This window comes from Oceanobacillus alkalisoli (assembly GCF_021556485.1).
Taxonomy (GTDB): Bacteria; Bacillota; Bacilli; order Bacillales; family Amphibacillaceae; genus Oceanobacillus; species Oceanobacillus alkalisoli.
In genome coordinates, this window is record NZ_JAKGBW010000015.1 from 1 (window position 1) to 57,671 (window position 57,671).

The window sequence follows — 57,671 nt, forward strand, 5'->3', positions numbered from 1 at the left end:
AACCAAGACAGCATCAGAATGAAGTACAGACGTGCTTTGTTTCAAGAAACAGGTGTTGAATCTTAATTGGGGAAACCTGTTGAGTGTTAATTGTGAAAAACTGCTTAATTCTACTTGACGGTTACATTCTTCCAATGTTGGTTCTTCTATTTATGGTTGATGACTTAAATATAGCAAAGTATTATCTAGAAAAAATGCTCAAGAAACGGGAGACAATTTCTATGGATTAATAACTTCATCAAACATTAGTCATGCTAAAAAAGGATATATTTAAATAATGCAATAATGATCAATCAAACCGATCCAAAAGAGAATATTGATTCTTGGTTTTTTAGAAGTTCTTCTAATTTAGATCTCGCTGCAAGCGAATTTGTGTGTCAAGTGTATAGTGCAAAATAAAGGTGCAGAGTATTGCAAAGGATTTTAGCGTTACAACTTTACTTTGAGAGGCGGGCATGATAGCCTTCATTGGCAAAGTCAGCCCTTGCTACGGCTGGCTTCATGGCTTTGTACTCATGCCCGCAGAGGCTCAAAGTCAAGTTGCAACATTATGTAATTGCAATTGCAATCTTGTGTATTTTTGTTTTGCAAAATACATCAAGGTCTTGAACTAAACCTATCGTATACTTTGCGAGGGATTTTATTTTACAAGATGGTATGTGGAGTATTAATGCTTTAAAAGAATATAAAAGAGGAGAACAGACAATAAGAAATATATATCGTGTTTTACTATCGAGGGGCAGGATTGGATTATTTATTTATCTTCCAAAAGAGGAGATTTACTTTGAACACGTAAATTTTTTGAAGCAGTAGGGATTCAAGAGGTATAGGGTACTGTTTCAATTAACATTTACTAGTGGTGGTTTGGCGCTTCAAGTTATGTTTTAATGAAGACTAACAACATATAGGAGTGAGATGGATGGATGGAAATAAGAGAGAAGATATTCAAATTGGCAAAAGAGTTAGGGTCGTGCAAAAAAAAGATCAGCGTTCCGGAGAGTTAACGGAAGGGGTTGTCGCTAAGATCCTCACTAATTCGGCTACACACCCACACGGCATTAAAGTGATGTTAGAGGATAAAACTGTCGGAAGGGTAAAAGAAATACTAAATAAATCTCTGTATCAGTAAAACAAAGGAAAACGAGTTTAACAGAGATGGAAGATAAGAATTCCTTTGATTACTGATTGAAGTTAAGATAGGCATTAAAAAGACCGCATTTAGATACGTCAGGGAGAATTGTATCACAAATGGCGGAAAATAGAAGAGCGAAATTTTTATTATGTAGTTGGGAACGAACCAACTCAACTACATATGGTGATGATGAAACATTAAATACGTATTATGAAATTCATTCGGGTTAGAAAAAATAAATTAATTTGCTTTAAAGGTTGAAGAAGGCATTTTCAATCTAGGGAATTTATTCAAAGAACCGTTATAGGCAATAAAAAATAGAATTACCAATCGGATTTGAATGGTAATTCTATTTTTTACGCTATCATCATTATTAAACTTAATTAATAATTGTACCTAAATATCATAGGTATTATGTAAAGTATTCATGGAAAATTAAATTATAACGGTATATCAACTGTGTCAGGATTTTCACATGTACAGGATTGTTCTACGCGAAGTGTTAAATTATTACTATCTTTAGGAACCTCCATAGCAGGATGGTCTTCTGATTTACCTTTATAAATTAATTGATCAGAAAAGAAACCAAGGGAGCCGAAATTCTTTTTGAAAGAGTCATCTCCTACTCTATCCATAATAGCGGACTATTTGATTGTCTGTAACGACATTAATTATATAGGGGATCCTTGATTCTTCTCCAGAGTTATTGGTAACCTCAAGATACATAACTATAAATTCCTTATCGGTATTTGGTTATTGTTTTTAAGTAGCGATCACTCGTACGTGAGTATCTGTTACGTAATAGTTATGTACATTAATGGAAAGGTCAAATATTTCACCTGCTTTGTTTACGTCGATTACTTCCCCATCATATTCATTTAAAGCATCCACATCTTCATGTATGACAGTTTCCTTCTTTATTTGGTGCAAACGTTTGCGCGAACTTGTGTATTGATATATAATAGTTACTATTGAACTACTAAATTTTTGGAGGTAATATTAAGCTGTTCACACATAATTGGTATACTAAAGATTCAATTTCTTTTCGCTATGCAAACGATTGCATCACGATGATAGAAAATCAATAGAGGTTATGTTGAATTTTAGACCATTTATTCGCAGGTTTGAAACATTCTGCCTGTACAAGTTCTAACTCGGGCTGTCGCTCAGAAAGACAGAGATGGCCAAAAAATTCTCGCTTTTTAGGTTACAGGAGGTAAACATTATGCTTGAAGCAAAGCCGGTAGACAATCACGGAGAAGAGTCAAAACAATCACTACCTAATTTACCAATTACTACAATATGGATGATTAGCTTTGGATTTTTAGGTGTGCAAATGGCATTCTCATTGCAAAGTGCAAATATGGGTCGTATTTTTCAGACGCTTGGTGCCGATCCGACTCAATTAGGATTTTTCTTTATTCTGCCACCACTCGCAGGCTTAATTGTCCAGCCGATTGTGGGGTATTTATCTGATCGTACGTGGATTCCAAAAATAGGTCGTCGTCTTCCATATTTAATTGTGGGTACGATTGTGGCGGTCATTGTTATGTGCCTGCTCCCAAATGCCGGTAGTTTTGGGTTTGGTTTCGGATCATTGATGGCTCTGACCTTTGGTGCAGTTGCTATTCTTTTTATGGATTTATCATCTAATGTTGCCATGCAGCCATTTAAAATGATGGTTGGTGATATGGTTAACGAAAAACAAAAAGGGTTTGCCTATTCCATTCAAAGTTTTCTCTCAAACAGTGGTGCGGTATTAGCTAGTATTTTTCCTTTTATCCTGACGATCATGGGGGTTGCTAATAGCGCGCCAAAGGGAGTTATACCACCATCTGTAGTCATTTCTTTTTATGCAGGAGCAATTATCCTGATTATTTGTAGTGTGTTTACAGTAATTAAGGTTAAAGAATATCCACCAGCTGAATATGCTGCATATCACGGTATTACAGAGGGGTCGAATAAAGAGAAAGTAGGCATATTCCAATTGCTTCGTAATGCTCCGAAAGTATTTTGGACGATTACGGTTGTGCAATTCTTCTGTTGGATGGGCTTTCAATATTTATGGACATATGGGACAGGTGCAATTTCTGCAAATGTTTGGAATACGTCGGATCCCACAACAGCTGCTTACCAAAGTGCTGGTAACTGGTTTGGTGTGCTATCAGCTGTGCAGGCAATTGGAGCGGTATTATGGTCACTCGTCTTGTCCCGCGTACAGAGGGACAAGCGTAAACCTGCATATGCTTTAAGTTTAGCTCTTGGGGGCATTGGATTTGGTTCTGTATTCTTTATTCATAATCAATGGGCTCTTATTGTTTCATTTATCTTAATTGGTATCGCTTGGGCGGCAATGATGACTTTTCCTTTTACTATTCTTACAAACGCCTTAACTGGTGAAAAAATGGGAACGTATCTCGGACTATTCAATGGCAGTATCTGTTTACCGCAAATAATTGCTTCTTGTTTAAGTTTTATTTTGTTCCCAGCTATAGGCTCATCTATGCCAGCCATGATTTTAATTTCAGGTATTCTGCTTGTTATTGGTGCACTTTCCGTTTCTATCATTAAAGAAACAAGTGCCAATTAATGAAGTTCTATTAAATATAAATTTAGGCATGCATAGGCTAACTAACTTTTGTATGATTATTAAAAAAAGATGCGGACTCATGTACGCCTCGTTAATTTCAATCATACACAGTTGATAAATTTTACGTATCAAGCTTTGACATCTGCTGATTCACAGATCTTCCAATCAAGCTATGAATCAGCAAGATGTTTCATGAAAGAAATAAAAAATCCATCCCGGTTTAAGAATCGTATTATTATCCCAACTTAATGAATTTCATAATACGTATTTAATGCTTCACCATCACCATATGTAGTTGAGTTAGTTCGTTCCCATCTACATATGGTGATGGAAAAGCCGACTTTGGTAATTATGAAATTCATTCAACTATTATTGTGGAAATAAAATCAACGCTACCTTAAATAACAGGGAAAATATTGGATTAATTAGGCCAGACTTTCTTTAAAATAAAAAAATACCGAATGATGGTCTTGTTCGTCAAGGAGGAATAGAAATGGAAAGAAAATGGTGGAAAGAAGCGGTAGCATATCAAGTCTATCCGCGAAGCTTTATGGATTCGAATGGAGATGGAATTGGAGATATACAAGGAATCATTTCCAAACTGGACTATATAAAGGATCTTGGTATTGATGTGATATGGATTAGTCCCATTTATAAATCTCCAAACGATGATAATGGATACGATATAAGCGACTATCAAGATATTATGAGTGAATTTGGGACCATGGAAGACTTTGACCAGTTATTAGAGGAAACACATTCCCGTGGTATGAAACTTATTATGGACCTTGTGATTAACCATACATCTGATGAACATCCATGGTTCATTGAGTCGAGATCATCTAAAGATAACCCATATCGGGACTATTATATTTGGCGTTCTGGAAAAGATGGAAAGGAACCGAATAATTGGGAATCGATCTTCGGTGGGTCTGCCTGGGAATATGATGAAAAGACAGATGAATACTTCCTGCATGTCTTCTCAAGAAAGCAGCCAGACTTAAATTGGGAAAATCCAAAAGTGCGTGAGGATTTATATGAAATGGTTAATTGGTGGCTAGATAAAGGGATTGATGGCTTCCGAGTTGATGCAATCTCCCATATTAAAAAGGCTCCTAATTTCCCTGATATGCCGAATCCAGACAACTTAAAATATGTTTCATCTTTTGATAAACATATGAATCAAGATGGTATCCAAACGTTCTTGGAAGAACTAAAAAAGGAAACATTTGATAAATACGATATTATGACTGTTGGAGAAGCAAATGGTGTTAGTGCAGATCAAGCAGACGAATGGGTAGGCGAAGAAAAAGGTAAATTTAATATGGTTTTCCAATTCGAACATCTTGATCTCTGGGGGAAAAGCATCACAGGCGGGCTTGATATTCATTCATTAAAAGAAACACTGACAAGATGGCAAAATGGCCTGGATGGGGTTGGCTGGAATGCCCTATTTCTTGAGAATCATGATCAGCCCCGTTCTGTGTCCTCTTGGGCAGATGATGAAAAGTATAGAGTTGAATCCGCAAAATGCTTAGCTACAATGTATTTTCTCATGCAAGGGACTCCTTTTATTTATCAAGGGCAGGAAATTGGCATGACGAACGTGCAATTCGATTCAATTGATGATTACCGCGATGTGTCGACCAAAAATCTTTATCAAAGTGAAAAAGAAGCTGGGAAAACACATCAGGAAATCATGGAAATTATCTGGAATACTGGACGGGACAATTCCAGAACTCCAATGCAATGGAATAATGAGGAAAATGCAGGGTTTACAACAGGAACGCCTTGGATAAAAATAAATCCTAATTATAAAGATATTAATGTTGAAGATTCATTGCAGGACCCACATTCCGTTTATCATTATTACAAAGGGCTAATCAATTTAAGAAAACAAAACGACGTACTGGTTTATGGACATTACAACTTGATTCTACCTGATCATGATAAGATCTATGCTTATACAAGATCACAGGGTGATGACTTGATGTTAATCATAACGAACCTCTTTGCTGAAGACGTAAAGTTCACGATGCCGTCAGAGCTAAACACATCTTCTTATGAACTATGTCTGTCTAATTATGAAGTGGATGAAAGGGAAGGCGTTAGTGAGTTTACGTTAAAGCCATATGAAGCAAGAGTATATAAGTTAAATCGTTAAGTTTGAAATATTGGGTTGCCCACTGTATAGGGCAGCCCATTTTTTGCAAGAGAAGAAACACCTTCACACTAACAAAGTTGTTCAATTTATCGATGTCCTTACAACGGGTGTATATATAGCAAGCCCTCTTTCTAATTTACTAAGTCAAGTAGACAAATGAAATAGTCTCATTTCTTAATAACCTCTTTCTTAAAGGAATAAATTCTCCTTTCAAATAATAAGAACTATCATATAACGTAAATGAAGGAGGTATGTCATGTCCGGGAGAATTTGGTTAGGTGTGCTGTTTCTCTTATTTGGTTTAGGTTTTCTCCTGCATCAAGCAAACATCATTGATTTGTCGCAGTTGTTCTCTAATTGGTGGCCGCTCCTATTAATGATGATCGGCATGGTCCTGCTGATTAGTCGGAAGCATTCTTCAGCAAGTTCAGGTCTTTTGTTCTTATTAATCGGTCTTTTATTTCTAATGAACCGCTGGTTTGATTTGAACCTCAAAGCCTATATTTTGCCACTTCTATTTATTATTATTGGTATTGTCATTATTTTTACGAGGATAAAACGAGAAAAAAATATCCATATAGCAGATGATTTAGACACATTCGTGCTATTTTCCGGTGCGGATATTAACAGTCAATCACAAACCTTCCAAGGTGGAACGGTGACGACGATTTTAGGAGGAGCAGAAATAGATCTTCGTGATGCACAAATTATCGATGGAGCTTCCATTGATTTAACGACTGTCCTTGGCGGGGTGGAATTGAAAGTTCCGGATGATGTCCAAGTTGAAATATATGGGATCCCCATTCTTGGCGGTTGGGAGGATAAAACGAGGGTCAGAAGACAAACGGAAGAAGTTCCCGTCTTAAAAGTTAACTGCCTGACGATCCTAGGCGGAGTGGAGATTAGAAATTAACAATAAGAACCATGGAAGTGATGAAAGAAAGTTGTAAGAAGTTGATAAACCATAGGAATCTGAAGTAGCATCCCCTCCAATTCATGCATAGGCTAAAGCATGTTCCAGGAGAGGAAGTGAACGATTGGACTTAAGTCTTTCTCATTTACTATACGGCTTGTTTACAGTCTTAATTATTATGACAATGGTTTTCCGTAAAGGGGTTGTTTTGCCAACCTTAGTTGGAACATTTGTCATTGCATGGGTGTATAAAGGGAATATTGTGGATGGATTTACGTCTATCTTTAATGCCAATTTAGTTGCTGCACAGGAACTATTTAGTATCTTTTTAATTATTACGTTTATGCTGGCGCTCCTTCATTCTTTACGTGATTTAGGTGCGGATAAGCGAATGATCCAGCCAATCCAGAAACTAATGGTGAATGGGCATGTTTCCTTTTTTGTCTTGGTAGCGGTAACCTATATTATTTCTTTATTTTTCTGGCCGACACCTGCTGTTCCATTAATATGTGCGTTACTTGTTCCTGCTGCGGTACGATCTGGATTACCAGCTATGATAGCTGCCGTTGCGATTGCGCTTGCTGGGCAGGGAATGGCGTTATCCTCTGACTATATTGTGCAAGTTGCACCTAGTTTATCTGCCGCTTCAGCTGGTATTGATGCTGAATCGGTAGCTGATAAAGCACTGGTAATGTCACTAATTGCTGGTGGAATAGCTATTTTGTTAGCTTACTTATTTAACAGGAAATCGATCCGTTCGAAAGATGATCCATTAAATGAAATGGAGATGCAGACACTACAAACTTCTGAAAACTCTACAAATAAGGTAAGAACCGCCCATTTGACGACGTGGAGTAAAGTTTTTGCTGTATTGGTCCCTTTAACGCTTCTGATTGTCGTCATTTACATGATGTATAATAAGCTATTCTCGGGAAGCGGTGATTTGGTTGGCGGAGACGGCGCTGCATTCGTAGGCGGCGTTGCGGTAATCCTCTTATTATTATCGACCGTTGCTTTTGGGAAGCATCATGCTCTCGATTATATTAGTAATCACATTACAGATGGTTTTGTCTTTGCTTTTAAAGCAATGGGACCAGTTATTCCAATTGCAGGTTTTTTCTTTTTAGGAAGTCCTGATTTTTCAGGGAATATTTTAGGTGTAGAGGAAGGTCCAGCACTTTTATTTGACCTTGTTACTGCTACACAGGAATACTTGCCACAGAGTGCAATACTCGCGGCATTCAGTTTGTTGGTTATTGGTATTATCACTGGACTTGATGGATCCGGGTTCTCCGGATTACCGCTCACAGGGGCACTTGCAGCTTCATTAGAAGCATCTTCCATTGATGCGGCGACGTTAGCAGCGATTGGTCAAATGGGGGCAATTTGGACAGGTGGCGGGACGATTATTGCGTGGTCCTCGTTAATTGCAATTGCAGGATTCTGTGGAGTGTCTGTCATGGATTTGGTGCGTAAAAATTTCTTTCCTGTCATGATTGGCTTGATGGTGATGACAATTGTGGCAGTGTTTTTACTCTAATACCCTTCCTTTCGTTTCAATAGTGAGAAACATAAAGACAGGTCTATCGCCTGATTGTGTATCAGTATAGGGGCGAGGACCTGTCTTATGTATGTTGAACTTACTCTTTTGCAGTTCCGGCTGCTCTCATCGTCTCTTGGATATATTGAGCGGATTGATGTAACAACTTCATTCATTTTTGCAAACTTGCTTTAGAAGGGGCTAGTCAGGCTTTAATGTATTAATTTAGAACAGATAGTTGAATGAAGTCTAACTATATTATACTTCTATTTCCATGTTTTACAGTCAATTGTTAAGGGTAAAATGAAATAACTATCTAATGGAAAGGGGTACATTATGGCTGAGCAATCATTATACGAACGTCTAGGTGGCATTTATACGATTGCAGCTGTTGTCGATCATTTTGGTGATGCATTAGCTAATGACCCGATTGTTGGGGAAAATTCCGCGAATTCTTTTCTGAAGGATTGGTATGCAAACAAAAGTTGGCGGGGAGCAGGTTTCAAAGTTTTAACTACCTTGTGGGTTAGTGAAAAAGCTGGCGGACCCTATCATTATGTCAGTACAGAACCTAATCAGGATTCCCTTGATTTAGAACCGACACACTATGATATGAAGCTTACAGAGGAAGAGTTTGATGCGGCAGGTCAACTCTTAGCTGAAACCCTTGACCATTTTGATGTGCCTGACAGGGAAAAGAATGAAGTGCTTGATGCCTTTATGGCACATAAGAATGAGGTTATCAGCGGTACGATTAAATAATTTCATGATTGAATGTGATCCATATGTTAGGTTTTTTAGTTGAAAAAAAGTCCAAACACCTCCTAATGAAGAGAGGAATTTGGACTTTTTTTTAAATCAATGGACAGGTATATTTTTCAATCGTTTCATTAAGAAAGGGAAGAAGTACTGTTTCCTTCCTTTGCCCCTGTCGGGAAACGATGATGACGTTGGAGATTAAAAATGAAATTAGCACTTATGTGGAGAACCGGCCAAATTTAACTTAAGATAATCCTGCCTTCCTTGCTGTACTGCCTCTTTTTGGATGTGCTCGGTCAACTCTTTATCAAAGATTCTAGCTAATTGCTGACATAAGGTAAGCCGCATTGTCCGTACGAATAATCTTCTCCACGCTCCAAGACAGTAATTTCAGCTGCATGATCTGTTCGATAAATTTCCATAGCTGCACTCATTCCTGCGACTACTCCGCCAATAATGACATGTCGCAATATACTATCCTCGCTCATGGTTCTTTCAAACAATACACCTTCATTATATCCTATTGTTTCCCTATTCATTATAAGTCTAATATCCTTTATAAAAAATGACAAAACATATATCATAAGCAAACGTGACGTTAGCGGAGGAATCAAGCTCCCATGTCCAAATTATTCGAAAGGTTTTACATCTGCAAAACATCTTGTAATATGTCGATTTCATGCTATACTTGTAACATTTAAAGTGAATATTATTTTCATATAATAGCAGGAATATGGCCTGCAAGTTTCTACCGGTTTACCGTAAATAAATCGACTATGAAAAGTAGCAAAAGAATAATTTTGCCATTGTGGCTAAAATTCCTCTTTTTATTTCGAGATTCTCTGCTCGGAAATGATTGCTTCTTCATAGTTGTCGAAGCAATCATTTTCGAGCTTTTTAATTTGAAAGGAGATCGTTATGGAACGATTAAAGCAAAAGATTATAAATGAAGGTAAGGTATTGTCTGATTCTGTATTGAAGGTTGATTCGTTTTTAAACCATCAGATCGATCCCGTATTAATGCAGGAAGTTGGTGAGGAATTTGCTTCCCGCTTTCAAGATAAAGGAATAACAAAAGTACTAACACTGGAGTCATCAGGAATTGCTCCATCGGTCATGGCTGCGTTACGGTTGGGTGTTCCGACGGTATTTGCCCGGAAACGTAAATCGCTAACCTTAATTGATCACTTGTATAGCGCTGAAGTTTATTCCTATACGAAACAAGAATCAAACACCATTTCTATATCGAAAGATTACATCACAAGTGATGATGTTGTGTTAATTATGGATGACTTTCTCGCTAATGGACAAGCTGCACTCGGTTTAATCGATATGGTAAAACAATCTGGAGCAGCATTAGCAGGGGTTGGAATCGTTATTGAAAAAGGTTTTCAAAATGGCAGAAAGCTGATCGAGGAAAAAGAAATTCGAGTAGAATCACTGGCGATTGTTTCTTCGTTAGAACATGGGAAAGTAACCTTTAAGGAGGATTAACCTAGATGAAAACAGCGGCATTAGGAATGCAACATGTACTTGCAATGTATGCAGGCGCGATTTTAGTTCCACTTATAATTGGGGGTGCACTAGGGCTAACAACGGAACATCTCACGTATCTCGTTGCGATTGATATCTTTATGTGCGGAGTAGCAACGCTTCTGCAAATAGTCAGCAACCGTTTCTTTGGAATTGGACTTCCGGTCGTGCTTGGCTGTACTTTTACAGCGGTAGGTCCAATTATTGCGATTGGCGGAGAATTCGGTATCTCAGCAATATACGGTTCAATTATTGCTTCGGGAATTTTTATCATTTTGATCAGCACGATATTTGGGAAGTTAGTTCGCTTTTTCCCTCCGATTGTGACGGGAAGTGTTGTTACAATCATCGGATTAACCCTCATCCCTGTTGCCATCAATAATTTGGCTGGAGGACAAGGCGCTAGTGACTTTGGTTCATCGACCAATCTATTATTAGGATTCGGTACGTTAACGTTCATCATTTTAATGTATCGCTTTTCGAAAGGATTTGTTCGCTCGATATCAATAATCATCGGTCTTTTTGCCGGTACTCTAGTAGCAGCTGTTCTAGGTAAGGTTAATTTTAGTGCCGTTGCGGAAGCTTCTTATTTCCATATGCCGCAACTTTTCTACTTTGGTATGCCGACATTTGAAATTTCCGCTGTGATTACGATGTGTCTTGTCGCCATGGTATCCTTAGTCGAATCAACGGGTGTTTATCTTGCGCTCGGTGATATTACAGATAGAAAGTTATCGGAAAACGATTTAGCAAAAGGTTATCGCGCGGAAGGGATTGCGGTATTACTAGGGGGAATTTTTAACGCCTTTCAATATACGGCATTCTCTCAAAACGTTGGTCTCGTACAATTAACCGGTGTGAAAAAACGCAGCGTTATCCTTGTGGCAGGAATTATCTTAATTATTTTTGGTTTAGTTCCTAAAATTGCTGCCTTAACAACGATTATTCCAACTGCCGTATTAGGTGGTGCCATGCTTGCCATGTTTGGCATGGTGGTATCCCAAGGAATCAAGATGCTAGGAAAAGTAATCAGTGAGTCTCCGGAAAATTCGATGATTATTGCTTGTTCGGTAGGAATGGGACTTGGCGTAACCGTCGTACCCGACCTATTCTCTGTATTACCAACTGGTATACAAATTTTAACGAATAACGGGATTGTTGCAGGGAGCGTAACAGCAATTGTGTTAAATATGATATTTAATATGCGCCCATTTACATCGAAACGTTCATCTCCTCAAGCTGTACAACAAATGGCAGAACAAGAGGCTCTCTAGTTCTTCATCTAGGCTCCTGACCATTTTCACCCGAGTTAGGTTACATACATCTCGCCTCCTCATATTTAGATTATAAATATTGGAATATATATTTTAACAATAGAGCCTAGACATGAATAAGCTTTTTTATGTCTAGGTTTTGTTATTTTATGAAATTCTAGTAAGAACCTGAAAGAGGTTGCCCTCAAGGAATCGGAAAGCTTGTAAAGTGAATAGGTACATCGATAGAATATGGGTACATGAATGAAGGAGGATTACAATATGATAACAGAGACAGATAGAAAACATTTACGCCGTTGTGTGGAACTGGCAAAAACCGCTCTTGAGAAAGGTGATGAGCCTTTCGGTTCTGTCCTTGTCTCAGCGGATGGAAAGGTACTATTTGAAGACCATAATCATGTTGCGGGCGGAGATCATACGCAACATCCGGAATTCGCTATCGCGCGCTGGGCAGCGGAGAACATGAAGCCGGAAGATAGAAGAGAGGCGACTGTTTATACTTCAGGTGAACATTGTCCGATGTGTTCAGCGGCTCATGGCTGGGTTGGTTTAGGCCGGATTGTGTACGCAAGTTCGTCGGAGCAGCTTGCCGAGTGGATGAGTGAGCTGGGAGTTGCTCCGTCGCCTGTTCGAAGTCTGCCAATCCAAGACGTGATTCGGGACGCAGTAGTTGATGGACCAGTTCCGGAACTTGCGGAACAAGTACGGGAACTGCACTGGAAGCTGCATGGGAAATAAGAGGAAACAATTAAGTTTGTGATATTGATGCGGTCAAGGGACTTGTTCCCTTGACCCTTTTTGTATGTACGCTAAGATCTTAAAATGTCTGGAGTTATTACGGAATATGCGGTAAGTTATAACTATACATAATGCTAAAGTAATGGGGATGGACCATATGAAAATCGAGCGCTTAATGAAAACGTTAGATAGATTGAATGAATTAGGTGAGGCGGATAGAGGGATTGAGCGGATTGCCTATACATCCGAAGAATATCTCGCGAAGCAATATTTGATGAGGGAAGGGACCTTGCTTGGGCTTGGAACAGAAATTGATGCAGCGGGGAATGTTATCGTCCGCCTGCCTGGTGCAGACAACTCGCTTCCCCCTGTCATTATTGGGTCTCATTTAGATACGATTTATCAAGGTGGGAAGTATGATGGTCTGCTTGGTGTTGTAGCTGGATTTGAAATTATCCGCTCGATAAAAGAAGCAGGAACCCAGACGCAGCATCCGATTGAATTAATCGGTTTTACTTGTGAGGAATCGTCACGTTTTAACTTTGCGACGCTTGGTAGTAAGGTGATGATGAATAAGGTGAACCTTGCGACATTGGAAACATTGAAGGATAGAAATGGAATATCGCTAAGGGATGCGGTAAAGGAACAGGGACTTGAGTTGGATCAGTTCCCACAGGCAGACCAAAGTGATAGACGTGTAAAAGCATTTTATGAATTGCATATTGAACAAGGGCCAAAGTTGATCCAGGAGAATAAACAAATCGGTATTGTGACAGGAATTGCGGCACCGCTTCGATTGGCAATTCATATTTCCGGAAAGAGTTCCCACTCTGGAACGACTGGGATGAAGAATCGACGAGATGCATTGCTTGCTGCAGCTGAGTTAGCGCTTGCTGTAGAAGAAGCAGGTCTTTTTGAAGATGAACATGAAACAGTCGCAACGGTCGGTGTACTGGATATAACGCCAAGGGCCATGAACGTTGTGCCCGGGAGTGCATCAATCAAGGTCGATATCCGCAGTATATATGCCGATTCCCGTGAACGGGTGCTTGAACGGATAAAGGAAAAAGCGGAGCAAATCGAGAGGAAGCGTGCGACACCCATTTCAATGGAAGTCATCCAAAATGATGACCCGGTCATGATGGATGAGGAATTAGCGCAGGCGTTTGCGGAGACATGTGAAGAGGCCGGAGTTTCTTATATGTTCATGGCAAGTGGTGCAGGTCATGATGCGATGAACACCGCTTCCAGCTGGCCGACTACCCTGGTGTTCGTTCCTTCTGTCGATGGATTGAGTCATCATCCTGATGAATTTACGGAGGAAGAAGATATTGAAGTTGGGGTTGCTTTATTGGAGAAGGAAGTTTTGAAGCAAGCGGTGATTTGTGGGTAAGCGGGCGTCCAAAGGTTGCTCCACGCTGGTGTGGGGCGTTTTTTTGCTTATTTGGTCGTTAATGGTGCCGCTCACCACCCGACCCGGTTGCTTTTTGTTAAATTAGTCACTGACAAAATTGCTTAAAGCCCAACTCAGGCGCACTGATCAATCGTTAACTGACAAATCCCAGTTGCAACTAAATGCAACAACCAAATAAGAGAAGCGGCCATTTACTCCGCTTCTCTTATCGAATGAATCGGTGAAATTTGCTCTCTTGACCCTTTTTGCATGAAGAAAACAACGAGAACGAGTGCAAGGCCAGCTATATTCCAGATGACACCCGGGAAGATGAATAAACAGCCACCACCAAGTAAAAGTAACCGGTCGAGCGCGGTCGCATTCGTTACAAGCCAGCCAATCATCGCTCCAGTAAGTGCAGTAATACCTAGTAAAGCAGTAAGAACAGCTAGCACGATTTCTCCAATTGAACCCTCCAGCAATAATGCCGGTTCCAACACGAACATAAATGGAATAAAGAACCCAACGATTCCGAATTTCACTGCCTCTAAGCCCACTCGGTTCGGATTTTCGTCGGCAATTCCAGCAGCTGCATACGCTGCTACGGCAACAGGTGGTGTGATTGCTGAAAAAATGGAGAAATAAACGATAAATAAATGTGCTGCCATTGGCTGAATACCTAATTCAATTAATGTAGGGGCAGCAAGCATCGCAGTTAAAATATACGCAGCAGCTACTGGCATGCCCATTCCTAATACAATACAAATGACCATTACAAGCAGCAATGTAGGGATAAAAAGTCCGCCCGTTAAGCCAAGCACGATACTCGTTAATTTTCCTCCGAGCCCTGTAGACATGATGGCTGTAATGATCAAGCCTGCAACAGCACAAGCCGCCGTAACAGGAATGGATGATCTTGCCCCGTCCACCAGCGCTTGAAATGTCGCTTTAACTCCAATACGAGTTTCCCTGCGAAACCAGCTTACGACGATAATGGCAATAATGGCGTAAAACCCTGTTCGCGATGCACTGTAACCTTGAATAAGAAAATACATAAGCACAATGAAAGGGATGAAATGGAACCATCCTTCCTTTAACACCTTTTTAATGTCTGGTATATTCTCTGCTTTCGGCCGAGGTATATCAGAACGCACTGCCTCTAAATGAACCATCAACAGCAAGGAAACATAATAGAGAATAGCTGGAATCGTAGCAGCAAGGGCAATCATTCCATATGGGATTTGGGTTACCGCGGCCATTAAGAAGGCAGACGAACCCATAATCGGAGGCAGAATGCTTCCGCCAGTTGACGCTACAGCTTCAATTCCTGCAGCAACAGATGGTTTATAGCCATTTTTTTTACTCACTGGAATCGTAAAGGATCCTGTCGCAACGACATTCGCAGTTGGACTTCCGGAAATTGAACCGAAAAAGGCGCTCGTTAATACAGCTACTTTGGCAGCTCCGCCTCGTGTTCTCCCAGCAATCGCAGTCGATAATTGAAAGAAAAATTCACCTGTCCCAGCTTGCTTTAAAAATGCGCCAAACAAGAGGAACATAAACACGAAAGTTGCCGCTACTGAAATCGGAGAACCCCATAATCCGTTATAACTGAAGGCGAGCTCATGAATGACCTCTATAAAAGAAAACTCCCGGTGTTGCCAGATTCCCGGTAAATAATGCCCGAAGAAAATATAACTAAAACCAACGAGCAGAATCGCAATAATTGGAAAACCCATCGTGCGGCGTGCGGCTTCAATTGCTAACAAGATAAACACAAGCCCGAAAAATAAATCGAGAGTCGTGAGCGGGTCCATAATTGGAATTCTTACCGCTATGCGCTCCGCATGCAGCGAAAAATAAATGCCAGCTAGAATGACGAGGAGTACCGCTGTATAATCGATCCAAGTCGGATTTTCCGTTGTTTTACCTGCGTGGGCTTTCCTGGAATAACCATATAGCAAAAAGGCGATTGCAAGAATACCGGATAAATGCAATGCCATTTGATTCAGCGGATCTAATTTCCCCCAAATGACCGACCAGATTTGATAGACTGCTAGAATACAAGCAAGCAGTCTAAAGATATGTAAATGATAGGATGACAGCTGGCGACGGTACCCATACCCGAACCAGCCGGTTATACGTGTTTTTAGGTTCACCATTGAACAAACTCCTTTATCGGAGGCTAAGCTCCGTCCACCTTTGGATTATTTTTCAAGCAGCCCTTTTTCTTTAAAAAACTTCTCCGCTCCCGGATGCAGGGGGAGTTCTCCAACATTGCTCATATTTCTTTTCGTTAATGCTTTAAATTCTTCATGAACGGTATCTAAATAATTCAAATTATTATAAATACTATTTGTGACAGCATAGACTTCTTCATCAGAGACATCTTTATGAACCATGAGAATTGCCGGTGTGCTCACCGTATGAACGTCTTCTGCGAGAAAATCATAGGTTCCAGCTGGAATGATGTTCGGCTCCATTCCTAGGTTTTTGGCAATAGTCTGGATCACTTCTTTTTCAAAGGAAATCATATTCAAATTTGTCGTAGTTGCTGCTTCGATAATGTTACTGGAAGGAGCGGATTCAGCATTCCCCGCAGCATCAAGCCTACCGTCAGCCATGAGTTCAAAAGCCATCGAACCAGAGAGGAAATCAACTGAACCACCTTCAGAAATGATCTCTTCATAGCTCACCCCATAAAATTTTAAAATTTCCCGGGTAATAACTTCGCCTGCTGAACCTTGTTGGTTCACTGATATGCGGAGTGGATCATTACTTTCTAATAAGTCCGCAATCGAGGTGACCCCAAGCTCTTCTCTAGTAAAAAGCTGATAATAGTTTGCGGGGACAACGACACTGACGGCACGGATATCTTTAAAGGCTTGGTTGTACGGTTCTAGTCCTCTATAAGCAGCATAAGCTGTCATCGAATAGGACAGGCCATAGGGAACTTTTCCTGTTCCAACCATTAATGGATTCTCAATAATGCTTCCAGGCTCGACCGTTATAAACGATCCACCATTCTCCCGGCGAATCGATTCCGCAATCCCTTCCGTAAACACCGCCCAAGCACCACCAGTTCGTCCGCCTTTGATTGTTGTTGAAAGCTGCGTATTTTGCCCATCGGCTGGTTCAGAATTTGTTTCGCTTCCACATGCGACTAATAATGTGAAGCTAAGTAAGATTATTGACAGTTTCCAAACGTTTCTCATCTTGCATCTCCTTGCCGGAACCTTAGTTATTTTCCTGTTCTTCTTTTACAAGCAAACTAATATCCAATGCTTTCACCGAGTGGGTTAACGCACCTAGTGAAATATAGTGCACACCTGTTCCTGCATATGTTGCTAGGGTTTCAAGGTTGATTCCACCAGACGCCTCCGTGATAATCGGGGGCGGCACGAGCTTCGCAAATTCCTTCACTTCTTCCGGAGTCCGGTTATCAAACATGATCACATCAGCTTTTGCTTCCACAGCTTCGATTACCCCTGCTTTACTTTCTGTTTCGACTTCAATCTTCACCATATGTCCAAGTGCTTCTCGGGCTTTTTCGACAGCTTTTGTAATCGACCCTGAATAGGAAATATGGTTATCTTTAATCATTACACCATCATATAATCCGTTCCGATGATTCTTACCACCACCGACCGTCACTGCATATTTCTCGATCATACGTAAGCCCGGTGTCGTTTTTCTTGTATCACAAATTTGAATGGAAGAGTCATTCAACGTTCCTACACATTGATTCGTCAAGGTCGCAATCCCACTCATGCGCTGGAGTAGATTTAAAATAACCCGTTCCCCAGTTAAGATATTCCGAACTGAACCGCGGACTTCCGCAATTTTCTCGCCCCTTTGCACATATTCTCCGTCCGTATAGTAAAGAGAGACTTCTAACTTTGAATCTAGTAAATGATAAGCTTGTTGAATAATGTCTAGGCCTGCAATAACTCCAGATTCCTTCGCTATAAAAATACCGCTTCCATTTTGCTTCGCTGGGAAGATCGCATGACTTGTCAGGTCCTTATCTCCAATATCTTCTAGAAAAAAGTCTTCTAACATTTTTCGTAGTTTGATTTGATTCATTGTATGTACGCTCCATTTTCATATTTATTAAGAGTTTGATTGTTAATTACTTCACATGTATTGCATAAAAATAAGCTGGATGAGATAATCTAGGGTGGGTGTCATGACATCTATATTTACATAAAATTAATATAATATCAAGCACTTATTATAAAAATCTATACAAATAAGGGGATAAAGCACATGCAAGGTAAAGAAAAAATGTCATCCAGTGAGCGTCAGAAGCTGATTATAAGGGAGCTCAAAAAGTCAAAAGAGCCAATTACCGCTTCTGTATTTGCGGAAAAATCGAATGTATCAAGACAAGTGATTGTGCAAGATGTGTCGATTTTAAAAGCAAAAAATGAACCAGTTGTCGCAACGAGTCAAGGTTATATTTATATAAGTGATCAAGCGGAAGATAATATGGTACGAAAGACAATTGTTGTGAATCATACACCGGAACAGACGTTAGCGGAATTGTATATTATGGTCGACCATGGGGTGACGGTGAAGGATGTGAGTGTGGATCATCCGGTTTATGGGGATATTACGGCTTCGATTCGCGTGAGTAATCGAAAGGAAGTTGATCTCTTCTATCAGAATTTGCGGGTGCCGAATGTTGCGCATTTGTCATCTCTTACAAATGGATTGCATTTGCATACATTGGAGGCGGATTCTTTGGAAAAGATTGAGGAGGCTTGTCGGGAGTTGGAGAGAGCGGGTATTTTGGTCGAGGAGGTGTGAATGTAGGTTAGCGTGTTAGTATTGATGTTCGACCTATTAACAAAAAAGTAACCCAAAGGAGTATTCACACTTAACAGTGGGATTTCCTTTGAGTTATTTTAATTCTTTGATTCAAATAGGGTTGCCATTTTCCATATTTTGTCGAAGAACCAGGCACCTAAAATTCAAAAGTCGTTACCTACGCCCCTCTTCCTGCCATTTCGGAAATCCTCCATCAAGAACTGCAACATTGTCAAAACCTTCGTAATTCAATTGCCAAGCGAGACGTGATGCCCAGTCTGAAGCGATGATTGGTGCTCCAACTGTTGCAAATCCCTGATCATATACGACAACATACGTACCATCACCAACGCCCAGATCGCTAATTTTTTCCACAAACAATTCCCTTGGTGGAACTGTGAATTTGAATGTTGAATCGGGATCGGAAAGCTCTTCAAGTAGGTCAGCGTAAACAGCACCAGGAATATGGCCTTTTTCATATGTATCTTTACCTGACCAAACATCATAATAACCGCCATTTTCCGGTTGTTTTAAAAATGTTGTAGCATCTATCTATCGAGGGGTAATGTTTCAATGAATGGTAAGAAATGATGTATTGTTGGCTGCATTATGTCACTCTTTTCTATTCAATCATGGATATTTTAAAATAAACATGATTTAATGAATTTCATAATACGTATTTAATGCTTCACCATCACCATATGTAGTTGAGTTGGTTCGTTCCCAACTACATATGGTGATGGAAAAGCCGACTTTGGTAATTATGAAATTCATTCGATTGCTTATATGATAAGATTGACGGGTAAAGTCATTGGCCGAATGCCCCTACCCACCAATCTATGTAAAGGTTTTAAGCGCTTTATTTACACTCCTGACAACTTCCCTCTGTATTTATAAACGTTGCGAATTCATTACAGTATTGACAGGTATTATCATTACTAGGTAGTATTCCCACAGTGTTGAGGAACGTATCGTCTAAATCCTCAAAGTATTGATTGATAAGCGGATACTCTAAGCAAGTATTCCCTTTTGTGATAGCAACAATATCACAGTTATTAGCGGGCCAATGTATTACTCCGATAAATAGATCATTTTTATTCGGTGTACTTTTTGGGAATTCTGCTTTAAATCGCTTCATATTCGGAAATATGTAAGTTTGGATGTTGGCAGGTGTCCCTTGCCATTTCTTTTTAATATACGTGAATTTCTCTTCCCATAGGTCAATTGGTATGGAATCTTTAGCTGTTTTCTTTTTTAAAAGTGATTTTAACATAAAAATGCTCCTTTATAACTATATGTGTAATCTAAATAAAACCCTCTAATAAGACATTTAAATGTGTCTGTATCAGAGGGTTTCTTTATATTTTGTAAAATCCTTTATCAGTATAACTGAAATGATATTATTATTCAATGGCTAATATATCGTGATGAATGACATGGTTAAATATTACCACTTAGATAATGTATATGATAAGCCTTGGTTGTTTTCCTATAAAAGGAATTTGCGGTTTATTCATATTTAATAATAAGGCAAATTCTATAGTGGGAAAGATAGGAAGTTAAGTGATTTTGCAGTGGTGCATGATGAGCTTCGTTATTTTAACGAGGATCATATAAGAGATAACGAGCCGACTGAAAATGATGAGGGTGGTTCTGAATCAGATATGGAACTTCAAAAAGGTAGTAACAAGGAATTCGATAAAAATCGAGGTGCGGAATAACAGAAGATGGAATGACTGCAAATGAATCACAATTTGCAGTCATATTTTTGCTCTAAGTCGCTACTTCTTCAATCCCTTATCAACAAATAAATAAAATATGGGGCCCCAATCAAAGCAACCATAATCCCAGCTGGAATCGTCGTATCAATCAAATTTCTTCCAACCGTATCCGCAACCAGCAACAACCAGCCACCAAGTAAAATTGCAATCGGGATAAACAGTTGATTCCTTGGTCCGACTAGTGATTTTGCAAGATGTGGTGCAATCAGTCCGATGAAGCTGATTCCCCCTGTGACCGAAACGGCAGCAGCTGCTAATGCAACAGCTGTTAATAGTAGTGTGACGCGCTCTCTTTCAATAGAAACCCCAACACCAACCGCAACAGGTTCACTTAATCCGAGCAGGTTTAACCGGTTCGCTCTATATAAGGTAAATGGAATCAAAATGATGAGCCAGGGAAGGAGAGCGACAATAAATGGCCAGTCTGTTCCCCAGATGTTTCCCGCGATCCATTTGGCGATAAAATCTACTTTCTCCCGCTTGGCAGAGGAAATAATTACGATCATTGCACCTGAGAGTGCCGCAGAAAATCCAATCCCGATGAGCACAAGATTTACAGGTTGCAAGCCACTTTTTCTACTATAGGCAAATAGATAAATAAGGAAGCCTGTCATAACTGCGCCGAGAAATCCAACAACTGGAATCATGTAAACAAAACTTCCTGCTTCAATCGGGAAAAATAAAAAGAAAACGGCAATGGCGACTCCTGCCCCGGAATTAATACCGATAATGCCGGGATCAGCCAAATCATTTCTCGTAATTCCTTGCAGGATTGCTCCAGATAAAGCCAAAGCCATCCCAGCTAGAAGGGTAATCACTATCCGTGGCAAGCGAATTGAATATAAGATGAATTCTTCATTTCTACTGCCAGACCCGAGGAGCGTCTGGATGAGTCGGTCAAAGGTTAAGCTGGATGAACCGATGCCCATGCCTATTATAACCGTCGATATAATAAGTAATAATGAAATGATTAAAATGATGCGCTGTTTTTTAATTAATGCCGGATGTATCATACGAATGCTCTTCCTCCTTTACGAACGATGAGGAGGAAAAAAGGTAAGCCGATCACGGATATGATGGCGACAACAGGTGTTTCAAATGGTGCATTCAACGTGCGTCCAACTGTATCAGCGAACAGCATGAAGGCAGCTCCTGCAATCGCAGCCATTGGCAAGATAAACCGGTAATCCGTCCCAACAAAGGATCTGACGATATGCGGAATCATCAGTCCAATAAACGTCAAATTCCCTACGAGGGCAACGGATGCGCCTGCGAGGATAATAATGACGATAAAAAGCAGGATTTTAACTTTGAAAATATTTTGCCCAAGACCAATCGCTACCTCTTCATTCAAACTGAGAATCGTCAGCTGCTTGGAAAGGAAAATCGCCAGTACAATTCCGATCAGGATAAAGGGCAAGATAATTTGCAGTTGCTTCCAATTCGTACCGATCATTCCGCCTGCTGTCCACATGGAGACATCTTTTGATATTTTAAAATAAATCCCAATCCCCTCAGCAATGGCAACTAGAAATGCGGAGACCGCAGCTCCAGCGAGTACGATGTGAAAGGGAGAAAACCCGCTCTTTTTCATCGAACTAATACCAAATACTAATCCGGCTCCGATTGCCGCTCCGACCAAACAGGCAACCATCGTGAGAAAATAGTTGGCTGTAGGGAGAAGGGCAATCGTAATTGCTAAAGCCGCATTCGCACCGGCCGTTAAGCCGAGGAGCCCAGGATCGGCGAGCGGGTTGCGGGTTAAGCCTTGCATGATCGCACCAGATACAGCAAGCGCTGCTCCGACAGCTATCGCAGCAACTTCCCGGGGCAAGCGAATTTCACGGATAATGGAAATTGCGTCATTCGACTCAGAAGTTGTGAGTGCGAGCCACACATCTTGAACCGAAATTTCCGCTGCCCCAAAGCTCATCGCAAGGAAAAACATGCAGATAAAGACGGGAATGGCTAGTATAAATCTAAATGCTAAAGCTTTTTCCTTCATAACTTTATTTTCCTAAAAATCCTTCTTCAAAGAGTGTGAGCTGCTTTTCCAATGTAACCGGGTCGCTGAATGATGCACCTTCCCCTTGCATATCAATTACATTACCACTCTTCACAGCCGGTATATTCTTGTAGGTGTCCGTTTCCTGGAAGGCGGTGTCTGCCTCGGAATATTTACTTAGCACGATATAATCACCTGCAAATTCTGGGAGCACTTCTGCCGATAATGTATAATAACCTGATTCGGATGCGTGTTCCTTTACTTTTTCAGGCATTTTAAGTTTCATTGAATCATATAAGATTTCTGTTCCACGGGCAAAGTCTTCGCCGTAAACATAAAGGTCTTTGCCATAGGCTTCCATAACCGATACGGTTGCATCCTCGCCAATCTTGGCACGGACGTCTTCACCGATTTGCTCTGCGCGCTGTTTAAAGTCTTCCACCCATTCTGTCGCTTCTTCCGCTTTCCCAAGGAGTTTGCCAATTTCGATATGTTGGGTTAAATAATCTACTTTGCCCCATGTAAAGGTTACAGTTGGTGCAATTTCTTCTAACTTTTCAAGATTGTTCACCGTTGATAACGCAATAATTAGGTCTGGTTCCAATTCCAAGATCCCTTCCAAGTCATCTTCTGAAACTTCTGCTACATCTTTCAATTCTTCTGCAAAGGTCGGATTGTCTTTAGACCAGACATCCACACCAACAACGTTCACTCCTAAATGGATGACATTTCCTGTATAACCGGAGAGGATGACGACCCGTTTAGGATTGGCGGGGACCTCAATCGGACCTGTCTCCGATTCGTATGTAATGGTTTCACCTTTGTCTTCTGTTGTGTTACTTGTTTCTTCCGTTGCATTGGAATTACCGCAGGCGCTAATGAGAATGAGCAGCAGCAAAAATGGGATGATTCGTTTCTTCATATTCGTGTTCTCCTTTCAGTAGGTTATATGTCATACACATTGGTTTATTCGTGCGCGGATCTCGTCCGATAACGGCATCGATTTGAAAAACTTCCCGGAGCACTTCCGAATTTATAATTTCTTCACAAGTCCCGGCTTTCACGATCTCTCCTTTCTTTAGCGCAATGATATAATCAGCGAACCTGGCCGCTTGATTTAAGTCATGCAACACCATAATAATCGTACGGTTATGTTCTTCATTTAATTTCTGTAATAACTCTAAGACCTCGAGCTGGTGCGCCATGTCTAAATAAGTCGTTGGTTCGTCCAGAAAGATAATTTCCGTTTCTTGTGCGAGCGTCATGGCAATCCAAACTCGTTGGCGCTGACCGCCGGAAAGAGAACTGATCGGGCGGTATTTAAAATCTGCTATACCTGTAACTTCAAGTGCCCAATCGATGACTTCCAAATCCTTTTTCGTTAAACGTCCGAAACCAGTTTGATAGGGGAATCGCCCGTAGGATACTAGCTCTCCAACCGTTAGCCCATCGGCACTTTCAGGAGTTTGAGGAAGTATTGCCATTTTTCTTGCGAGCGTTTTTGTGTTTTCTTTTACAATATCTTTCCCATCTAACAGGACGGAGCCTCCTTGGTGAGGGATAATCCGTGTAATAGCCTTCAATAAAGTAGATTTTCCACAACCGTTGGATCCGATGATCGTTGTAATTTTCTTATCTGGAATGGTTAAACTGAGATTTTTAACGATTGAGTGATCCCCATAGCCAATATATAAATCTTCACCAGAAAGGCGGGTCATTTATATTACCTCCATCCTAAATTAGTGACATTTAACTGATAATGATTATCAATTTCAATTATATATGTTAATATATAGTTAAATTTTCAATGTGTCAATGTCTATTCAAAATTATAATAATTTGGGGTTGGAGTGGATGAGGATGAAACAAGAGGAACTGTTTGATGTAACGATTATTGGTGGAGGTCCGGCCGGGCTTTATTCCACTTTCTATAGCGGTTTACGGGAAATGAAGACGAAGCTGATTGAATACCAGCCGCGTCTCGGCGGGAAAATCCAAGTTTATCCAGAGAAAATGATTTGGGATGTCGGTGGGGTGCCGCCCGTTCCAGGGGAAAAGCTCATGGAGCAATTAGTCGATCAAGCGTTGATTTTTGAGCCAACCGTTGTGCTCAATGAGAAAATAGAAGGGATTTCCCGTAATGAAGCAGGACATTTTATATTGCGGGCGGCTTCAGGCGAAAGGCATTTTTCAAGAACAGTGATTGTCGCAGTTGGAGCGGGGATTTTAAATCCGAAAAGACTGGAGATTGAAGGGGCAGAGCGATTTGAAGTTGCGAATATCCATTACGCAGTCACGTCACTTAAACGATTCAGGGGCAAAACCGTGCTTATTTCAGGGGGCGGGAATACGGCAATTGACTGGGCGAATGAACTCGAGCCGATTGCGGAAAAAGTATATATGACATATAGAAAGAATGAACCGACTGGTCATGAGGCGCAAGTTACTAAACTGCGAAACAGCTCTGTGAAGTGTCTTCCGCAAACGATGATTACGAAATTAGTTGCTTGTGAGAACGATAAGAAAATAGAATCGGTTGAGATAACAAATCAGGTGACTGGGGAGAAAATTGAAGTTGCTGTTGAAGATGTGATCGTTAATCACGGGTATGAACAGGATGCGAGTTTACTACAAAAAAGTAAATTAAATATCAAAATGGCTAAGTAGTTCAGTTTTGGAGTACAAAATGACAAAATGTACTTCAAAATGGACTACTTTTTTCATTTTAACTTACATACCAAATTACATACAAAATGATTTATAAAATGCAATTGAAAATGATAATTGAATGAAAATTTGTGATTTTGTGGTATTATGATAATATAACTTATAGAAAAAATTGCTTATTCAACTAACGGGCAGGATAATGAGAAAAGGTTTTTTGATAGAAATAAGAAATTAGATGGTAAATTAGTTAAAAAGGCTGTGTTATAAATGAAAGTTTCTTTGATTGCTGCGATGGATAAGAATAGAGTGATTGGCAAAGAGAATGACATTCCTTGGAGGATTCCCAAGGACTGGGAATATGTTAAAAATACTACAAAGGGACATCCGATAATATTAGGTAGGAAGAACCTTGAATCAATCGGAAGAGCCTTACCTGACAGAAGAAATATTATTCTGACGAGAGATAAGGGGTTTACCTTTAATGGTTGTGAAATTGTTCATTCAATAGAAGATGTTTTTGAGTTATGTAAAAACGAAGAAGAAATTTTTATTTTCGGAGGAGAACAGATTTATAATTTGTTTTTCCCTTATGTTGAGAAAATGTACATCACAAAAATACATCATGAATTCGAAGGAGATACTTTTTTTCCAGAAGTGAATTATGAGGAATGGAATGAGGTATTTGCCCAAAAAGGGATAAAGAATGATAAAAATCCGTATAACTACTATTTTCATGTATATGAAAGAAAAAACTTATTGAGTTAACGGGTGCGTTAATTGAAGAAGAACAGTAAAGATAAAGCACAAGAGCTTGGGATTACTCCAAGCTCTTTTTGTCATTTGAAATAAATTATATCTTTCCAATCAAATTGTTTATCTGTAATCCCTAATCTTTGAGCAGGTGTCAAAACCTTTTTATCCGCTGATTTAAAAGGGCGACAAAAGTTGTAGTAAGTTCTTAGAATTGTAATCGCAAATTGAGCATACTTCGGATTGAAGTTAGCGTAAATATAGCTCTTCTTATCACCACGAGCTGTTGTTAATGGTCTTTCAAGAGATGATATATAACGTCTTATCTGTTGAATAAAGCTATTGGTCGAATGGTCATTAACATTTAATAGCATCTTTGCGATTTCGTTTGGTTCCAGAGCAGATAAATCCGTTCTACAATCAACTGAATAAAATCCTTTATCCTTAGTGGCTAATGGATGTTTGATAGGGTTATCGGCATATTTGCGATATCTTTCTCCATCTTTACTAATAGCCTCTTCGTGGAATTGATGACTTGTTAGTAATTCAGTTAGATAATGAGATGCCAAAGTCCGTAGAAACTTTGTTTTGAATCCTCTGATATCTCCCCAATCGAGCAGTTCTGCTTTTGCTTGTCCGAATTCTTTTAAGCATTGTTTTCTGCTTTTCGTCTTGTTAACTTGGCAAATAAAATGATGTGCATCGCTCAACCTTAATTCTTTCGTGAATACTCTATAAAAGGCGTTTCTAATAGAGAAGTCATCATCACTAATCATTCGCCATTCGTCGGCATTAACCATTTGTTTAATTAACCAATAGTGAGCAGTTGTAGTATAAGGAGCATCAACATTTAAACCATCGACAAATCTACTCCTATTAGTAATTTTCCCTAATTCGTGAAGATAAGCATTCCTATTTTCGCTATCGTTAGCGGATGGTTCTTGTGGATAATAAGACCAATCTAACCTATCATTTTTACGACTAAAAGTATTGAGATGGTCTTCTTTGAATTTTCTTGTATCTTCATTTAATTCATCCATTGAAATATTCCAATCATAGGCAACATCAGAACGGAACACATATCTTGATAAGACCTCAGCAGATACAACTATATACGTTTGCATATTAAGGTCTTCAAACCCCGTATATTTCTTTGAACCTTGTCCTTTCTTACGGACGTTATTTAGGTAGTAGTGCATCTTGTCCGTATTAAGCCACATCTCGTTAAATTTCTTTGTTTGAAGGGGTTGTGTCTCATATCGTTCTAAAAACTCCAAACAACGCCTATACAGCCACTCCAGCTTATGATAGTAGGTTCCAACTCCAATTCCTAAAATATCACAAGTACGACTGACTGAAACCCTTCCAACAACCATCTTAGCGAACATTGGAAGAATGGTGTTCTTTTGTTGGTGATAAGTAGTGGTTTCTTCTCTTTTTGGTAGAACATTAGTGAACTTCTTACACGCCTTACATTGATAGCGTTGAGATTTGCCCCTACTTTTCCCCCTTTTGTAAAATTGCTTCGGCTCATTGAATGGGGTTGATTCTTCTTCCGAGCAGCCTTCTTTATGAAATTGATAATCTGGCTCAACATCTTGGATGCTATTGATTTCTATAAGGCGTTTAATTTCTTCAACAACAGACCAATTAGATAAAGGGGTTACTGTACAGTTTTGCGATACACCTCTGCCAATAGGATTGTCATTGCAGTACATACCTTTATGACCTTTATCTTTGGAACTACCAGTCATTTTATATCGACTTGGTTTCCCTTTTACATCTTTGAATTTGTGCTGTTCTTTCCCAAAATTACAACAAAACGGATTGATGCAGTAATTATATTGAATGGGATATTCAGAACCGTTCCATTTAAAAGACGTTGGCAAGAACAACATTTTGTTATACCTTGTTGCAAATCGTTTTGGAGTTAATAAATCATATTGTTTAGCCCTATCTTTTAATTCTTCGTTTGAAATCGGAATTTTAACATCTACAATTTCATCTTCCTTCGTGGCTAATCTTTTAAGCTTGGTCATTGTCTATCAACCCACTCTATCTTTGATACCCATTTTTTCAACAATCCGCTTATTACTTCGCTTGTTGGCAATCCATTCAATAAACTTCTTATCGTCTAAAATGTTCAATAAGAATTCATCCACTGCTTCGCTTTCAGTACGCTCTGCATATTCAGCGTATTGCTTAACTATCACCCTTACTTGCTCTGATATTTCCCAATCCACAGACTTAGCGTTCTTATTTTTTGGCTCAAGAAATTGCATAGGAAAATGCACCCCTTTTTGCTTAGTAAATTGTAACCATTTTAACACACCAATTTGCATTCCTACAATAATTATTTCACGTTCGCATTTTTATATACATTTTAACTTACATTTTGTGGTGTAAATTAACAACAAACGTTGATTTAACAATAAAAAACGAGTATCAAATTCAGTTGCAATTTGATACTCATTTAGGTTTACATTTTCACTTTTTGTACTCCAAAACTGAACTACTTACAAAATGGCGAATGACTTTTTTATTGCGGGTAATGCCCACTGTGAATCATCCGTTCCCGGCCTGTACGGTGCTGGAGATATTTTAACTTTCGATGGGAAACTGAATTTGATTGCTGGCTGTTTTCAAGATGCCGCAAATGCTGTGAACCGGGCGAAGCAATTTATTCAACCGCAGGCCGATGAATATGCGATGGTGTCCTCACATAATGATCTTTTTCAGAAGCGGAATCGGGAGTTGGTGGAGGAGATGATGAGGGAGGATATTTGCTGTAAGAAGTCTGTAAATCAATACGAATAAACTAGAGATATCGATAATATTAGTCTTGTAATCAAATAAAACACTCAGTGTTGAATTTAACCTGAGTGTTTTGCCCAATCTCTATTTTAATTAATAGAATGAATTTCATAATTACCAAAGTCGGCTTTTCCATTACCATATGTAGTTGGGAACGAACTAACTCAACTACATATGGTGATGGTGAAGCATTAAATACGTATTATGAAATTCATTAAATAATATATTCATTAATGAGCTGATATACTTTTAACAGCAATTGATCCATGTTTTTATCTTTCATGAATCGTAATTCCACACGTAAACCACCAGATAAGAATAGCTTGATTTCTGAATCTAAATCTAATCTACCAGCAGTCTCAATAGAATACGTGATGATATTTTTAAACGGTATAGAGAAATATTCTACTTTTTTCCCAGTAATTCCTTGCTTATCTGCAATCAGGATTCGCTTGTCTGTGAATACGGCAATATCTCTTATTGTTTTCACACAAAATTGAACCTCTTCTTTAGGTGAAAGAAATTTAGCCATATCGTCCAAAAGGGGTATCTCATTGTAAAAGGTGAATACTTTGTGTTTCATTTGTTCTGCCATTTTAGTTCCTCCTTTTTGAAAAGACGAATCTATTATTTGCGGCTATTTCCCTATAAAGGAGTTATTATAACAGCTACAATAAAAAATAAGCTAAAGGAGGGATCCTTGGATAGACCCTTCCTATTTTTACACCGGTCGAACCGTGATTTCATTAACATTTACATAATTAGGCTGGGTAACAGCATAGACGACAGCCTTTGCAATATCAGTTGGTTCAAGCTTTTTACGGCCATTCCAGCTGTTGTCACTGCTTAAGTTCGTATCGACCATGCCCGGTGAAATATTGGTTATTCTTACACCTGTTCTAGCGAGTTCTTTTTCTAATCCTTGAGAGATGACCCGGACCGCATGTTTTGTAGCGCTATAAACGGTATTTGTTTTTGTTACTTCAAGACCGGAAACGGAAGCAATATTGATAATATGGCCAGCCGACCGGGATACCATAGAAGGTAAGACAGCATCGATGCTGTAAAGCGTGCCTTTCACATTCACGTCAATCATTTTTTCCCATTCTTCCACCTTGCCAGATTGTACGGTTGCTGTTAGCATTTGTCCAGCATTATTGACAAGAATGTCCACATTTCCTAGCTCCGTTTGTGCCTGTTCCACGAGTTGATTAACGTCATTCTTAGCGGATACATCCGCCTGGACAGCAATGACTTTCACTTTTCCATTTGTTATTTCCGTAATTTCATTCTTTACTTCGTTCAACTTATCCATTCGGCGGGCGGCGAGGACGATATTTGCCCCTTTACTTGCTAATTCCTTAGCAATAGCAGCACCAATTCCAGCACTGGCCCCTGTAACGATTGCTGTTTCCCCTTGTAATTTGTTCAAGATAATCTCCTCCTCCTAGTTGTCGCTACCATCTCGCTCTTTTATCTCTTTGATATGAAGGCGATTGAGGTTATTCTCAAATGGATAGCAAAAATAAAGCATTTGCACTAATTATTAAGCATTTGTTGTTAATACTCAAGGAGTATGCATACTTCGATGATTTTGCTAGATCTAAAGTATAGGCATTTCAGCAAGCTGATTATCTTTGTGTATGTTTACATGGTGGGAACTAACGTTCCTGAATTTGTTTAATTTCGTGCTGGTAAGTGATATAATGATTTAAAAAATGGTACACCGCTAGTTATTGAAGTACGAAGGAGGCTTTGAGATTAAAGATAGAAAAGTGCGAAGAAACATAACGTTATGAAAGGAAGTCATCTAACTTATCAGAACTATGCTTCAATGAATGATCAGGAGCGCTATGAATTAGCGGGAGGGAAACTGGAACTGATAAGTCCATCTCCTTCAACGACTGATCAACTGATAAACGCAGAGATTTATAATCAACTATGCGAAAGGTTGTATGTCTAACTTCTTTATTTTTTTATGCCCCAGCCGATGTTATTCTTTCTCAAACAGAGGTCCGTCAGCCTGACCTTGTTATGGTTTCGCGTCAGCGCGTGGAGATTTTGACAGACCGTGGCATTGAAGGCTCACCGGATCTTGTAATTGAAATCATTCCTCCTTCTCCTTGAAACAAGATAAAACGAACAAGTTAGTTTCATATGCATATTTTAATATTCCTGAATATTGGATTGTTGATCCAATTGGGGGCACTTGAGCAATATATATTGAAAAATAAACGCTTTACTATGAAACAAGAGTAAACGGTTTTGAATAAAAAAGCAGCAATATCAGAAGGGATCTATCCTTCTAATACGCCGCCTTAATCTAGTTATTCAGGATTGCAACTTATAATTTAGTTTAAATTAGCGATTCTCCACCTTCTTCTTGCTTAACTAACTTATTGTCATACATCTTAATGAAGGGCAGCCAAACTATAAATGCTGCAAGAGCAGAAACCAATGCAACAATGATTGCCAAGTAGTCCCCACCTGTACTCAAGAAAGCTCCGGCACCAATTGGAGTAGGCCAAGGAAGTTGTGCGATGACAGGACCTATAATTTTTAGTTTGATCGCCCAATAACCTATTGATGCTGATACCATTGGTGCTAGGAAAAATGGGATTGCTAAAAAGGGATTATAGACAATTGGTAATCCGAATATTAGCGGCTCGTTAATATTAAAAATACCAGGAGCAAGAGCGGCTTTGCCTAGAACCTTTAATTGCTTTGATTTAGCTAAAAATGCAATGAAAATACATAAGCCTAAAGTAGCCCCCGACCCCCCCATATAAACAAATGCATTTTGGAATTCGCCTGCAAATGGAATGTTTGCTCCATCTATGTTAGATTGCAAGTTTGTTAGAACGATTGGTGTCAAGAAGCCTGAAATAATAGTTGCCCCATGAATACCTACAATCCAAAGAGCGGAGATTAAGAAGTAAATAATTAAAATACCTACCCAGCTACTTGTTAAATTAACAACAAAGCCAAAAGGAATTGCAACAATCTTAAAGATATCAGTCCCCAGTGCAACTAGAATACCATTGATTAATAAAACAACAAAAGCTACTAGAAATGCCGGAATTAGGGCTGTGAATGACCTGGACACACCCTCTGGAACGGCCTCAGGCATTTTAATAACCCAATTTTGTTTAACACACAATCTATAGACTTGCACCGCTATAACGGACATGATGATTGCTGTGAATATTCCTGTCGCTCCTAAGCGACTTACCCCATCTGCAACCATTTCCCACCCATGGACAATTGTATTGTCTTCATCAATTAGATGTACGAGAGTCATTTTCCCATTCTCGATAACTAACTGAGGAACAGTCATAAAAAATGCAAACAAAGATAGTAAAGCACCATTTAACGGGTTTAGGTTTAGCTCTTCTTCTTCAGCAAATATTTTTGTATACTCATACCCAATAACGAGGCCAAAATATAACGCTAATATTCCCATCGTTGTTTTGTTTGCTAACATATACAAATCACTAATTCTGAAAAATGTATTATCAAAAAAGCCCTCTAAAAAAGTAAATGTCTCTGGTAGTACGTTCAAGACTAAGAACATCGATCCTACAATTACAAACGGAATAGAAGCCATCCCTGCAGCCATTATGGCACGCACTATACGGAAGGACGCAATTTTACCCATTGGACCCATTAGATATTTTTCTAAGAGAGCAAATACTTTATTTTCACTTTCCATTGTAATTTCCCCTATCTAATTATTAATTAATAGCTTGTTCATATTCCTTGATGCGTTCAAAATGTTTATCCTCATTATGTTTAATCGAATGTAAACGCTTGAGAGTGATCGCACTTAATATTATTCCTAACATTAATATCGCTAAAATAAATAGTTTAGACGACCCTTTTTCAATTAGGAAAGGGTATAACTGGGTAAAGGAAGAAGAAAAATAAGTTGGTAATAACAATATAATATTTATCACAAGTTGAATTTTAAAATAGAATTTTGTGTGTGTTGCATTATTAGTATGACTGCTAAATATTTTTACCTGTTCGGCAGCACTCACAACAAATACGATGATTAATACCAATGGGATAAAGAATAGTGACGAATCACTCATCAATAATGAGATTAACCAATAAAAATTTGTAAAAAAGAATGACGCGGATACATATCTTACAAGTAAATATCGATTAAAATACATTGATTTTACACTTAACTTTTTTCTGTTTTGTACTATCTGTGCCATTTCATCTTTTTTCATTTAAATCCCTCTTCTATTAATCCAGCTCTCGCTACTAGCGTTTAGTAGCGGGGAAGCTGTTTATTAATAAGCGTGCCTTATTTCCACTCAATTGGACTTAATCTAAGAGCAGATCATTCATCCGGAAACTCTTGTAAAATCACATTCGCTAACTTTTCAATCCCCATAGGAATCGGAACATATGCCTGAGGTGGGATGTTTACAACTGGTTTGCCTGAACGATCCCCGGCATCTTTAAGCCTTTTATAGTACATTTTTGTTTGAGGACTTACCAAAAATAAATCAAAATCACCTTTTTCAATCAGTTTTTGACCTTCATTAGCTCCTGTTGCTTCTAATTCAATATCATGACCCTCCTTTTTAAGAAACTCTGTTGTTTTCTTAGCCATTAAAGAAGATGACATACCACCTGCACAAATAATTAACGCCTTTTTCATTTTACATCCCTCCATAGAAATATAATTTCGCTATTTAGAGGCTATCGTTAATCCAAGTACCGAGACACCTTAACGACAGCGCTTACATTTGCTTAAATATTTTCTCCATTATTATCAATGACTTCCTTGTACCAATAAAAGCTCTTCTTTTTGATACGTCGAAGGTCGTGTTTTCCGTCTTCACTCTGATTAACATATACAAACCCATAGCGTTTCTGGAATCCATTTAACCAGCTGAGAAGATCAGTAAAGGACCACACACAATAACCAATCATGTCAACACCGTCTGTAATTGCTTCCTGAATAGCCTTTAAATGAGTGTGAATATACTCGATGCGGTAGTCGTCGTTTATCGTACCATCCGCTTCAACGGTATCGTATTCACCAAGACCATTTTCGCTGATTAAGATTGGTAATCCGTAGCGGTTCGTTATTCGACGAAGACCAATCCGTAATCCTTGTGGGTCAATGTTCCAATCCCAGTTTGTTGTCTCTAGGTTTTCATTGGCAACAGTTTTAAAGAGTCCTTGTATACCAGTGCTCTCCATTGTACCTTTTTTACCTGTGGTGTTGAAGTGACCATCCAGTGTAGCGCCATCCAACGGATTTTTTTCATAAGTAGTCGTTTGATAATAGTTCACTCCCATGAAGTCAGGCTTTCCTTCTTTCAATAGTGTGAAATCGCTCTCTTTTACTTGTGGAGCAATACCTCTACGCTTGAGGTAATTCCAAGTTGCTTTTGGATACTCACCCCATGTGTAGACATCCATCCACCAGTGGTTTGTTAACTCTTCCGCGTTTTCTGCAGCTAATATGTCTGCTGGTTTTGATGTGGCTGCATAGGCTGGTGAGTATGCAAAACTTGGTCCAATTTTTCCATCAGGAACATAGTTACGAAATTCCTTAATAGCAATCGCATTTGCTAAATTAGCATGGTGGTTCACTTGATAGAATAGTTTGTCATCTTTTACCCCGGGTGGGTGCATACCTGTTTGATAGCCCAGTCTAGTGAATATATTTTGTTCATTTAATGAAACCCAATATTTCACACGGTCTCCGAACTCCTTGAATAATGTAATACTATAATTTCTAAAGTCCTCGACAATTTGCCTTGATTCCCAGCCACCATACTCATCTTGAAGAGCTTGTGGTAAATCCCAATGATAAATGGTTAATATTGGTTCAATACCATGCTTGGCCAACTCATCAATTAAACGATTGTAAAAATCTATACCTTTTTGATTTACTTCTCCTTTTCCATTTGGAAAGATACGTGTCCATGCTACAGAGAATCGATAGGTTTTCAAGCCCATTTCAGCCATTAATGCTATATCTTCTTTGTAGCGATGGTAATGATCAACAGCTACATCGCCGTTGGTATCTTTGAATGTTTTCCCAGGAATACGGACGAATTCGTCCCAATTGGACTTTCCTTTTCCATCTGTATCCCATGCACCCTCTACTTGATATGCAGCTGAAGCGGCTCCCCATAAGAAATCCGTCGGAAATGGTTTAAGTTTTTTGTGTAACACTGTACTAGTCCCTCCTTAATTATGAATCCAATAAGTCCTCTTACGGTTCCGGAAATGTTTTCTCCAGAACCATATTCAAATTAATTTACTGTTTCAGTTTGGAAAAATTGTGGTAAATATTCTTTATGCGCTTCCAACATCTCATCCACAATTTTCTTTGCAATCGTATCAGAAGGCGTAAGCGGGTTAATTGCTAATGCGAGAACTGCTTTATTATAATCTCCTGTCACAGCTGCTTCTGCCGCAGTCCGTTCAAATGATTTAATTTGTTGAACTAGTCCACGTGCTGCTACAGGAATATCCCCCATTGTTAATGGAATTGGACCGTCCTTTGTAATAATACTACTTACTTCCACAGCTGAATCTGCGGGAATACTTGCGATCGCGCCATTATTCCTTGTGTTAACTGGTTGAATATCACGCTTATCTTTATAGATGGAAGTGATCAAACGAACAGCTGCATCGGAATAATACGCTCCTCCACGTTCTTCGAGTTGTGGCGGCTTAATATTTAGATTTTCATCTTTATATAACTCAAATAACTCTTCTTCTAATTTCTGAACAACCTCTGCACGAGTTCCTTCTTTCTCAGCACTTTCTATTGCTTTATCTAACATCTCTTTTGATTTATAGTAGTACATATGATAGGGGCACGTAAGAGCATTTAAAGATTGAATAAACGCTGGCTCCCAACCCATACCATCTATATTTTTGACAAAACTACTATTTGCCGGATCGGATAACTTCTCAATTACTTCATCTTTGACACTAACTCCATCAACATATACATCTAACCCATATACCATATGGTTTAGCCCGGTAAAATCAATACGAACTCGGGAGTGTTCTACGTCTAGTAATTTAGCAATCCCCATCTCCATTCCAATAGGTACATTACACAGACCGATAACTTTATCAATATTGGAGTAACGAAGAACTGCCTCTGTTACCATCCCAGCAGGATTTGTAAAGTTGATTAACCACGCATTTGGACAAAGTTCCTCCATTTCTTTGGCAATATCTAAGATGACTGGGATCGTACGTAAACCTTTAAATAACCCCCCTGGGCCGTTCGTTTCTTGACCAAGTACACCATATTTAAGTGGGATACGTTCATCTTTTGCACGTGCATTGAGCAAACCGACACGGAATTGAGTTGTGACAAAGTCGGCATCTTTTAGTGCGGCTCTTCGATCAAGTGTTAAGTGAACATCAATCGGGAGACCTGCATTTTCAATCATTCGTTTAGCAAGGTTACCTACAATCTCAAGCTTCTCTTTACCCTCTTCAATATCAGCCAACCACAATTCGGTCAATGGAAATTCATCATATCGTTTAATAAAGCCCTCGACTAATTCTGGTGTATAACTTGAACCTCCACCAATTGTAGCCACTTTCAACTTATGATTAGACATAATAATCCCCTTTCCAATTATTTAATTTTATTATGAAGTTCAATTACTTCTTCAGCTAAATCAACAACTGTCATTGCATTCATGAGATGGTCTTGTGCATGTATAAGTAACAAACGAATCTCTATTTTTTCACCACGAGCTTCTCCTTGGATCAGATCCGTTTGGAACCGATGCGCTTTACTCATTTCTTCATTTGCTTCCTGGATTTTTTGATTAGCTGCTTCAAATTCTCTTACTTTAGCATGCCGGATTGCTTCCATTGCCAAGTTTCGAGCGTTTCCGCCATGTAATATGATTTGAAAGCTTACTTCTTCTATATCCAATGCTGCTTTGCCCCCTTAAGTCAATACAATCTATTCATTTGACTCTGCTTACATATATATAATAATGTGAAATCGCTTTCAATTGAATCCATAGTTTTTCCTTAACGCTAAGGAAAAGATTACATGGAAATTAATCTATATTTACACAATAAAAAAGACCGGGTAATATCAACCCGGAATTTTCTATATATTGCTTTAATCTATATTGTTTAGTATCTCCAAAAATTCTTTCTTGTTCTCACAATTTATCAGCTGTTTGACCTTTTTTTCGTTATCAATCATTCCAATTAAATAATCATACATCCCCTCTATATTAGGAGTTTTATTCTTCCCTAGACTTAATAAACAAACAAATTGTACACGATTCTCTCCCCAATTAATAGGCTTTTTCAACGTGCATATCGCCCAAATTGTTTCATCTGTGTGCGGACTCATGGGGTGGGGGATGGCAACCAAGTTTCCGAAACTAGTTGGCGATAATCGTTCTCTCTCAAGTACTGACTTACCAAATGAGTCATCAACATAGCCTGCCGACTCTAGTTCATTCACTAAAAATTGAATAGTGCTTTCTTTTGTCTCGAGTTCTTGATGAAGAAAGATTAGTTCCTCTTTCACATAGACGACCTTATCTTTATCCCTATCTTGTAAACAATCTTCTATTTGTTCAATATCTTTTGTACCTAATATTGTATTTACGAATATTACTGGCACAGGTAACTTGCTTTCAATTGGGATAGTTGTAATAACAAAATCAATTTGTTCTAGAGTAGTTTGATTTAAACGATAATAATCGATTGTATCTACAACTATTAATTGATTAAAATACTTAGCTTGCAATTTATACTTAAGTAACATGGCGCTACCCGAGCCAGATGCACAAACGATAATACAACGCTTTACATCTTGATTCATTTGTTGTCTGTACATGGCGACCTTTATATGTAACGCAATATAGCCAATTTCGTGCTCATCAATTTCAATCTCTAATCTATTTTTTAAAACTTTGCTTGCTAAAATCGCAGCATCAAATGCAAGTGGATATTTTGCTTTAATCTCATCAAACAATGGGTTTCGCATATTCATTCCATAGCGTAGACGATTTATTGCTGGTCTCAAATGCAATCCTAACGCGATAAACAGTTCTTTATCGTTTTTTAATTGTAATTTTAATCGTTCATCTATTTTCATAATAATCTCATTGATTATATCTCTTAATTCATTATCTACAAATGTTTCAAACTCTTGTTGACTTAAATTAGTTGTTGCAATTTTATTCATCCCTAAGAGATGAATCGCAATATATGCAATTTCCTGCGCAGGAAAACAAACGTCAAAAGACGATTCAACTTTTTTTACTATTTTTTCCGCCACTTTGTATTCTTTTTTTGTGTATATTCCTTCAAAGTCCTCAGGTGGGAGAAGGATATAATTTTCATCGCGAATTCGTTTACAAGCAATAGCGAAGTGAATACTTAAATTATTTAACTCAATATCAGATAGATAAATCTCATTCTTTTGAATTTCTCCCAAAATGATAGCTTGAATTTTATTAAATTCTTTTTTTGAAAATAGGGAATCCGGGGGGATTGGCATATCGAATGTAATACTTTCTCTATTCAATAAATACTCCGACAAGCAAAAGCGAAAATTCATTTCACTCCCTGTAACCTTCACACCATAATATGGTTTACTTTCTATCTCTAGTTTAAAACTTTTTATTATTTTTCTTACTTCAATTAAATCATTTTGTAGAGTTGATTTGCTTATATATAGTTCTTCAGCAATATCGTCTAATTTTATGTAACCATTTGCTAATAAAAGTTTTCGAATAATATAGCTAACGCGCTCTTCCGGTGTATTTGGTGATTGGTTTGCTAGAGTATCCGAGTTTTTAAACAGCCTTTGCAAAAACAATTTGAATGTATCAGTGTCTTTTACTTCCAGTACATAGCCAATTCCTCTGGTTGACTTAATGCATCCACCACTATGTAATAGGATCTCATTAAGTTCCTTTATATCATTTCGAATCGTTCTTGATGTTACTTGAATATTGTTAGCTAAATCATTACTGGTAATTGGAGTTTTAGTGGACATTAGCTCTTTTAATATCTGCATCATCCGATTAGTCGGCATCCCAATCACTCCTGAGGTAATTTTTATGAAATCATCTGAGATTTCCAGGAAATCTGTTACTTCTTTCACTTCTGCGTATGATCCTCTTACAATTTTTTTCCCTTCCGGGGAGATGTCTTTTTGTATAGCTGCATAAATCTCTTGTGCATGCAATAATCGTGTGCCCTATGCCCATTTCTTCTAGATCTTGAATGATTTTAAGTCCCAATCTATTAGGGAGGAGTGATTCTAATTTAATCACTATCAAATCCTTCTTTTCGTGTAGGAAAAAGCAGCATCTTGAAGAGGAATTAACCGCCTAAAGATGCTGCTCATTACATTTACTTCTCTTCCGTTACTCTCTTCACTTCCGCAACGACCTCTTCTGCGGTTCTCATTTCTAGAGCCTTCTCAGCAAGTTCCACCATATCCCGCTTACTCAATCCACGAATTTGTGATCTGGCTTGTAGGATAGATGTCGCACTCATGGAGAACTCATCTAGTCCGAGTCCAAGCAGGAGTGGAATAGCTAGCTCATCGCCGGCCATTTCACCACACATACCTGTCCATTTACCTTCACGGTGTGAGGCGTCGATTACCATTTTTACAAGACGTAAAATGGCTGGATTGTATGGCTGGTAAAGGTAAGAGACTTGTTCGTTCATGCGGTCAGCAGCCATAGTGTATTGAATTAAATCATTCGTTCCAATACTGAAGAAATCCACTTCTTTTGCGAATTGGTCTGCGAGTACAGCAGTAGAAGGGATTTCTACCATGATTCCAACTTCGATTTCATCAGAAACCGGTGTACCTGCTGCTACCAATATTTCTTTTTCTTGCTCTAAAATTGCTTTCGCTTCTCTAAATTCTGCAAGGGTCGCGATCATTGGGAACATAATTTTTAAGTTGCCAAAGACACTTGCTCGAAGCAATGCGCGTAGTTGCACACGGAAAATATCTTGTTCCTCTAAACAAAGACGAATCGCACGGAATCCAAGGAACGGGTTCATTTCTTTTGGTAAATCTAAATAAGGTAGTTCCTTATCTCCGCCGATATCTAGCGTACGAACGACGACAGGTTTTCCGTCCATGCCTTCTAGGACTGCTTTATATGCATCGAATTGTTCTTCCTCTGTCGGCAATTGGTCGCGTCCCATATAAAGGAATTCAGTACGGTAAAGCCCAACAGCTTCCCCGCCATTATTCTTCACACCTTCCAAATCATCCGGTGTTCCGATATTAGCAGCTAATTCAACGTGTTCGCCGTCTGCCGTTACGGTCTTCTCATTAACAAGCTTGGCCCATTCCGCTTTTTTCTCTTCATAACGAATCTGTTCTTCTTTATAAGAAGCGATTGTTTCCTCTGTCGGGTTAATATGAACTTCACCTTTAAGCCCGTCAATAATAAGGAAATCGCCATCCTTAACATCTTCTGTCACCGTTTTTGTCCCGACTATTGCAGGGATTTCCATGGAGCGAGCCATGATTGCAGAGTGGGAAGTCCGGCCGCCGATATCCGTTGTAAAGCCTTTGACAAATTGACGGTTCAATTGCGCGGTGTCGGATGGTGTCAAGTCTTCTGCGACAATAATTACTTCTTCTGAAATCATGCTCGGGTTCGGGAGTTGCACACCAAGTAAATGGGCATGAAGGCGTTTCGTCACATCGCGGATGTCTGCGGCACGTTCTTTCATATAGTCATTATCCATTTGTTCGAACATTGTAATGAACATATCAGCCGTTTCTTTCAGGGCATATTCTGCATTCACTTGTTCATTTTTAATCTTATCCTCAATAGGCGAGATTAACTCCGGGTCACTTAATACGAGTAAGTGTGCCTCAAATATTGCAGCATTATCCTCGCCCAATTCAACTTTTGCCTTTTCACGAATTGCTTCAAGTTCATCCTTCGATACACTAAGGGCAACTTGGAACCGTTCGACTTCCTTTGCCGTGTCTTCCACTTTTCTTTTTTCAAAGGAAAGATCGGGTTCGATTAAACGGTAAGCTTTAGCAAGTACGATGCCACTTGAAGCCGCGATACCTTTTAATAGCGTCATTATTCTGCTAATCCTTCCTTACTCATTGTCTCTTCTAGTTTTTCCAATGCTGCTTGTTCATCGTCACCTTCAGCACGAATGATAATTTCAGCGTCTTGGCCAATTCCGAGTGACATGATCCCCATGATGGATTTTAGGTTAACGGATTTTCCGTTGTATTCTAACTGAACGTCTGATGTAAACTGTCCAGCAGCCTGTACTAAGGCTGATGCTGGACGTGCATGAATTCCTACTTTATCAATAACTGTAAACTTTTTTTCTACCATTTATCTCATCTCCAATATTTATTTATTAAAACTATAGCTTATAGTTCTTCGCCGTTACTTTCAATGACTTTCTTATACCAGTAGAAGGAATCTTTCTTGCTTCTTTCCAGTGTACCATTACCTTCATCATCCTTGTCAACGTAGATCATGCCGTAACGCTTCGACATTTCGCTTGTTGACATCGATACGAGATCAATCGGTCCCCAGGCGAGGTAACCCATTAAATCAACGCCATCACCGATTGCTTCTTTCATTTGTTCGATATGTTTTCTCATATAATCGATACGATAGTCATCATGGATCGAGCCATCTTCCTCGACTCTATCATAGGCTCCTAAGCCATTTTCAACAAGGAAGAGCGGCAGTTGATAACGGTCGTACAGCTCGTTTAACACTACCCGTAAACCAACTGGGTCAATTTGCCAGCCCCACTCTGATGCTTCGAGGTAAGGGTTTTTCAATGTGTTCATGAGATTACCTTCCGTGCGCTCGCCTTCAGGGGAGTTAGAAGATACCATCGACATATAATAGCTGAATGAAATGTAGTCGACAGGGTATTGTTTTAAAATCTCATCATCGCCAGTTTCCTTCACAATTTCAATATCATTTTCTACGAAGAAACGGTCCAGATATTTCGGGTACTCACCGCGAGCATGAACATCTGCAAAGAAAAGGTTTTCCTGGTTATCCTGTTGCGCTTTGAGCACGTCTTCAGGGTTTGGTGTGTTCGGATAGTGGCTCATTCTTGCAAGCATACAACCCATTTTTCCATCTGGAATAATTTCATGAAGTTTCTTCGTTGCAAGGGAACTCGCTACGAATTGATGATGCAGTCCTTGGAATTTTGCTTGCACCGGGTTTTCTTCTTTATCAGATAAGATTCCACCACCGGTATACGGGCTGATTGTAATCATATTGATTTCGTTAAAGGTCATCCAATATTTAACTTTATCTTTATAACGGGTAAATACTGTCTCTGCGTAACGTACGAAATGATCAATTGTTTCACGTGAAACCCAGGCGTTATATTTTTCTGTTAAACCATAAGGAGTTTCGTAGTGAGACAAGGTCACAACTGGTTCGATATTATATTTCGCTAACTCATCGAACACATTGTCATAAAACTGCAATCCAGCTTCATTTGGCGTCTCATCATAACCGTTCGGGAAAATTCTTGACCAGTGAATGGAAAGTCGAAATGCTTTAAAGCCCATCTCAGCAAGAAGTGCAATATCTTCTTTATAACGATGGTAAAAATCGATTCCTTCTCGTTTTGGATGGCGGGCAGTCGATTCACCGCTTAATGTTTTCCGGATTTGTTCGGATGTAATTTCCATCGCATTATCTCGCTTCCGCTCTTCCCTAGGGATATATTCAACAAAGTCCGCTGCCGATAATCCTTTGCCATCTTCATCAAAAGCACCCTCGATTTGGTTGGCCGCCGTTGCACCACCCCAATAGAAGCCTTCTGGAAATTGTGATTTGAATGTAGCCATTCTATCTCTCCTTCATTTTATATTATTTATAATTAGCTGTCGTCTCTTAAAGTTATTTCACGACAGTTAATATGTCATCATCTAACCCAACATATCTTGATTTTTCTGGAATAATATCTAAATAATCAGCTGTATTCGTAATAATGACAGGAGTTGTCGTTTGGTAACCCTCATTTTTAATTCCTTCAATATCAAAGGAAATTAACTTCTGTCCCTTTTTAATTGTTGCTTCTGCGTCAACATGCGCTTCAAAGTGTTTTCCATCCAATTGAACTGTGTCAAGGCCAATGTGAATTAATACTTCTACACCGTCCTCACTTTCTAAGCCAATCGCATGTTTCGTGGGGAAGAGGGTAACTACTTTCCCGTCAAATGGTGCGACAACAACGCCATCGCTCGGTTCAACTCCAACACCTTTACCCATTGCTCCGCTTGAGAATACTGGGTCGTCCACATCTTCTAATGGAATCATTTCCCCTGCTAATGGAGTAGTTAACGTTACTCTTCCTTTTTCTTCCTTCTCGGTAATTGCAGGCGTTTCTTCCATTTTCATTTCTTCTTTTGTTTCTTCTGTTTCTACTTCTTTCTTTTTACCTTCTGTACCGAAGATAAATGCTAATATAGTTCCGATTGCAAAGGCAGTTCCAATCCCTATTGCGTAACCAACCATCGGTGAATAAGCCGGGATAGAAAATATACTGTTAAATACAAAGGTATAGAGCTTGACATTAAATAGCGCAACAATGATTCCGCCGACAGCACCGGAAATTAATACGAGCGGCATTAGTCTACGGTATCTTAAAATCAAGCCATAGAGAGCGGGCTCTGTAACTCCGGCGAACAATCCAGATAATGTTGCTGCAAGGGATAAAGATCGTAAGTCTTTATTCTGTCTGGAACGGAGGAAAATACCAAAGGCAATCCCGATCTGAGCAAATACCGCTGCTCCTGTGATTGGATTAATAATATCTCCGACATCGAAGTTATCAATCATGATTGGTACAACGCCCCAGTGTATTCCTAGAATAACGAGGAATGGCCAAGCACTTGCGATAATAAGTCCTGTCAGGATGGCTGAAAAGTCGGATAACCATAGAACTCCAGCTGCAATACCTGCACTTAAGTACTCACCAAACGGGCCAAATACGAGTGCGGTTAAAGGCACCATAACTAAAATCCCGATCATTGGCACAAAGAATAATTGAATCGTATCTGGTGTATACCTTTTGATCAGTCGTTCAAGAGGCGCATAGATGGCCATCGCTAGTAAAAGCGGAAAAACTGTCGATGAATAATCGGAAACGATGAGCGGGATTCCTAGGAAGTCTACATCACCCGCGTACTCCATAAGGGCTGTAAAGCTAGGCGCCATTAACCCAGCGGCAATGGTACCACCGACAAAAGGATTGGCATTTAAATGCCTCGCAGCCGAAATACCGATGAAGATAGGCAAGAAGTAAAATAGACCACCTGATGCCGCATCGAGTACTGCATATGTAGTGCCTTCCGCATTAATCCAATTCAACATGGAAAGGACGGCAAGCAGTGCTTTGATCATCCCGGCACCTGCTAAGGCTGGAATAAGCGGTGTTAGGGTTCCGGAAATATATTTAAATATCTTAGAGACCACACCGGCTTTTTCCTGATCATCTCCACCATCCGTTTTCTCCGTATCTCCAGCTTGGATGTTGTGATGTTTCATAATTTCTGTATAAACTTTACCCACTTTATTTCCGACAACGACCTGGTATTGGCCACCTTTTTCTACGACGGTCAGGACGTCCGGAATTTCCTGTAGCGCTTTGTTATCCGCCTTCTGGGAATCAGCAAGTGTAAAGCGCAACCTCGTCGCGCAGTGTACGAGAGAGTTTACATTTTCTTCACCCCCGACATGTTCAATGATTTTTTCTGCTAATTGTTTATTGTCCACGATATTCACTCCTTATTTTTTCAAAAATAAAAACCTGGGAAAGATACATAAATCGACTTAAAATTAGTCTACTTATGTATCTTTCCCAGGTTTTGCCTGCCTAACCAGTAACAATCCTGACTGTTAATTATTTTTTTCTCGGTGGGAGACGCGATGGATATGAATCATGAAATAAGTTGCTTCATCCTTCGTCATTTCCACTCCATATTGTCTATTTAAATAAGCTTGGACTTTCTGTGTACACGCATATGCTTCAGGATATTCGCTTTTTACTTGTTCAAACAAGCTGCTTTCTCGATCATCTTTATGGAGCTCTTTTCGCAGCATCCGATAAGCAAAATAGCGTAAATGCGTAATAAATCTGCTGTAATTCATCGAATCCATATCAAATTCAATCCCAAAATGATATTTCACAATGTCTGTAATGTCCGTAACGATTTGCGTCATTGTCATCGTTTCTTCCATTCCAGTGTCACCTTGTTTGGCATTGAATAGATGGAGTGCAATCGATGCCGCCTCGTCCTCAGGGAGACGAATCCCCATTCTTTCCTCAATTAGGTCAAGAACGTTTCGTGCAATATCGTACTCTTTTCGGTAAAACTTCCGCACTTCCCAAGCGAGCGGATTTTTAATTGGAAGTCCTTCCTTCGTTCGGGTAATGGCAAAGTCGATATGATCTGCAAGCGATAGGTAGAGCGAATCATTTAAATCAGTCTGCAGTTCTTTCATCGCAATATCGACAATATCTCTTGATATGACAAGGATCTCATGCGGAATTTCATCGAGTAAGGCAGAGAACTTATCCGTGAAACCTTGCGAAGGTACGACAAACGTCTTTTCTATTTTTTCCATATCAATCGTGTCGCCAATTTTCTTTTGAAACGCAAGACCTTTACCCATAACAACCATTTCAGTCTGGTTCGCATCTTCTGTCAAGGCGACATTGTTATTAAATACTTTCTTTATTTTCACAGTGATCACTGTCCTAAATGAAGTATTAAAAAACCCGAACAAGTTGAAATGGGGACACTTCGCCCCTTATTCTAACTCGTTCAGGTTTTGCCTGCTAGCCAGTAACAATCCTAGAACTATTTCCATTATAGGTGTTTGCGCTTTCTAATGCAAGTGGTAGAGTTTACCGTTTTCTTTATTACAGTAGATGATTGAGATTTTGACAAAATAGCTGTTTATTTATTCCGGATAATGATATATACTAAACCTGATAATGTTCGTAAATTGTGTATTATTTATATAAATAATAACATTTTTTGATTTTTATTAACTAAAACACAAACATAGAGTTGTTAAGTAATTCAAACATACGCCTTTTATTTCTGAGGCGAATTTGTGAACGGAGGTTAGAGGTGGATATTTTTAATAACAAATGGTTTCGTGCTGTACTTCCGGCATTACTCATTCATTGCAGCATCGGTACGGTGTATTGTTGGTCATTATTTAAAGCAGATATTGCCGTCTTTATTGGAAAATCTGTCGGTGAGGTGGAGTGGGCATTTAGTTTAGCCATTTTTGTTCTTGGGATATCGGCGGCTTTTGGCGGGAAATTAGTTGAAAAAGATATCCATAAATCATCATTGCTTTCCGCATTGTTTTTTGTTGCAGGAATGGTTGGGACAGGTTTCTTTATTTATGAAAAGTCCTTGTTCGGTATTTACTTTTCTTACGGAATTGTGATGGGAATTGGCCTTGGTATCGGATATTTAACTCCGGTAAAAACATTAATGCTATGGTTTCAGGAACAGAAAGGTTTAGCGACGGGGCTTGCGGTGGCAGGCTTTGGCTTAGCAAAGGTGATAGCAAGTCCGTTAATGGAAAAGTTACTTGGAGCAAGGACAGATGAAGGCCTGCTTGTGAATCCTACAAACATTTACATGATGTTTTATATTTTGGCAGGTATTTATTTCGTGATGATGGTTATCGGGCATCTTGCATTAAAGAAACCAGCAGGATATGAAAAAGAAAGCGCACAGACTGAGGGATTCCGTTATATAAAAGTGTTGACAAATAAAACATTTATCGGAATTTGGCTCATGTTTTATATCAATATTACAGCGGGACTTGCCCTGATTGCACAGGAAAAAGGAATGTTAGCTTTCATCAGTTTCGGTGCGATTGGTCTAGTTAGTTCGTTAACCGCGGTATTTAATGCCGGGGGCAGGATTGTCTTTTCCGCTTGGGGAGACCGGGTGAAGGACAGGAATTCCATTTATAAAATCATTTATGCTTCATCGATTGCCATTATTTTACTAGCAGTCGGGATGGATGCGATGAATCATTCAATCTCAATCCTGGTTATTGCTGTTCTTTGTATTGTGAATGCAGGTTATGGCGGTGGATTCTCATCCTTACCACCATTGTTATCAGACAGGTTCGGGTTAGATAGTATATCTACTGTTCATGGATTAACCTTGTCGGCATGGGCGTTTGCCGGGCTTACGGGTAATCAATTAAGTGCCTTTGTGCTGGAAAAGACAGGGTCGTTTGATGCGGTGCTGTATGTCGTGATGGCGATGTTTTCTATTGGGGCATTGATTAGTATTTTCGTAGTGAAGCCTGAACAGGTGCAGTTGGATAGTAAGAAGACGAAACATGAGGAAGAGGTTACGGCGAGTTAAATGTATGTAGATGAAGATGGATGCCTCGGTTAGACGGGCATCCTTTTTTGCTGTTCTTTTGTTTTAGAAAAGAGTTTTCTATTAAAGAAAAAGTAACAAATCTGAAACCAAAAAATCGCAGCAAATGTAGCCGCTAAGACATCTGTGAAATAATGCAAGCCAATCATAATCCGGCTTAGACACACAAGTACGGGCAGGACAATTAATAAGATAACCATGCTTGCTTTCCACGTGCGTGATTTTACGAAATGAACAGCTAGAAAGATTAATAGAAGAGATAGAAGAACAATCCGCATCGAGTGACCACTTGGAAAACTATAAGAAGTCACATCAAGCGAATGGCCGAACACTTCCAGGTCTCTTGATTCTCCAGGTCTGCCGCGCTGAATCGTCCTTTTTAAAGCTAAATTGATGAAAAGGCCACCGAATGTAACAACAAGTGAAAATAAGGCATAGCTCCACAGCCGTTTGAACGCAAGAATAGCTGCGATAATGAAAGTAATAATTAAAATCATTTCACCGGATCCAATATCTGTAAGACCCTCCATTATTGAAAAGATACCTGATGATTCGTATGCTGTCAGCCATGCATAGATGGCTTCGTCCATATGTATAAACTGCTCTCTGAATATCGCAAGGAGCAAGAATAGCACGAAACTGCTAATGATAATTGTTGTTTGTTTTGATGCCGATAGAGTCATAAGTATGCCTGCTTTCTAATTGGATAAAGGATTAGTATACCATTTGCGGGGGTGTCTGCCAAATGAATCTTAGGTACATAATTTGTCGAATTTTTACGATGAAAAGATGGATAATCAAGAAGGAATTAACGATTGAAAAGTTGTATTGATATAAGTAACAGATTAAATAGACATGAATGGAGGATGGGTATCATGAACAGTGATAATAAATGGTTTCCGGTTGCGAGTGTCTCCGAACAAGTGAATATACCTCCAGAAACAGTAAGAAGATATGCAAGACAGTACAGAGATTTCTTGACTATAAAAAGAGGTGAGAAAAAGGCATATCTCATCCATGAAAGTTCGTTTGCAACGATAAAGGAAATCCGCTCCTTATTAGAACAAGGTCATCAGCATGGACAGGTGAAGCACTTGTTAGATGATACAGCTGATTCTCATGTACCGGCGAAAAGAGCGGAAACAGAAGAGTCTTTGGTAAACGAGCCCCCAATTCATAAAGAGATGATGGAGGAGCTACAGAATTTGGGGGAACAGAATCAACAGTTGTTAGCGATGCTGCATCATATGCATGAGCGGATGAATGGGTATGAAGAGCTACTATTACAGCAGCATAGCTTTCCAAGTGAACAGATGGATGAACAGGAGAAGGAGCAAAGGGATTATGAACGGAAGCGGGATGAGTACTTAATGAAAGCGATGAATGACATGCAGGAGAAGAAGAGGGAAAGTGTCAGCACGAAAGAGAGAACGAGGATTTTCACAAGGTTGTTTAAAAAGTAATTAGAATGATGATCAAATATTTTCATAAGAGGAGCTATAATGAATGAATAAAAAGTTGGCAGTGAAAGTGGTAGATTTGCAAGGTGACTATTTTCAAGTTGGAAAAATGCAAGGGAAAGAGATCAAGCAGACTTCCCTATTGGAACAAATGAAACAACTATGGAAAGTAAACGAAACTCCGAATATACGAAAAGCTGAACGACTATTAAGAAAGTTTTCTCCCAACTTGCTGGCGGAAATAAAAGGTCTTGCAGATGGGCTAGAGGTGGATATGGATATGGCACTTCTATTTAGTGGCTATGATGTTGTATTACCTAAGATGGGATGCACGAGTTTAGTAACAAATGGAATGTACATCCGTAATTATGACTTTAGTCCGCAATTGTATGATGCAAGACTTGTATTTACAAACCCAACGAATGGTTACAGAAGTGTAGGCTTCAGTCAGCAAATTATCGGTCGATTGGATGGAATGAATGAAAAGGGTCTAGTTGTTGGTTTGCATTTTGTCAATAATGAGGAGCGGGCAGAGGGATTTATTTCGACAACGATTGTCAGAATGTTATTGGAACAGTGTGCCGATATAGAAGAGGCAACGACCTTAATCCAACGCATTCCCCATGGTTATTGTTACAACTATTCCATTACAGACCGAAGTGGTAGAAGCATCAAAGTGGAGGCGACGCCAGATAAACAAATCATTACAGAAGCTGTACCTCTTGTGTGCACCAACCATTTTGAATCCGAATCGCTACAGATTAAAAATGGTAGTAAAATACAGTTGCAGGGGTCTACCGCCCGTCAAACGTATGTAAACGATCTACTTCAGAAAAATCCTGCTATAGCGGAATGGTATGATCATTTCAATAGGGAGGATTCACCCCTATTTTCCCATAATTATGATGAATTTTTTGGAACGTTGCATACGGTCATTTATTCTCCAAAAGACTTGGAAATAACAGTGGGGATCGGTGGTAATGCTAAACCAACGAAATATTCGATTCGCTATTAGGAGTGCAGGCTTGGATTTGTATGAAGTAAAGGAGCATAAGTTGATTCTAATGCTAGTAGTGCCTAGCATATCTTGATACTAGGCACTACTTCTATTTTATTCGGCTATTCTTCCGAGCTTAGTACCATATTCTCTGTCCACTTTAAGATTTCTTCTTCATCTACACTAGGATCTTGTAATAGAAGTGAGTAGCGTAACTTCTCTCACCAAATGATCACGCATAATCCGAGCAATTTCATAATCTACTTCTACAGTGAGAATTTTAATTTCTTCTGTCATGACTCCCCCGCCCTTCTCTGACTACAGTATAAATCACGGTACAATAACTCAATTAAAAGTTTATAAATAAATCAAGAACACTCGTGACTTCATTCAGTCATGAGTAAATTGATTTGTTTTGACGCTTCCGGACTTTTTATATTTACACAGGAACGAATGTTCTGTTTACTGATAAGTAAAGGGAGGTGAGTGTAGTGTTAAGACATAAAGCATATAAATTTCGCATCTATCCAAATAAAAAACAGCAGGTTTTAATTGCTAAAACAATCGGTTGTTCCAGGTTTGTATATAATCACTTTCTTGCCCTTTGGAATGAAGAATATGCTAAAAATAAAAAAGGCTTATCTTACAACGCTTGTTCAGCAATGCTTCCAAAAATGAAGCAGGCAGAAGCTACACATTGGTTAAAAGATGTGGATAGCATAGCTCTCCAATCCTCCATTAGAAACCTCGCTGATTCCTTCTCTCGTTTCCTTAAGAAACAAAATAATAAACCTGTATTTAAAAGTAAAAACCATCCTATCCAAAGCTACAAGACTAAAAATGGGAATAATAATATTGAATTAAAAGGGAAATGCATCAAATTACCAAAGCTGGGACTTGTTAAATGTGCTAAAAGCCGAGAACTAAAAGGGCGTATTTTAAATGCAACCATTCGTAAACATGCCAGTGGCAATTATTTTGTATCCATTCTTTGTGAAGAAAAGATAGAAGTATTAGATAAAAAGATTGTTCCTATTGGTATCGATCTAGGAGTTACTAATTTTGCCATTCTTTCGGATGGTCGTAAAATAGACAACAATCGCTTAACCTCAAAAATGGAAAAGAAACTAAAACGGGAGCAGCGAAAGCTATCTAGACGTGCTCTAGTCGCTAAAGAAAATGGCACTATATTATCCGAAGCAAAAAACTATCAAAAGCAAAAAAGAAAAGTAGCTCGCTTATATGAAAAAGTTGTCAATCAGCGTAACGATTTTTTAAATAAGTTAAGTACAGAAATCATTAAAAACCACGATGTGATCTGTATCGAAGACTTAAACATCAAAGGGATGTTACGTAATCGTAAGTTAGCAAAAAGTATTTCGGACGTATCATGGTCTAAGTTTATAGCGAAATTAAAGTATAAGGCGGAATGGCATAGTCGTGCAATCATCAAGATAAACAGATGGTTTCCAACCAGTCAACTTTGCTCAGCCTGTAGCCATCAAGACGGCAAGAAGCCACTCCACATTCGTGAATGGACTTGTCCTAAGTGTCAAGCCCATCATGACCGTGATATCAACGCAAGTAAAAATATCCTAAAGGAAGGGCTAAGATTACATGCTCAGAATTTAAGTTAAAGCAAAAACAACCGCAGGTACTTCGAGGCTAGCTTGGTCAATAAGAGAAACCGCTGATGATGGTGTATGTCACTATTCATCAAGTATACTCTCTTCCCAAGAATCTTGTGACTTTAGTCATGAGAGGTTCAATTTTAGTTAATAATAGCACAGCTGGTTCGTGATGCTTGGCACGATTCGAATTTAAACTACAGAGTAATCGGTCTTTGATAATATCTAAGCCCCCGAACGAGTAACGTTCATGGGTGTTCGGGTAGTTTAGCGATTCCTGAATTTTTCCGAAACAAAAAAACGTCTGGCATTCATTCAGCAATGAAGCCAGACTCTGGATAACGGGCTAATCCAAACGATAGATCAGGAACTTTCCATGTTTCCCATGTTGTTTATACGCTTTTACTTTGTTAATTAATCGGAAAGGCGTTTCTTTTTTAAGGAACTTTTTAAATTCCGGAAGGGGATAATAGAAGATGATGTCCACGGAGCGCTCATGTTCTTTCGTGGATTGTAGAATATTTTCGACCACCTGCTTGAATATCGCTACTGAAAAGGGGTTGAAAAAATAAAACACATTATCTTCAGGTTTGATTTCGTAATGTTCGGCAAGTCCAAATTCAAAGTGTATTGGTGCTTTTAGATGTTTGTTTTTTCGTGTATATAATGCCTTATTTATCTGTGATTCCTCGAAAGTGAGATCATTCATTTCTACGCCTGTTACAGTCACATCGAAATGATGGTGGATGTAAAAGGACACCCTGCCCCTTCCGCTGCCAAAGTCAACTACATGGTCATTGGGTTTTAATTTATACGAGCGGAATAACTTTTCAAGAGCGGCGTATGGTGTTGCTTCATATCGATTATATTCATCAGTCTGTTTACGCCATTCTCTTAGTCCTTTAGTCTTAACTTGAAGCATTTCATCAAATTTTCTTTCCAGCAATCTTACAACTTCACTCCATCTCTTAAAAATTTATTACGCATTAACGGTCTGTAATCCCTCGACTGAATCAATTTTCACTTATCAGTCTACCAACCTCTCATTCTACTAATAAGCTGAACAAGGAGCAAGTTAACAGCATTTAAAGCATACTGGTCAGTAAGAAAACTAAAGAACTATTACAAATGATGCAATATTATGTCGAATTTTGATATACAACTGTAATATTGTATTAACTTCTGCGAAATCAAAACGTGCTATATTACCCATAGATTATCGAAAGAAAACATCAAAATTTCACGACGGTGGATTTTATCATAGATAACGTTAAATATAGTTTGTATAATAATGAATTTGAATGAAATGGGGAACGAGAAGTTGAAAAGAAAAATAGTAACAATGGCCACGATGGCAGTGGTCGGTTTTGGTAGTGTATTTTTTGGTACGACGGCATCTGCAGACTCATTAGAAGATCTAAAGGATAAGGAAACAGAGCTGCAACAGGATCGAAAAGATTTAAAAGCGGACCTTTCTGAAGCGGAATCAGAAGTAGCTGATATTCTAATTGAATTAGAAGAAATGAATGTCGAAGTTAGCCGAATACAGAAAGCACTTGAAGAAAACAAAGCCTCTATGAAGAAGAATGAAGAAGATATTGCGCACACCCAAGAAGAGATAGACTTACTAGAAGAGGAAATTGCTGAACTGGAAGAAGCAATTGAACAGCGTTTCGACATCTTAAAAGAACGGGCGGTTGCTTACCAGAAAAGTGGCGGAGATATCTCATACTTAGAAGTATTGTTCGGTTCGCAAAGTTTTGGGGATTTCATTAGCCGTGTAAGTGCAATAAATAAGATTACAGACTCTGATGTTACATTGATGGAACAAATTGAAGCGGATAAAGCAATAGTAGAAGAAAAGCAAGATGAAGTTGTTGTTAAACTTGATGAGTTAAAAGATTTGAAACAAGAGTTAGAAGGAATGCAAGCATTAATTGAAGACCAAGAAAAAGAGACAAAAGTAAAACAAGCGAACTTAAAAGAAAAAGAAGAAAAACTTGTTGCTAAAGTGGAAGAATTAAAACTTGAAGACAATAAACTTGCAGCACTTGAAAAAGATGTGAAGGAAAATATGGCGGCACTTACAAAGCCGGTAACGAAAACTCAGCCAGCACCGGACACTAAAGTTGCTTCAGATAGTGTTGGTTCAAGTGGCGGTTATCTTGCATGGCCTGCCGTGGGAGGATATATCTCCAGTTATGTTGGACCGCGCTGGGGAAGAATGCATAATGGAATTGATATCGCAAGACCAAGCAATCATAATATTTTAGCTGCTGCTGACGGGGTAGTCACGAAAGCAGGCTCTGCTGGTGGTCTTGGCAATAGAGTAGAGATTGAGCATAGTGGCGGATTAAAAACAATCTATGGACATTTATCGTCTATTAATGTGTCGGTTGGACAACAAGTAAGTACAGGAACCGTAATCGGTATTATGGGTAGCACTGGTAACTCGACAGGTATTCATTTACATTTTGAAGTATATAAGAATGGTGCCCTGCAGGATCCGATGAATTACCTGAATTAAATTTACACAAAATAGATTGAAAGCTGGTTTCCAAAGTAGGAGACCGGCTTTTTTGGTGTTTAATTACTCAAATTTCGCACGTTTAGTTTTCATAAAATGGTTGGCAGTACACGTCATTACTCAAAGCAATCTAACATCTGTCTCAACCGGTCGTTGACAGCACCACTTACTATCCGAGAAACGTGAATCCATGTTTATCTTATGTGAAGGGTGGGTATCTTGACCTCCGTCAATTTAATTGCTTGATTTTCCATTTATTATAAAGCCTTAGCAAAAACACAAGACAAGAACAAAAAGAAATCAAAATTTTGACGCCCGTCAATTACTATTATTAAGTGACGTCCTATACTAGAGTTAACATTAAAAGCTAATACAAAAAAATAAATGTGGAGGAAAGCAATATGCAGAGATATATTTTAGGGAAAAAAAATCAAATCACGTTGGTCAGTGCTATTTTAATTGTCCTTGGATTCTATGGTCGATTTGGTTTAGACAATACAATCCTTTTCAATGTGTCACTCATCATTGCCTCTATTCTTGGAATCGCACCAATCGCAATCCAAGCGTACCAGGCGTTAAAAGTAAAGGTCGTCAGTATTGATGTATTAGTTACCATCGCCGTTGTTGGAGCGATACTAATTCAAAATTATGAGGAGTCAGCGATTGTTACATTTTTATTCCTATTCGGCGCTTACTTGGAGCAGCGCACGTTGAACAAAACACGCTCAGCAATCAAAGAATTAACTGAATTAGCACCGGAAAGTGCATGGAAACAAATGGAAGATGGGGAATTTGAAGAAGTCGACGTGGATGAAGTAGATGAAGGCGATATCCTCTTAGTAAAAACGGGTGCCAAAGTGCCAGTAGACGGAACGGTATTAACTGGTGAAGGTCATATTAATGAAGCAAGTATTACTGGTGAGTCTATTCCAGTAAGTAAAGCAAACGGTTCAGAAGTTTTTGCCGGGACCATCTTAGAAAACGGAACAATCCAAATCCAAGCTGATCGTGTTGGGGAAGATACAACATTTGGTCAAATCATTGAACTGGTAGAAGAAGCGCAAGACTCAAAGTCAGCAGCAGAACGTTTTATAGATCGATTCTCCAAATACTATACACCAGCTGTTTTAGTTCTAGGTATTATTGTTTGGTTATTCACAAATAACGTTGAACTTGCCATTACCGTTCTTGTTTTAGGATGTCCTGGAGCCCTCGTCATCGGTGTCCCTGTATCCAATGTTTCCGGTATCGGAAATGGTGCCCGTAATGGGGTACTCTTAAAAGGTAGTGAAGTCATCAATGACTTTAGTAAGGTCGACACGATTGTCTTTGATAAAACAGGTACATTGACGATCGGCAACCCGGAAGTTGCGGAAAAAGAGTTTTACGGAAAGAATACAAAAGAAGTACTCGGATACTTGGCTAGTGTGGAACGGGAATCCGACCACCCATTAGCAAAAGCAGTTCTGCAGGATATTGGGGAGACGGAATTCTCCACGGTAGAAGAAACCGAAGTAGTAAAAGGCGGCGGGATTGTTGCAAAAGTGAACGGTCACCGCATTGCAGTTGGTAACGTCGCTTTAATGGAACAAGAGAATGTAGTATTAAATGATAAAGCTCGAAAAGACGTCGAACGTTTTGAACAAAACGGAAACTCCCTTGTCCTTACAACGGTCGATGGAGAATTAAAAGTTCTGATGGGTATTCGGGACCAAATCCGCCCAGGTGTGAAACAAGATCTGCAAGCCTTGAAGAAACTTGGCGTAAAAAACCTTGTCGTCCTTTCCGGAGATAACCAGGGAACCGTTGATTTAGTTGCCCGTGAACTCGGTCTAACGGAAGCACATGGCCATATGTTACCAGAAGAAAAGTCAGCTTATATTGAAAATCTGCAAGCAGAAGGTGAAATCGTTGCCTTTGTCGGCGACGGTGTGAACGACAGTCCATCACTTGCTTTAGCGGATATTGGGATTGCCATGGGAAGTGGAACAGACGTAGCAATTGAAACATCGGATGTCGTCTTAATGAACTCTGACTTCAGCCGCTTGCCACATGCATTAGGATTAACAAAGTCAACTGCAAGAAATATGAAGCAAAACATTATCATTGCAGTCGGCGTTGTAGCTATCTTACTAGCTGCCTTACTGTTCAGTAACTGGATGAACATGTCGATTGGAATGTTGGTTCATGAAGCAAGTATCTTGGTTGTCATCTTTAATGGTATGCGACTCCTCCGCTACCATTTAAGAGGCAACAAAACGGAAACAGAAACAATAGCAGAAACGAATGCGAGTATGGCTAAAACGAAAAACGCTACCTAAACATGTTAAAAGAATGTAAAAGGTAAGGAAAACTTGACCGCCGTCAATTTTTAAAAAGCGAAACAGTGTTATATTAGAAGTGTAAAGAAGAACAAACGAATAAAACTTAAAACTAAAAGTAAAAGGAGATTGATACCATGCAAAAAGCAACGATTCATTTAGAGACGTTATCCTGCCCATCCTGCCTACAGAAGATTGAGAACGCCGTAAAGGGATTAGACGGTATTGAAAAAGATAGCGTTAAAGTAATGTTCAACTCCAGTAAAGTAAAAACAGATTTCAATTCTGAAACAGTGGGGATTGAAAATATCGAAAAAGCGATTGAAGATCTGGGATACCCAGTTATAAAATCAAAAGTAAAATCTGCTTAAATTGAATGAATTTCATAATTACCAAAGTCGGCTTCACCATCACCATATGTAGTTGGGAACGAACCAACTCAACTACATATGGTGATAATGAAACATTAAATACGTATTATGAAATTCATTAAATTGTATAAAGATGAGAAGGAAAACATACTAAGATTAGTATTTTTTTGTTGGGTAGCCCGGTACGTCCCGAATGCTATCGAAAACAAGGTTGTTTAGGCTTATTTGTCGAAAAAGTTGCAAATGAGTCATCCATAGATGGCATCTCAACTGAAATATAGGGTATAGTAAAAATGTAAACCAACTTGAGGAGTGAATAATATGTCAGCAGTTATTTTTCAATCACCGAGTAAGTATATTCAAGGAGCTCACGTATTAAATGAGATTGGCGGGCATGTAAAAGCTTTAGGTGCGAAACCTCTCATTTTATCGGATGAAGTCGTGTGGGGGATCACCGGCGAGCAAATTGAAGCAAGCTTCAAGGAAGTAAGTTTGGATTATCATTTTGTCGAATTTCACGGGGAAGCTTCCCTGAATGAAATCGATCGCGTCGTAGAAGAAGGTAAGAGTCAGACGGTCGATCTTGTTGTAGGTGTTGGTGGTGGGAAGACGTTGGATTCAGCTAAAGCAATTGCCGATGGGCTTGATGTTAGGGTTGTTATTGTTCCAACAACAGCTTCAACGGATGCACCGACTAGTGCCTTATCCGTTATTTACAATGATCAGGGTGTATTTGAGTCATACAAGTTTTACAATAAGAACCCAGATCTTGTATTGATTGACACCGCAGTTGTTGCTAAAGCTCCACCGCGCTTCTTCTCATCTGGAATTGCGGACGCGATGGCAACATGGGTAGAAGCTAGAGCGAACATCAAAAGCGGTGGGAATACGATGGCTGGAGGGAAGCCTAGTATTGCTGCACAAGCCATTGCAAAAGCCTGTGAAGAGACATTATTTAAATATGGAATACCAGCCTATCATGCAGTAGAAAAAGGACTTGTCACGAAACAGGTCGAGGCCGTTGTTGAAGCAAACACATTGT

At 39.2% G+C, this 57,671-nt stretch carries 49 protein-coding genes, 3 pseudogenes and 1 riboswitch (1 of these 53 running past the window's edge); of the genes and pseudogenes, 23 read left to right on the forward strand and 29 right to left on the reverse strand.

The window, feature by feature from the left end; translation table 11 throughout:
* Window positions 1–919: 919 nt before the first annotated feature.
* Window positions 920–1,129: a YwbE family protein gene (locus LZD48_RS13685; protein ID WP_235763292.1), complete on the forward strand. Its 210-nt coding sequence runs from the start codon at window positions 920–922 to the stop codon at window positions 1,127–1,129.
* Window positions 1,130–1,894: 765 nt separating this feature from the next.
* On the opposite strand, the gene LZD48_RS13690 is transcribed toward LZD48_RS13685, so the two are convergent.
* On the reverse strand, window positions 1,895–2,062 hold the full coding sequence (locus LZD48_RS13690; RefSeq protein ID WP_235763293.1) for a hypothetical protein: 168 nt from the start codon (window positions 2,060–2,062) through the stop codon (window positions 1,895–1,897).
* Window positions 2,063–2,357: 295 nt separating this feature from the next.
* On the opposite strand from LZD48_RS13690, the gene LZD48_RS13695 reads away from it, so the two are divergent.
* From LZD48_RS13695 to LZD48_RS13715, 5 genes are all read left to right on the forward strand, one after another.
* Window positions 2,358–3,722 (forward strand): SLC45 family MFS transporter, encoded by a 1,365-nt coding sequence (locus LZD48_RS13695; protein WP_235763294.1) that lies wholly within the window; start codon window positions 2,358–2,360, stop codon window positions 3,720–3,722.
* A 493-nt stretch (window positions 3,723–4,215) separates the two neighbouring features.
* On the forward strand, window positions 4,216–5,886 hold the full coding sequence (locus tag LZD48_RS13700; protein WP_235763295.1) for a glycoside hydrolase family 13 protein: 1,671 nt from the start codon (window positions 4,216–4,218) through the stop codon (window positions 5,884–5,886).
* Window positions 5,887–6,142: 256 nt separating this feature from the next.
* A complete protein-coding gene (locus LZD48_RS13705) occupies window positions 6,143–6,799 on the forward strand; it encodes a LiaF transmembrane domain-containing protein (protein WP_235763296.1) in 657 nt (218 codons plus the stop codon).
* 124 nt (window positions 6,800–6,923) lie between these two features.
* Window positions 6,924–8,339: a hypothetical protein gene (locus tag LZD48_RS13710; protein ID WP_235763297.1), complete on the forward strand. Its 1,416-nt coding sequence runs from the start codon at window positions 6,924–6,926 to the stop codon at window positions 8,337–8,339.
* Window positions 8,340–8,675: 336 nt separating this feature from the next.
* Window positions 8,676–9,101 carry a group I truncated hemoglobin gene (locus LZD48_RS13715; RefSeq protein ID WP_235763298.1) on the forward strand — a complete coding sequence of 142 codons (426 nt, stop codon included), beginning with the start codon at window positions 8,676–8,678 and terminating at the stop codon, window positions 9,099–9,101.
* Window positions 9,102–9,427: 326 nt separating this feature from the next.
* On the opposite strand, the pseudogene LZD48_RS13720 reads toward LZD48_RS13715, so the two are convergent.
* Window positions 9,428–9,568: pseudogene (locus LZD48_RS13720) on the reverse strand (FAD-dependent oxidoreductase); the annotation flags it as partial.
* Window positions 9,569–9,793: 225 nt separating this feature from the next.
* Window positions 9,794–9,895: riboswitch (purine riboswitch) on the forward strand.
* A gap of 121 nt (window positions 9,896–10,016) precedes the next feature.
* On the opposite strand from LZD48_RS13720, the gene LZD48_RS13725 reads away from it, so the two are divergent.
* The 4 genes from LZD48_RS13725 to LZD48_RS13740 all read left to right on the forward strand — a co-directional run bounded on the left by LZD48_RS13725 (window position 10,017) and on the right by LZD48_RS13740 (window position 14,036).
* Entirely contained in the window at window positions 10,017–10,592 is a 576-nt protein-coding gene (locus tag LZD48_RS13725; protein ID WP_235763299.1) for a xanthine phosphoribosyltransferase, read from the forward strand.
* A 5-nt stretch (window positions 10,593–10,597) separates the two neighbouring features.
* Window positions 10,598–11,905 (forward strand): nucleobase:cation symporter-2 family protein, encoded by a 1,308-nt coding sequence (locus LZD48_RS13730; RefSeq protein WP_235763300.1) that lies wholly within the window; start codon window positions 10,598–10,600, stop codon window positions 11,903–11,905.
* Window positions 11,906–12,166: 261 nt separating this feature from the next.
* Window positions 12,167–12,643: a nucleoside deaminase gene (locus tag LZD48_RS13735; RefSeq protein WP_235763301.1), complete on the forward strand. Its 477-nt coding sequence runs from the start codon at window positions 12,167–12,169 to the stop codon at window positions 12,641–12,643.
* 157 nt (window positions 12,644–12,800) lie between these two features.
* Window positions 12,801–14,036: a Zn-dependent hydrolase gene (locus LZD48_RS13740; protein ID WP_235763302.1), complete on the forward strand. Its 1,236-nt coding sequence runs from the start codon at window positions 12,801–12,803 to the stop codon at window positions 14,034–14,036.
* A gap of 212 nt (window positions 14,037–14,248) precedes the next feature.
* Here LZD48_RS13740 and LZD48_RS13745 read toward each other — a convergent pair whose 3' ends face one another.
* The 3 genes from LZD48_RS13745 to nadC are packed head-to-tail and all read right to left on the reverse strand — an operon-like array spanning window position 14,249 to window position 18,122.
* Entirely contained in the window at window positions 14,249–16,198 is a 1,950-nt protein-coding gene (locus LZD48_RS13745) for a TRAP transporter permease (RefSeq protein WP_235763303.1), read from the reverse strand.
* 45 nt (window positions 16,199–16,243) lie between these two features.
* Window positions 16,244–17,251, reverse strand: coding sequence for a TAXI family TRAP transporter solute-binding subunit (locus LZD48_RS13750; RefSeq protein ID WP_235763304.1), 1,008 nt, complete (start codon window positions 17,249–17,251; stop codon window positions 16,244–16,246).
* A 22-nt stretch (window positions 17,252–17,273) separates the two neighbouring features.
* Window positions 17,274–18,122, reverse strand: coding sequence for a carboxylating nicotinate-nucleotide diphosphorylase (gene nadC / locus LZD48_RS13755; RefSeq protein WP_235763305.1), 849 nt, complete (start codon window positions 18,120–18,122; stop codon window positions 17,274–17,276).
* Window positions 18,123–18,305: 183 nt separating this feature from the next.
* On the opposite strand from nadC, the gene LZD48_RS13760 reads away from it, so the two are divergent.
* Window positions 18,306–18,848 carry a transcription repressor NadR gene (locus tag LZD48_RS13760; RefSeq protein ID WP_235763306.1) on the forward strand — a complete coding sequence of 181 codons (543 nt, stop codon included), beginning with the start codon at window positions 18,306–18,308 and terminating at the stop codon, window positions 18,846–18,848.
* A 174-nt stretch (window positions 18,849–19,022) separates the two neighbouring features.
* Here LZD48_RS13760 and LZD48_RS13765 read toward each other — a convergent pair whose 3' ends face one another.
* Window positions 19,023–19,400, reverse strand: a complete 378-nt coding sequence (locus LZD48_RS13765) for a sulfurtransferase (RefSeq protein WP_310739839.1) — start codon at window positions 19,398–19,400, stop codon at window positions 19,023–19,025.
* 307 nt (window positions 19,401–19,707) lie between these two features.
* A complete protein-coding gene (locus LZD48_RS13770) occupies window positions 19,708–20,121 on the reverse strand; it encodes a hypothetical protein (protein WP_235763307.1) in 414 nt (137 codons plus the stop codon).
* Between the two features lie 301 nt (window positions 20,122–20,422).
* Between LZD48_RS13770 and LZD48_RS13775 the strand changes: the two genes are divergently transcribed.
* Complete coding sequence (locus LZD48_RS13775) at window positions 20,423–20,569, forward strand: hypothetical protein (protein ID WP_235763308.1); 147 nt, start codon at window positions 20,423–20,425, stop codon at window positions 20,567–20,569.
* A gap of 68 nt (window positions 20,570–20,637) precedes the next feature.
* On the opposite strand, the gene LZD48_RS13780 is transcribed toward LZD48_RS13775, so the two are convergent.
* From LZD48_RS13780 to LZD48_RS13795, 4 genes are read right to left on the reverse strand one after another with little or no spacing between them, the layout of a single operon-like run.
* Window positions 20,638–21,642 (reverse strand): FecCD family ABC transporter permease, encoded by a 1,005-nt coding sequence (locus tag LZD48_RS13780; protein ID WP_235763309.1) that lies wholly within the window; start codon window positions 21,640–21,642, stop codon window positions 20,638–20,640.
* The gene (locus tag LZD48_RS13785; RefSeq protein ID WP_235763310.1) at window positions 21,639–22,634 is read right to left on the reverse strand and encodes a FecCD family ABC transporter permease; all 996 of its coding nucleotides are present in this window, start codon (window positions 22,632–22,634) and stop codon (window positions 21,639–21,641) included. The genes LZD48_RS13780 and LZD48_RS13785 overlap by 4 nt, the downstream gene beginning before the upstream one ends.
* Window positions 22,635–22,638: 4 nt before the next feature.
* On the reverse strand, window positions 22,639–23,556 hold the full coding sequence (locus LZD48_RS13790) for an iron-hydroxamate ABC transporter substrate-binding protein (protein WP_235763311.1): 918 nt from the start codon (window positions 23,554–23,556) through the stop codon (window positions 22,639–22,641).
* On the reverse strand, window positions 23,510–24,352 hold the full coding sequence (locus LZD48_RS13795) for an ABC transporter ATP-binding protein (RefSeq protein ID WP_235763312.1): 843 nt from the start codon (window positions 24,350–24,352) through the stop codon (window positions 23,510–23,512). Before LZD48_RS13795 ends, LZD48_RS13790 begins: the two co-directional genes overlap by 47 nt.
* A 142-nt stretch (window positions 24,353–24,494) precedes the next feature.
* On the opposite strand from LZD48_RS13795, the pseudogene LZD48_RS13800 reads away from it, so the two are divergent.
* Both LZD48_RS13800 and dfrG read left to right on the forward strand, forming a co-directional pair.
* Window positions 24,495–25,292: pseudogene (locus tag LZD48_RS13800) on the forward strand (NAD(P)/FAD-dependent oxidoreductase); the annotation flags it as partial.
* A gap of 276 nt (window positions 25,293–25,568) precedes the next feature.
* Window positions 25,569–26,066 carry a trimethoprim-resistant dihydrofolate reductase DfrG gene (dfrG, locus tag LZD48_RS13805; protein WP_000868795.1) on the forward strand — a complete coding sequence of 166 codons (498 nt, stop codon included), beginning with the start codon at window positions 25,569–25,571 and terminating at the stop codon, window positions 26,064–26,066.
* A 71-nt stretch (window positions 26,067–26,137) separates the two neighbouring features.
* On the opposite strand, the gene LZD48_RS13810 is transcribed toward dfrG, so the two are convergent.
* Together LZD48_RS13810 and LZD48_RS13815 are read right to left on the reverse strand one after the other, a co-directional pair.
* Window positions 26,138–28,090, reverse strand: a complete 1,953-nt coding sequence (locus tag LZD48_RS13810) for a hypothetical protein (RefSeq protein WP_000163792.1) — start codon at window positions 28,088–28,090, stop codon at window positions 26,138–26,140.
* 6 nt (window positions 28,091–28,096) lie between these two features.
* Window positions 28,097–28,381 (reverse strand): hypothetical protein, encoded by a 285-nt coding sequence (locus LZD48_RS13815; RefSeq protein WP_000922261.1) that lies wholly within the window; start codon window positions 28,379–28,381, stop codon window positions 28,097–28,099.
* Window positions 28,382–28,580: 199 nt separating this feature from the next.
* Here LZD48_RS13815 and LZD48_RS13820 point away from each other — a divergent pair.
* A pseudogene (locus tag LZD48_RS13820) lies at window positions 28,581–28,868 on the forward strand (hypothetical protein); the annotation flags it as partial.
* 211 nt (window positions 28,869–29,079) lie between these two features.
* Here LZD48_RS13820 and LZD48_RS13825 read toward each other — a convergent pair.
* The 14 genes from LZD48_RS13825 to licT form a co-directional block, all read right to left on the reverse strand.
* Entirely contained in the window at window positions 29,080–29,460 is a 381-nt protein-coding gene (locus tag LZD48_RS13825; RefSeq protein WP_235763313.1) for a PH domain-containing protein, read from the reverse strand.
* Between the two features lie 126 nt (window positions 29,461–29,586).
* A complete protein-coding gene (locus tag LZD48_RS13830) occupies window positions 29,587–30,297 on the reverse strand; it encodes an SDR family oxidoreductase (protein WP_235763314.1) in 711 nt (236 codons plus the stop codon).
* Window positions 30,298–31,221: 924 nt separating this feature from the next.
* The gene (celB, locus tag LZD48_RS13835; protein WP_235763315.1) at window positions 31,222–32,577 is read right to left on the reverse strand and encodes a PTS cellobiose transporter subunit IIC; all 1,356 of its coding nucleotides are present in this window, start codon (window positions 32,575–32,577) and stop codon (window positions 31,222–31,224) included.
* A 22-nt stretch (window positions 32,578–32,599) separates the two neighbouring features.
* On the reverse strand, window positions 32,600–33,103 hold the full coding sequence (locus LZD48_RS13840) for a hypothetical protein (RefSeq protein ID WP_235763316.1): 504 nt from the start codon (window positions 33,101–33,103) through the stop codon (window positions 32,600–32,602).
* Window positions 33,104–33,216: 113 nt separating this feature from the next.
* Window positions 33,217–33,540, reverse strand: coding sequence for a PTS cellobiose transporter subunit IIB (locus LZD48_RS13845; RefSeq protein ID WP_156856129.1), 324 nt, complete (start codon window positions 33,538–33,540; stop codon window positions 33,217–33,219).
* 92 nt (window positions 33,541–33,632) lie between these two features.
* Window positions 33,633–35,072 carry a glycoside hydrolase family 1 protein gene (locus LZD48_RS13850; protein ID WP_235763317.1) on the reverse strand — a complete coding sequence of 480 codons (1,440 nt, stop codon included), beginning with the start codon at window positions 35,070–35,072 and terminating at the stop codon, window positions 33,633–33,635.
* Between the two features lie 80 nt (window positions 35,073–35,152).
* Entirely contained in the window at window positions 35,153–36,487 is a 1,335-nt protein-coding gene (locus tag LZD48_RS13855) for a 6-phospho-beta-glucosidase (RefSeq protein WP_235763318.1), read from the reverse strand.
* Between the two features lie 17 nt (window positions 36,488–36,504).
* The gene (locus tag LZD48_RS13860) at window positions 36,505–36,810 is read right to left on the reverse strand and encodes a PTS lactose/cellobiose transporter subunit IIA (protein ID WP_188859092.1); all 306 of its coding nucleotides are present in this window, start codon (window positions 36,808–36,810) and stop codon (window positions 36,505–36,507) included.
* A 195-nt stretch (window positions 36,811–37,005) separates the two neighbouring features.
* Complete coding sequence (locus tag LZD48_RS13865) at window positions 37,006–39,096, reverse strand: BglG family transcription antiterminator (RefSeq protein WP_235763319.1); 2,091 nt, start codon at window positions 39,094–39,096, stop codon at window positions 37,006–37,008.
* Between the two features lie 167 nt (window positions 39,097–39,263).
* The gene (ptsP, locus tag LZD48_RS13870) at window positions 39,264–40,982 is read right to left on the reverse strand and encodes a phosphoenolpyruvate--protein phosphotransferase (protein WP_235763320.1); all 1,719 of its coding nucleotides are present in this window, start codon (window positions 40,980–40,982) and stop codon (window positions 39,264–39,266) included.
* The gene (locus tag LZD48_RS13875; protein WP_235763321.1) at window positions 40,982–41,248 is read right to left on the reverse strand and encodes a phosphocarrier protein HPr; all 267 of its coding nucleotides are present in this window, start codon (window positions 41,246–41,248) and stop codon (window positions 40,982–40,984) included. The genes ptsP and LZD48_RS13875 overlap by 1 nt, the downstream gene beginning before the upstream one ends.
* A 38-nt stretch (window positions 41,249–41,286) precedes the next feature.
* Window positions 41,287–42,744, reverse strand: a complete 1,458-nt coding sequence (locus LZD48_RS13880; protein ID WP_235763322.1) for a glycoside hydrolase family 1 protein — start codon at window positions 42,742–42,744, stop codon at window positions 41,287–41,289.
* A gap of 52 nt (window positions 42,745–42,796) precedes the next feature.
* Window positions 42,797–44,674 (reverse strand): beta-glucoside-specific PTS transporter subunit IIABC, encoded by a 1,878-nt coding sequence (locus LZD48_RS13885; RefSeq protein ID WP_235763323.1) that lies wholly within the window; start codon window positions 44,672–44,674, stop codon window positions 42,797–42,799.
* A gap of 123 nt (window positions 44,675–44,797) precedes the next feature.
* Window positions 44,798–45,646 (reverse strand): BglG family transcription antiterminator LicT, encoded by an 849-nt coding sequence (gene licT / locus LZD48_RS13890; RefSeq protein ID WP_235763324.1) that lies wholly within the window; start codon window positions 45,644–45,646, stop codon window positions 44,798–44,800.
* Window positions 45,647–46,038: 392 nt separating this feature from the next.
* Here licT and LZD48_RS13895 point away from each other — a divergent pair, with 392 nt between their 5' ends.
* The gene (locus tag LZD48_RS13895; RefSeq protein ID WP_235763325.1) at window positions 46,039–47,307 is read left to right on the forward strand and encodes an OFA family MFS transporter; all 1,269 of its coding nucleotides are present in this window, start codon (window positions 46,039–46,041) and stop codon (window positions 47,305–47,307) included.
* A 29-nt stretch (window positions 47,308–47,336) separates the two neighbouring features.
* Here the strand turns inward: LZD48_RS13895 and LZD48_RS13900 are convergent, their stop codons facing one another.
* A complete protein-coding gene (locus LZD48_RS13900; RefSeq protein ID WP_235763326.1) occupies window positions 47,337–48,008 on the reverse strand; it encodes a phosphatase PAP2 family protein in 672 nt (223 codons plus the stop codon).
* A 192-nt stretch (window positions 48,009–48,200) separates the two neighbouring features.
* On the opposite strand from LZD48_RS13900, the gene LZD48_RS13905 reads away from it, so the two are divergent.
* From LZD48_RS13905 to tnpB, 3 genes are all read left to right on the forward strand, one after another.
* On the forward strand, window positions 48,201–48,788 hold the full coding sequence (locus LZD48_RS13905) for a MerR family transcriptional regulator (protein WP_235763327.1): 588 nt from the start codon (window positions 48,201–48,203) through the stop codon (window positions 48,786–48,788).
* 43 nt (window positions 48,789–48,831) lie between these two features.
* Window positions 48,832–49,800 (forward strand): C45 family autoproteolytic acyltransferase/hydrolase, encoded by a 969-nt coding sequence (locus LZD48_RS13910; protein WP_235763328.1) that lies wholly within the window; start codon window positions 48,832–48,834, stop codon window positions 49,798–49,800.
* A 473-nt stretch (window positions 49,801–50,273) separates the two neighbouring features.
* Window positions 50,274–51,419 carry an IS200/IS605 family element RNA-guided endonuclease TnpB gene (gene tnpB / locus LZD48_RS13915; RefSeq protein WP_235763329.1) on the forward strand — a complete coding sequence of 382 codons (1,146 nt, stop codon included), beginning with the start codon at window positions 50,274–50,276 and terminating at the stop codon, window positions 51,417–51,419.
* 337 nt (window positions 51,420–51,756) lie between these two features.
* Here tnpB and LZD48_RS13920 read toward each other — a convergent pair whose 3' ends face one another.
* Complete coding sequence (locus LZD48_RS13920; protein ID WP_235763330.1) at window positions 51,757–52,356, reverse strand: class I SAM-dependent methyltransferase; 600 nt, start codon at window positions 52,354–52,356, stop codon at window positions 51,757–51,759.
* 375 nt (window positions 52,357–52,731) lie between these two features.
* Here LZD48_RS13920 and LZD48_RS13925 point away from each other — a divergent pair, with 375 nt between their 5' ends.
* The 4 genes from LZD48_RS13925 to LZD48_RS13940 form a co-directional block, all read left to right on the forward strand.
* Complete coding sequence (locus LZD48_RS13925; protein WP_235763331.1) at window positions 52,732–53,937, forward strand: murein hydrolase activator EnvC family protein; 1,206 nt, start codon at window positions 52,732–52,734, stop codon at window positions 53,935–53,937.
* Window positions 53,938–54,338: 401 nt separating this feature from the next.
* Window positions 54,339–56,258 (forward strand): heavy metal translocating P-type ATPase, encoded by a 1,920-nt coding sequence (locus LZD48_RS13930; protein WP_235763332.1) that lies wholly within the window; start codon window positions 54,339–54,341, stop codon window positions 56,256–56,258.
* A 137-nt stretch (window positions 56,259–56,395) separates the two neighbouring features.
* A complete protein-coding gene (locus LZD48_RS13935) occupies window positions 56,396–56,629 on the forward strand; it encodes a heavy-metal-associated domain-containing protein (RefSeq protein WP_235763333.1) in 234 nt (77 codons plus the stop codon).
* A gap of 321 nt (window positions 56,630–56,950) precedes the next feature.
* Window positions 56,951–57,671: the 5' portion of a glycerol dehydrogenase gene (locus tag LZD48_RS13940; RefSeq protein WP_235763334.1), read on the forward strand. It continues 371 nt past the right edge of the window; 721 of the gene's 1,092 nt are visible here — the first part of the coding sequence; the start codon lies at window positions 56,951–56,953; the stop codon falls past the right edge of the window.

Excerpts from the sequence above, each read along its gene's own strand:
- LZD48_RS13685 (WP_235763292.1), top strand. The coding sequence starts at position 920 with ATGGATGGAAATAAGAGAGAAGATATTCAAATTGGCAAAAGAGTTAGG.
- LZD48_RS13695 (WP_235763294.1), top strand. The coding sequence starts at position 2,358 with ATGCTTGAAGCAAAGCCGGTAGACAATCACGGAGAAGAGTCAAAACAA.
- LZD48_RS13700 (WP_235763295.1), top strand. The coding sequence starts at position 4,216 with ATGGAAAGAAAATGGTGGAAAGAAGCGGTAGCATATCAAGTCTATCCG.
- LZD48_RS13705 (WP_235763296.1), top strand. The coding sequence starts at position 6,143 with ATGTCCGGGAGAATTTGGTTAGGTGTGCTGTTTCTCTTATTTGGTTTA.
- LZD48_RS13715 (WP_235763298.1), top strand. The coding sequence starts at position 8,676 with ATGGCTGAGCAATCATTATACGAACGTCTAGGTGGCATTTATACGATT.
- LZD48_RS13725 (WP_235763299.1), top strand. The coding sequence starts at position 10,017 with ATGGAACGATTAAAGCAAAAGATTATAAATGAAGGTAAGGTATTGTCT.
- LZD48_RS13730 (WP_235763300.1), top strand. The coding sequence starts at position 10,598 with ATGAAAACAGCGGCATTAGGAATGCAACATGTACTTGCAATGTATGCA.
- LZD48_RS13735 (WP_235763301.1), top strand. The coding sequence starts at position 12,167 with ATGATAACAGAGACAGATAGAAAACATTTACGCCGTTGTGTGGAACTG.
- LZD48_RS13740 (WP_235763302.1), top strand. The coding sequence starts at position 12,801 with ATGAAAATCGAGCGCTTAATGAAAACGTTAGATAGATTGAATGAATTA.
- LZD48_RS13745 (WP_235763303.1), bottom strand. The coding sequence starts at position 16,198 with ATGGTGAACCTAAAAACACGTATAACCGGCTGGTTCGGGTATGGGTAC.
- LZD48_RS13750 (WP_235763304.1), bottom strand. The coding sequence starts at position 17,251 with ATGAGAAACGTTTGGAAACTGTCAATAATCTTACTTAGCTTCACATTA.
- nadC (WP_235763305.1), bottom strand. The coding sequence starts at position 18,122 with ATGAATCAAATCAAACTACGAAAAATGTTAGAAGACTTTTTTCTAGAA.
- LZD48_RS13760 (WP_235763306.1), top strand. The coding sequence starts at position 18,306 with ATGCAAGGTAAAGAAAAAATGTCATCCAGTGAGCGTCAGAAGCTGATT.
- LZD48_RS13770 (WP_235763307.1), bottom strand. The coding sequence starts at position 20,121 with ATGTTAAAATCACTTTTAAAAAAGAAAACAGCTAAAGATTCCATACCA.
- LZD48_RS13780 (WP_235763309.1), bottom strand. The coding sequence starts at position 21,642 with ATGATACATCCGGCATTAATTAAAAAACAGCGCATCATTTTAATCATT.
- LZD48_RS13785 (WP_235763310.1), bottom strand. The coding sequence starts at position 22,634 with ATGAAGGAAAAAGCTTTAGCATTTAGATTTATACTAGCCATTCCCGTC.
- LZD48_RS13790 (WP_235763311.1), bottom strand. The coding sequence starts at position 23,556 with ATGAAGAAACGAATCATCCCATTTTTGCTGCTGCTCATTCTCATTAGC.
- LZD48_RS13795 (WP_235763312.1), bottom strand. The coding sequence starts at position 24,352 with ATGACCCGCCTTTCTGGTGAAGATTTATATATTGGCTATGGGGATCAC.
- dfrG (WP_000868795.1), top strand. The coding sequence starts at position 25,569 with ATGAAAGTTTCTTTGATTGCTGCGATGGATAAGAATAGAGTGATTGGC.
- LZD48_RS13810 (WP_000163792.1), bottom strand. The coding sequence starts at position 28,090 with ATGACCAAGCTTAAAAGATTAGCCACGAAGGAAGATGAAATTGTAGAT.
- LZD48_RS13825 (WP_235763313.1), bottom strand. The coding sequence starts at position 29,460 with ATGGCAGAACAAATGAAACACAAAGTATTCACCTTTTACAATGAGATA.
- celB (WP_235763315.1), bottom strand. The coding sequence starts at position 32,577 with ATGGAAAGTGAAAATAAAGTATTTGCTCTCTTAGAAAAATATCTAATG.
- LZD48_RS13840 (WP_235763316.1), bottom strand. The coding sequence starts at position 33,103 with ATGAAAAAAGATGAAATGGCACAGATAGTACAAAACAGAAAAAAGTTA.
- LZD48_RS13845 (WP_156856129.1), bottom strand. The coding sequence starts at position 33,540 with ATGAAAAAGGCGTTAATTATTTGTGCAGGTGGTATGTCATCTTCTTTA.
- LZD48_RS13855 (WP_235763318.1), bottom strand. The coding sequence starts at position 36,487 with ATGTCTAATCATAAGTTGAAAGTGGCTACAATTGGTGGAGGTTCAAGT.
- ptsP (WP_235763320.1), bottom strand. The coding sequence starts at position 40,982 with ATGACGCTATTAAAAGGTATCGCGGCTTCAAGTGGCATCGTACTTGCT.
- LZD48_RS13875 (WP_235763321.1), bottom strand. The coding sequence starts at position 41,248 with ATGGTAGAAAAAAAGTTTACAGTTATTGATAAAGTAGGAATTCATGCA.
- LZD48_RS13880 (WP_235763322.1), bottom strand. The coding sequence starts at position 42,744 with ATGGCTACATTCAAATCACAATTTCCAGAAGGCTTCTATTGGGGTGGT.
- LZD48_RS13900 (WP_235763326.1), bottom strand. The coding sequence starts at position 48,008 with ATGACTCTATCGGCATCAAAACAAACAACAATTATCATTAGCAGTTTC.
- LZD48_RS13905 (WP_235763327.1), top strand. The coding sequence starts at position 48,201 with ATGAACAGTGATAATAAATGGTTTCCGGTTGCGAGTGTCTCCGAACAA.
- LZD48_RS13910 (WP_235763328.1), top strand. The coding sequence starts at position 48,832 with ATGAATAAAAAGTTGGCAGTGAAAGTGGTAGATTTGCAAGGTGACTAT.
- LZD48_RS13930 (WP_235763332.1), top strand. The coding sequence starts at position 54,339 with ATGCAGAGATATATTTTAGGGAAAAAAAATCAAATCACGTTGGTCAGT.
- LZD48_RS13935 (WP_235763333.1), top strand. The coding sequence starts at position 56,396 with ATGCAAAAAGCAACGATTCATTTAGAGACGTTATCCTGCCCATCCTGC.